This is a genomic window from Streptomyces sp. NPDC006384 (assembly GCF_042870695.1).
Classification (GTDB): domain Bacteria; phylum Actinomycetota; class Actinomycetes; order Streptomycetales; family Streptomycetaceae; genus Streptomyces.
Map to the genome: position 1 here is coordinate 1 of NZ_JBIAHR010000034.1, position 55877 is coordinate 55877.

General features: G+C 72.6%; 49 protein-coding genes and 1 pseudogene (1 of these 50 running past the window's edge). 24 read left to right on the plus strand and 26 right to left on the minus strand.

From position 1 onward, the window contains the following. Positions 1-716: 716 nt before the first annotated feature. Entirely contained in the window at positions 717-3278 is a 2562-nt protein-coding gene (locus ACFYOJ_RS32945) for a Helicase associated domain protein (RefSeq protein WP_356557418.1), read from the plus strand. Positions 3279-3302: 24 nt separating this feature from the next. Here ACFYOJ_RS32945 and ACFYOJ_RS32950 read toward each other — a convergent pair whose 3' ends face one another. Continuing rightward, positions 3303-4040, minus strand: coding sequence for a VOC family protein (locus ACFYOJ_RS32950; protein WP_356557417.1), 738 nt, complete (start codon positions 4038-4040; stop codon positions 3303-3305). 435 nt (positions 4041-4475) lie between these two features. Here ACFYOJ_RS32950 and ACFYOJ_RS32955 point away from each other — a divergent pair, with 435 nt between their 5' ends. The 4 genes from ACFYOJ_RS32955 to ACFYOJ_RS32970 are packed head-to-tail and all read left to right on the plus strand — an operon-like array spanning position 4476 to position 7916. Then, entirely contained in the window at positions 4476-4814 is a 339-nt protein-coding gene (locus ACFYOJ_RS32955; protein WP_356557416.1) for an antibiotic biosynthesis monooxygenase family protein, read from the plus strand. Then, complete coding sequence (locus tag ACFYOJ_RS32960) at positions 4811-5698, plus strand: NAD(P)-dependent oxidoreductase (protein ID WP_356557415.1); 888 nt, start codon at positions 4811-4813, stop codon at positions 5696-5698. Before ACFYOJ_RS32955 ends, ACFYOJ_RS32960 begins: the two co-directional genes overlap by 4 nt. Beyond that, positions 5695-6687, plus strand: a complete 993-nt coding sequence (locus tag ACFYOJ_RS32965) for an amidohydrolase family protein (RefSeq protein ID WP_356557414.1) — start codon at positions 5695-5697, stop codon at positions 6685-6687. Before ACFYOJ_RS32960 ends, ACFYOJ_RS32965 begins: the two co-directional genes overlap by 4 nt. Then, positions 6684-7916, plus strand: coding sequence for a cytochrome P450 (locus tag ACFYOJ_RS32970; RefSeq protein WP_356557413.1), 1233 nt, complete (start codon positions 6684-6686; stop codon positions 7914-7916). The genes ACFYOJ_RS32965 and ACFYOJ_RS32970 overlap by 4 nt, the downstream gene beginning before the upstream one ends. A gap of 200 nt (positions 7917-8116) precedes the next feature. Here ACFYOJ_RS32970 and ACFYOJ_RS32975 read toward each other — a convergent pair whose 3' ends face one another. The 3 genes from ACFYOJ_RS32975 to ACFYOJ_RS32985 are packed head-to-tail and all read right to left on the minus strand — an operon-like array spanning position 8117 to position 15160. Next, positions 8117-9085 (minus strand): ABC transporter ATP-binding protein, encoded by a 969-nt coding sequence (locus tag ACFYOJ_RS32975; protein WP_356557412.1) that lies wholly within the window; start codon positions 9083-9085, stop codon positions 8117-8119. Then, complete coding sequence (locus tag ACFYOJ_RS32980; RefSeq protein ID WP_356557411.1) at positions 9082-11823, minus strand: ABC transporter permease; 2742 nt, start codon at positions 11821-11823, stop codon at positions 9082-9084. The genes ACFYOJ_RS32975 and ACFYOJ_RS32980 overlap by 4 nt, the downstream gene beginning before the upstream one ends. A 1-nt stretch (position 11824) precedes the next feature. Continuing rightward, entirely contained in the window at positions 11825-15160 is a 3336-nt protein-coding gene (locus ACFYOJ_RS32985; protein ID WP_356557410.1) for an FtsX-like permease family protein, read from the minus strand. 139 nt (positions 15161-15299) lie between these two features. Between ACFYOJ_RS32985 and ACFYOJ_RS32990 the strand changes: the two genes are divergently transcribed. Further along, a complete protein-coding gene (locus tag ACFYOJ_RS32990; RefSeq protein WP_356557409.1) occupies positions 15300-16031 on the plus strand; it encodes an ABC transporter ATP-binding protein in 732 nt (243 codons plus the stop codon). Between the two features lie 243 nt (positions 16032-16274). Here the strand turns inward: ACFYOJ_RS32990 and ACFYOJ_RS32995 are convergent, their stop codons facing one another. After that, on the minus strand, positions 16275-16478 hold the full coding sequence (locus ACFYOJ_RS32995; RefSeq protein ID WP_356557408.1) for a cold-shock protein: 204 nt from the start codon (positions 16476-16478) through the stop codon (positions 16275-16277). Between the two features lie 287 nt (positions 16479-16765). On the opposite strand from ACFYOJ_RS32995, the pseudogene ACFYOJ_RS33000 reads away from it, so the two are divergent. Together ACFYOJ_RS33000 and ACFYOJ_RS33005 are read left to right on the plus strand one after the other, a co-directional pair. Then, positions 16766-17266: pseudogene (locus ACFYOJ_RS33000) on the plus strand (LysR substrate-binding domain-containing protein); the annotation flags it as partial. Between the two features lie 192 nt (positions 17267-17458). Then, positions 17459-18550 carry an alanine racemase gene (locus tag ACFYOJ_RS33005; protein WP_356557407.1) on the plus strand — a complete coding sequence of 364 codons (1092 nt, stop codon included), beginning with the start codon at positions 17459-17461 and terminating at the stop codon, positions 18548-18550. Positions 18551-18601: 51 nt separating this feature from the next. Here ACFYOJ_RS33005 and ACFYOJ_RS33010 read toward each other — a convergent pair whose 3' ends face one another. The 5 genes from ACFYOJ_RS33010 to ACFYOJ_RS33030 form a co-directional block, all read right to left on the minus strand. Next, positions 18602-19255, minus strand: a complete 654-nt coding sequence (locus ACFYOJ_RS33010) for a DUF5701 family protein (RefSeq protein WP_356557406.1) — start codon at positions 19253-19255, stop codon at positions 18602-18604. A 215-nt stretch (positions 19256-19470) separates the two neighbouring features. Continuing rightward, positions 19471-19836 carry a gas vesicle protein GvpJ gene (gvpJ, locus tag ACFYOJ_RS33015; protein WP_356557405.1) on the minus strand — a complete coding sequence of 122 codons (366 nt, stop codon included), beginning with the start codon at positions 19834-19836 and terminating at the stop codon, positions 19471-19473. A 125-nt stretch (positions 19837-19961) separates the two neighbouring features. Beyond that, a complete protein-coding gene (gene ppk2, locus ACFYOJ_RS33020) occupies positions 19962-20960 on the minus strand; it encodes a polyphosphate kinase 2 (RefSeq protein ID WP_388598446.1) in 999 nt (332 codons plus the stop codon). 158 nt (positions 20961-21118) lie between these two features. Continuing rightward, entirely contained in the window at positions 21119-22312 is a 1194-nt protein-coding gene (locus ACFYOJ_RS33025; RefSeq protein ID WP_356557421.1) for a homoserine O-acetyltransferase, read from the minus strand. After that, positions 22309-23670: a bifunctional o-acetylhomoserine/o-acetylserine sulfhydrylase gene (locus tag ACFYOJ_RS33030; protein WP_356557404.1), complete on the minus strand. Its 1362-nt coding sequence runs from the start codon at positions 23668-23670 to the stop codon at positions 22309-22311. The genes ACFYOJ_RS33025 and ACFYOJ_RS33030 overlap by 4 nt, the downstream gene beginning before the upstream one ends. A gap of 584 nt (positions 23671-24254) precedes the next feature. On the opposite strand from ACFYOJ_RS33030, the gene ACFYOJ_RS33035 reads away from it, so the two are divergent. Continuing rightward, positions 24255-24902 carry a TetR/AcrR family transcriptional regulator gene (locus tag ACFYOJ_RS33035; RefSeq protein ID WP_356557403.1) on the plus strand — a complete coding sequence of 216 codons (648 nt, stop codon included), beginning with the start codon at positions 24255-24257 and terminating at the stop codon, positions 24900-24902. A gap of 44 nt (positions 24903-24946) precedes the next feature. Here ACFYOJ_RS33035 and ACFYOJ_RS33040 read toward each other — a convergent pair whose 3' ends face one another. From ACFYOJ_RS33040 to rhaI, 9 genes are all read right to left on the minus strand, one after another. Beyond that, positions 24947-25849, minus strand: coding sequence for a Rieske (2Fe-2S) protein (locus ACFYOJ_RS33040; protein ID WP_356557402.1), 903 nt, complete (start codon positions 25847-25849; stop codon positions 24947-24949). A 227-nt stretch (positions 25850-26076) separates the two neighbouring features. Beyond that, complete coding sequence (locus ACFYOJ_RS33045; RefSeq protein ID WP_356557401.1) at positions 26077-26538, minus strand: hypothetical protein; 462 nt, start codon at positions 26536-26538, stop codon at positions 26077-26079. A 118-nt stretch (positions 26539-26656) separates the two neighbouring features. Continuing rightward, complete coding sequence (locus tag ACFYOJ_RS33050; protein WP_356557400.1) at positions 26657-27268, minus strand: DinB family protein; 612 nt, start codon at positions 27266-27268, stop codon at positions 26657-26659. 63 nt (positions 27269-27331) lie between these two features. Continuing rightward, complete coding sequence (locus tag ACFYOJ_RS33055) at positions 27332-27973, minus strand: LUD domain-containing protein (RefSeq protein ID WP_356557399.1); 642 nt, start codon at positions 27971-27973, stop codon at positions 27332-27334. Then, positions 27970-29430 (minus strand): lactate utilization protein B, encoded by a 1461-nt coding sequence (locus ACFYOJ_RS33060; RefSeq protein ID WP_356557398.1) that lies wholly within the window; start codon positions 29428-29430, stop codon positions 27970-27972. The genes ACFYOJ_RS33055 and ACFYOJ_RS33060 overlap by 4 nt, the downstream gene beginning before the upstream one ends. After that, a complete protein-coding gene (locus ACFYOJ_RS33065; RefSeq protein ID WP_356557397.1) occupies positions 29427-30182 on the minus strand; it encodes a (Fe-S)-binding protein in 756 nt (251 codons plus the stop codon). The genes ACFYOJ_RS33060 and ACFYOJ_RS33065 overlap by 4 nt, the downstream gene beginning before the upstream one ends. Continuing rightward, the gene (locus ACFYOJ_RS33070) at positions 30182-31681 is read right to left on the minus strand and encodes a rhamnulokinase family protein (protein ID WP_356557396.1); all 1500 of its coding nucleotides are present in this window, start codon (positions 31679-31681) and stop codon (positions 30182-30184) included. The genes ACFYOJ_RS33065 and ACFYOJ_RS33070 overlap by 1 nt, the downstream gene beginning before the upstream one ends. Before the next feature lie 158 nt (positions 31682-31839). After that, a complete protein-coding gene (locus ACFYOJ_RS33075) occupies positions 31840-33885 on the minus strand; it encodes a bifunctional aldolase/short-chain dehydrogenase (RefSeq protein ID WP_356557395.1) in 2046 nt (681 codons plus the stop codon). A 63-nt stretch (positions 33886-33948) separates the two neighbouring features. After that, positions 33949-35115, minus strand: coding sequence for an L-rhamnose isomerase (gene rhaI, locus ACFYOJ_RS33080; protein ID WP_356557394.1), 1167 nt, complete (start codon positions 35113-35115; stop codon positions 33949-33951). A 391-nt stretch (positions 35116-35506) separates the two neighbouring features. Here rhaI and ACFYOJ_RS33085 point away from each other — a divergent pair, with 391 nt between their 5' ends. Further along, positions 35507-35827, plus strand: a complete 321-nt coding sequence (locus ACFYOJ_RS33085) for an L-rhamnose mutarotase (RefSeq protein WP_356557393.1) — start codon at positions 35507-35509, stop codon at positions 35825-35827. 390 nt (positions 35828-36217) lie between these two features. Here ACFYOJ_RS33085 and ACFYOJ_RS33090 read toward each other — a convergent pair whose 3' ends face one another. Further along, positions 36218-37006, minus strand: a complete 789-nt coding sequence (locus ACFYOJ_RS33090) for a hypothetical protein (protein ID WP_356557392.1) — start codon at positions 37004-37006, stop codon at positions 36218-36220. Here ACFYOJ_RS33090 and ACFYOJ_RS33095 point away from each other — a divergent pair. From ACFYOJ_RS33095 to nadE, 5 genes are all read left to right on the plus strand, one after another. Beyond that, positions 37005-37352 carry a hypothetical protein gene (locus ACFYOJ_RS33095; RefSeq protein ID WP_356557391.1) on the plus strand — a complete coding sequence of 116 codons (348 nt, stop codon included), beginning with the start codon at positions 37005-37007 and terminating at the stop codon, positions 37350-37352. The genes ACFYOJ_RS33090 and ACFYOJ_RS33095 overlap by 2 nt on opposite strands. Positions 37353-37732: 380 nt before the next feature. Further along, entirely contained in the window at positions 37733-38578 is an 846-nt protein-coding gene (locus ACFYOJ_RS33100; RefSeq protein ID WP_356557390.1) for an MIP/aquaporin family protein, read from the plus strand. Positions 38579-38600: 22 nt separating this feature from the next. After that, positions 38601-40118: a glycerol kinase GlpK gene (gene glpK / locus ACFYOJ_RS33105; protein WP_356557389.1), complete on the plus strand. Its 1518-nt coding sequence runs from the start codon at positions 38601-38603 to the stop codon at positions 40116-40118. 126 nt (positions 40119-40244) lie between these two features. After that, positions 40245-41054 (plus strand): alpha/beta hydrolase, encoded by an 810-nt coding sequence (locus ACFYOJ_RS33110; RefSeq protein WP_356557388.1) that lies wholly within the window; start codon positions 40245-40247, stop codon positions 41052-41054. Between the two features lie 98 nt (positions 41055-41152). Next, positions 41153-41983: an ammonia-dependent NAD(+) synthetase gene (nadE, locus tag ACFYOJ_RS33115; protein WP_356557387.1), complete on the plus strand. Its 831-nt coding sequence runs from the start codon at positions 41153-41155 to the stop codon at positions 41981-41983. A 164-nt stretch (positions 41984-42147) separates the two neighbouring features. Here the strand turns inward: nadE and ACFYOJ_RS33120 are convergent, their stop codons facing one another. Further along, positions 42148-42570 (minus strand): nuclear transport factor 2 family protein, encoded by a 423-nt coding sequence (locus ACFYOJ_RS33120; RefSeq protein WP_356557386.1) that lies wholly within the window; start codon positions 42568-42570, stop codon positions 42148-42150. Between the two features lie 158 nt (positions 42571-42728). On the opposite strand from ACFYOJ_RS33120, the gene ACFYOJ_RS33125 reads away from it, so the two are divergent. Continuing rightward, a complete protein-coding gene (locus ACFYOJ_RS33125; RefSeq protein WP_356557385.1) occupies positions 42729-43178 on the plus strand; it encodes a spore-associated protein in 450 nt (149 codons plus the stop codon). 116 nt (positions 43179-43294) lie between these two features. Here the strand turns inward: ACFYOJ_RS33125 and ACFYOJ_RS33130 are convergent, their stop codons facing one another. Then, positions 43295-43738 carry a DUF3093 domain-containing protein gene (locus tag ACFYOJ_RS33130; RefSeq protein ID WP_356557384.1) on the minus strand — a complete coding sequence of 148 codons (444 nt, stop codon included), beginning with the start codon at positions 43736-43738 and terminating at the stop codon, positions 43295-43297. Positions 43739-43825: 87 nt separating this feature from the next. Beyond that, positions 43826-45721, minus strand: a complete 1896-nt coding sequence (gene htpG, locus ACFYOJ_RS33135; protein ID WP_356557383.1) for a molecular chaperone HtpG — start codon at positions 45719-45721, stop codon at positions 43826-43828. A 344-nt stretch (positions 45722-46065) separates the two neighbouring features. Here htpG and ACFYOJ_RS33140 point away from each other — a divergent pair, with 344 nt between their 5' ends. From ACFYOJ_RS33140 to ACFYOJ_RS33165, 6 genes are all read left to right on the plus strand, one after another. Continuing rightward, positions 46066-46938, plus strand: coding sequence for an SGNH/GDSL hydrolase family protein (locus ACFYOJ_RS33140; protein ID WP_356557382.1), 873 nt, complete (start codon positions 46066-46068; stop codon positions 46936-46938). A gap of 82 nt (positions 46939-47020) precedes the next feature. Beyond that, positions 47021-47977, plus strand: a complete 957-nt coding sequence (locus tag ACFYOJ_RS33145) for a helix-turn-helix domain-containing protein (RefSeq protein ID WP_356557381.1) — start codon at positions 47021-47023, stop codon at positions 47975-47977. A gap of 117 nt (positions 47978-48094) precedes the next feature. Next, entirely contained in the window at positions 48095-49093 is a 999-nt protein-coding gene (gap, locus tag ACFYOJ_RS33150; RefSeq protein ID WP_356557380.1) for a type I glyceraldehyde-3-phosphate dehydrogenase, read from the plus strand. Positions 49094-49142: 49 nt separating this feature from the next. Next, entirely contained in the window at positions 49143-49640 is a 498-nt protein-coding gene (locus ACFYOJ_RS33155; protein ID WP_356557379.1) for a peptidylprolyl isomerase, read from the plus strand. Positions 49641-49799: 159 nt separating this feature from the next. Then, complete coding sequence (locus ACFYOJ_RS33160; protein ID WP_356557378.1) at positions 49800-51278, plus strand: glutamate-cysteine ligase family protein; 1479 nt, start codon at positions 49800-49802, stop codon at positions 51276-51278. A 51-nt stretch (positions 51279-51329) separates the two neighbouring features. Next, positions 51330-52163, plus strand: a complete 834-nt coding sequence (locus tag ACFYOJ_RS33165) for a class II glutamine amidotransferase (protein ID WP_356557377.1) — start codon at positions 51330-51332, stop codon at positions 52161-52163. A 55-nt stretch (positions 52164-52218) separates the two neighbouring features. Here the strand turns inward: ACFYOJ_RS33165 and ACFYOJ_RS33170 are convergent, their stop codons facing one another. Both ACFYOJ_RS33170 and ACFYOJ_RS33175 read right to left on the minus strand, forming a co-directional pair. Continuing rightward, complete coding sequence (locus ACFYOJ_RS33170) at positions 52219-52434, minus strand: hypothetical protein (RefSeq protein ID WP_356557376.1); 216 nt, start codon at positions 52432-52434, stop codon at positions 52219-52221. Between the two features lie 157 nt (positions 52435-52591). Continuing rightward, complete coding sequence (locus tag ACFYOJ_RS33175; RefSeq protein ID WP_028964611.1) at positions 52592-52795, minus strand: cold-shock protein; 204 nt, start codon at positions 52793-52795, stop codon at positions 52592-52594. A gap of 374 nt (positions 52796-53169) precedes the next feature. Between ACFYOJ_RS33175 and ACFYOJ_RS33180 the strand changes: the two genes are divergently transcribed. Then, on the plus strand, positions 53170-53901 hold the full coding sequence (locus ACFYOJ_RS33180) for a L,D-transpeptidase family protein (protein WP_356557375.1): 732 nt from the start codon (positions 53170-53172) through the stop codon (positions 53899-53901). Positions 53902-54131: 230 nt separating this feature from the next. Here the strand turns inward: ACFYOJ_RS33180 and ACFYOJ_RS33185 are convergent, their stop codons facing one another. After that, positions 54132-54359: a hypothetical protein gene (locus ACFYOJ_RS33185; RefSeq protein ID WP_356557374.1), complete on the minus strand. Its 228-nt coding sequence runs from the start codon at positions 54357-54359 to the stop codon at positions 54132-54134. Positions 54360-54673: 314 nt separating this feature from the next. Here ACFYOJ_RS33185 and ACFYOJ_RS33190 point away from each other — a divergent pair, with 314 nt between their 5' ends. Further along, positions 54674-55877, plus strand: the start of a protein-coding gene (locus ACFYOJ_RS33190; RefSeq protein ID WP_356557373.1) for a SpoIIE family protein phosphatase. It continues 1427 nt past the right edge of the window; only the first 1204 of its 2631 coding nucleotides appear in the window; the start codon lies at positions 54674-54676; its stop codon lies beyond the right edge, outside the window.

Here is a 55877-nt window from a genome sequence, read left to right on the forward strand (position 1 = left end):
CCCGCGGAGCGGGCCCCTTCGGGCTTCGCCCGAAGCAGCGAACCAGGGCGCTGCGCGCCCGGGTTGTCCCGCTCCGCGGGACAGGGACGGCTCGCTTCGCTCCCCGTCTGCTCCGGGCTTCGCCCGGAGCAACGAGCCGGGGCGCTGCGCGCCCGGCCGTTCTCGCTCCGCGTGAGCGGATGCGGTTCGCTTCGCTCACCGCCAGGCGGCACGCGCTGCGCGCGCCCCGCCAACCGCAGGGCATCCGGCCCGCATTGCGGGCCGGGGCCGGCCTCCGGCCGACCGGCGGCCTCCGCGACAGCTCCGGTGCGGGCAGGCGTGCCACGCTCCGCGCGGCAGCAAGGGGCGGGAGTTGGTGGCATCCCTTGCGTTCCGGTACAGGGAAACAAGGGGGTCGGACTGGGGCGGCCTGCCGGGGAGGTGAGTGGGCATCAATTCGCTTCCCGAGGTGCCCGTAAGACAGCAGTAGCAGGATTCAGTCGCGTTCGATGGTCTCTCAGCGTTCCGGGTGCTTCACTTTGAAGCACGAGATAGACTCTGGAATCGGACAACATCACCACTGAGGGAGCTGGGCCGGTTTCCGATCACGCTTCCGGATATTGGACCGGGACTGTGCCCCGGTTCCGGGTGAGGTTCACCGTAGCCGATCACATGCCTCCTACGTGCAGGTTTCCCGTTGCCTGCCCAGCTAAGAGCCCAGGAGAAGGCAGACGGATATGTCGATGACAAGCCGAACCGATCAGCGTGAGGCGGCTCAGCAGGAAGCCGTTGACGCGGTTGTCCGTGCCCTCGAATTGCCTGCAAGATCGCTTGCACCTGAGAGGGGGCTTCGGACTCAGGTGATCATGGCGACCGGGTCCGGCAAGACCCGGGTCGCGGCCCGCAGCGCAGAGAAGCTCCGTGCGGGCCGCGTGCTGGTGCTCGTCCCGTCACTGGATCTGCTCACCCAGACCGAGGCCGCGTGGCGCGCGGCGGGCCGCACGGGCCCGATGATCGGGGTGTCGTCCCTGCGGGGCGAGGACGTGTCCTTCCCCAACACCACGGACGTGCAGGAACTGGTCGCCTGGGTGCGGCCGTTCGACAAAGTCACCGTGTACGCCACCTACGCCTCCCTCGGGCTGGGCACGCTGGAGCGCGCACACGCCGCCGGTCTTCCGGGCTGGGACCTGATCGTGGTCGATGAGGCGCACCGGACGTCGGGGCGTATCGGTAAGCCGTGGGCGGTCGTCCACGACAACGCCCGCATCCCTGCCCTGCGGCGCCTGTACATGACGGCCACGCCCCGTCTGTGGCAGCTGGACGAGGACGCCGGCCAAAGCGCGCCGGGCGAGCTGGTGGCCTCGATGGAAGATGATCCGGACGGGCCGTTCGGCGCGCGCTGCTTCACGCTGACGCTGTCGGAGGCGATCGACCGGGGAATCTGTGCGCCCTACCAGGTGGTGTGTGTGGACATCACCGACACCCAGCTCCAGGCCGCCCAGCTCCTCGGTGTCGAGGGGCGTTCGGACGAGGTGCGCGGGGCCCGGCTGGCCGCGCTCCAGACGGCGCTGCTCAAGGCGTCGGCCGAGGAGGGTTTCCGCAGGACGCTCGTCTTTCACCACCAGGTCCGCGAGGCTGAGGCGTTCGCGGCCGGCCTTCCCGACGTCGCGAAGCGGCTGCACTCCACTGAGCCGGAGCTGTACCCGCGCACGATCTGGGCCAACTGGCTGTGCGGGGAGCACAAGGCGGGCCACCGGCGGCAGGTCCTGAACGAGTTCGCGTCCGGGATCGCCTCGGACGGCACCGTGGTGGAGAAGGGCTACCTGGGCTCGGTGAAGGTGCTCGGTGAGGGCGTCGACACCAAAAACTGCGACTCCGTGTACTGGGCCGACGTCCGCGGCTCCATGCCCGACCTCGTCCAGGCCGTCGGCCGGGCGCTGCGGATGCAGCCCGGTGAGGGCAAGGTGGCCTCGCTTGTGGTACCCGTCCTGCTCGGACCCGGCGAAACGGCAGACAACATGCTCACCAGCCGCGCGTTCGGCGGGCTCGCGAAGCTGCTGGAAGCGCTGCGGGCGCACGACGCCCGGGTGGTGGAGCAGCTCGCCGAGCAGCAGGCGCCGAGCGCCTACAAACCCGCCTCGAAGGCTGGGCAGGGCCAGGAGAGCCGGGGCGAGGGGAACGGGGACGGCGGGCCGTCGGCGCCCGCGCGGAAGCTGTTGAAGTTCTCCACGCCGCGTGACCCGGCGCAGCTGGCGGCGTTCATCAACCTGCGGGTCCTCAACCCCGAACACGCGCACTGGCGGCGCGGGGTGGAGGCCGCCGTCATCTACCACCGGCTCCACGGCGACTTGAAGGTGCCGTTCACGTTCCGGGTGCCCGGCGGCCAGGACCAGGCGGTGAAGGCCGAGGACGAGGGCGAGGGGTGGCCGGCTGCGCTCGCCGATTTCCCACTCGGGCAGTGGATCGCCGACAACCGGCGATTCTACGCCCGCGACGACATGGACGCCGACCGCGTCGCGCAGCTGGAGAAACTCGGCATGGTGTGGTCGCACTTCGACGTCGCGTGGGAGGAAGGCCTCGCGGCCGCGCGCGGATGGGCCAAGGAGCACGGGCACCTGCTGGCCCCGACCGACGCCACCTACCAGGGCTACCGGGTAGGCATCTGGCTGAAGAACGCCCGCGCCGCCGCCCGGCGCGCTCTGGAGCTCGAGCAGCGCCAGGCCGAAGGGCTGCCGGTGGAGTCCCGGTCCGGCGCGCTGTCGCAGGAGCGGCACAAGCAGCTGGAGGACATCGACCCATCCTGGTGCCCCACCTGGCCCGTGGCATGGCAACGCTGCTTCCACCTCGTCCGGCTCCACCTCAAAGCCGGCCACCCGCTGCCCACCGAGGCGGGCGACGTCGTACACCAAGGCGAAGACCTCGGACGGTGGGTCCGCACGGTCCGGTACGGCTGGGACAAACTCACCACCGTCCAGCAATGGCTGTGCGAACACATCCTCCGGATCGAGCCCCCGACCGAGGACGAGAAACCCAAACCGCACCGCACACAGGCCGACAAATGGACCATGAACTACCAGGCCGCCAAGCAGTACTACCAGCGCGAAGGACACCTCCGCGTACCCAGAAAACACACCGAACGCATCACCGTCAGCAGCGACGGGAAGAGCGGCAGCGGCGAAAACCAAAAGGTACGGGAGCTGAAACTGGGCGCATGGATCAGCAACCAACGCAGCAGAGCCGCAACCCTGCCACCAGAACGGGTGGAGCTGCTGTCCGCGATCGGCATGCGCTGGACATGATGCCGCCGGAGACGTTGTCCGAGATCAGCGAGGGGAGAGGAGGCAGAACTCGTTGCCTTCCGGGTCGGTCAGGATGGTCCAGGAGATGGTGGACTGGTCGATGCCGGGGTCGGTGGCGCCCAGAGCACGCAACCGGGCCTCCTCCGCTGCCGGATCGTCACCGGGGTACGGGCTGACGTCGAGGTGGACACGATTCCATACGCTCTTGGTGTCCGGGGTGCGGAGGAACTCCAGGTAGGGGCCGACATTTTTGGCGGAGCGCATGGTCGCGTGGTCGTCGGTGACCTCGTGCAGTGTCCAGTCCATCGCCTCGCCCCAGAACCGGGCCATTTCTCGTGGATCAGTGCAGTCGACGACCACCGCGGCGATCGGCCCGGTGTCCTGGTAGACCGGGCGGGGCTCCAGGACGCAGAACTCGTTGCCCTCCGGGTCGGCCATGACCGTCCACGGGACGTCGCCCTGGCCCACGTCGGCGAGCGTCGCGCCGAGATCCTTCAGACGCGCGACCAGTTCCGCCTGGTGCTCAGCCGAGGTGGTGGCCAGGTCAAGATGCACCCTGTTCTTCACCGTCTTCGGTTCCGGGCGGGCGATGATGTCGATGCAGACAGCTACAGGATCGGGGTAGGAGAAGCCCACAGGTTCGAGGTTGGTCACACCAGGCCCCTCGCTGTCTGTACCCCAGCCGAGCGCCTCCGCCCAGAATCGGCCGAGCGCTGAGTCGTCCTGGGCCTTCATGTTGATCTGTACAAGCCGTACCGCCATACCACAGATTCTAGAACCCCCAACAACCCCCGTCCCGCCTGCGGCCAACCGCTCCAGGCCGCTTCTGCTTCACCCGATGCGCAGAACAAGGCACGGGGAGGATGCCCGGCCCGTCGCAGGAACTCATCGCAGGGTCGGTGAAGCAGGCGCCGGGGCGCCACGGCACGTACTCGGCCGGTTCGGGCGGGCGCATCGGCGTCGTGCCGAAGGGGGTCGGCCCGCGCCAGGAACAGCCGCGGACCGTCGGTCCACTGTCCTCACGTGCGCGTGCGAACCGGTCTCGTCCGGGCTTCTTCCCGATACACCCGGACGGAGTAGATGACAGAGCACGACCCTTCTCCCACCTGGGCCGTGCACCCGTTGGAGTTGCGTCGTCACTGAGCCCATGAGTCCTTGGAAAGCGTGTCCTGCCGGATCTCACCATCAGGAGGAGACATGGGCACTGTTCAGAGCAGCCAGACGGCCGAGAGGCTGTCCGTCGTGTTCGCGGTCCGTGTGATCGAGGGCGGCGAGCAAGGGTTCCTGGAGATGTACGAGCAGATGCGGAAATCCGTCGCTCGTACCCCCGGGCACATCGTCGAGCGGCTGGGAGAGCCTGTCGACGGCTCCCGCCAGTGGGTGATCACCAGCGAGTGGGAGTCCCCCGAACACTTCTTCGCCTGGCAGCAGAGCGATGACCACCAGGAACTGGTGGCTCCGCTCCGCAATTGGGTCGACTCGACGCAGTCGCTGCGGTTCCGGGTCGTCAAGGAGACCGTGAAGGAGAAGTCATGACGCACACCACCGACGGTCCCGTCGCCGTTCTCGGCCTCGGCACGATGGGTTCCGGCCTCGCCTCACGCCTGCTCGCGCAAGGCATGTCCGTGCGGGTGTGGAACCGTACCTCCGAGCGGGCCGAACCACTCGTCCGGGCCGGTGCCGTAGGTGCCGACCGCCCCAGTGAAGCCGCCGAAGGCACGAGCGCCGTCATCTGCGCCGTCGCCGACGGAGATGCCCTCAGAACCGTGTTGCGCGGCCCGGACGGTGTGCTGTCCAGAGGCACCTACCCCGGCGCACTGATCTGCGCCAGCACTGTCGCTCCCGAGGAAGTCATCCGTCTCGCGGACGACGTGCCCTCCGTCATGGACGTCGGCATGCTCGGCAACCGTGACCATGCTCACAACGGCGAACTGCGGTTGTTCGTCGGCGGCGAGGAGCGGGTCTTCAGCGCCGGCCGGCCCCTGCTGGAGATGCTGGGCAAGGAGGTCGTCCATCTGGGCGCACTCGGCTCCGGCATGCGGATGAAGCTGCTCCTCAATCTCCTCATGGGGATAGAGGTGCAGGCCATGGCCGAGGCCGCCGAACTGGCGGCCGCCTGTGGCCTCGACAAACAGCTCGTCCTCAAGGCGATCGCGGGCAGCGGTTTCGCCTCGCCGGTCATGTCGTTCAAGTCGCGGCGCCTGGCCAGCGGGCGTTTCGACGAGCCGGACTTCCGGCTGCGCCTGATGGCGAAGGACCTCATGCTCGCCACGGAGCAGGCGGCCGCGGCAGGCCTGCGTCTTCCGCTCACCACCGCAGCCGCGCAGACCCACGCCCGTGCCACCGAGCAGGGGCTCGGCGACGAGGACTGTGCCGCGGTGATCCGCGCAGTCACACGGGAATCGGGAATCCACGCATGATCATCGACATCCACGGGCATCTGTCCCCGCCTCAGGCGGCCGGCCGTTTCCCCATGCCTCCGAGCCTGACCGACGTCGACGGCATGCTCGCGGCCCGCGCCGAGGCCGGGATCGACCTCACCATCATCGGCAGTCCGGTGGGCGCCGGCGCGATGGCGCGGGTCCCGGGCGTGGACAACTACAAGCAGCCGCGCGACCGGCTGCGTGGCTTCCACGCCTGGATGTCGGGTCTGATCTCCCAGTTCCCGGACCAGTTGCGCGGGTATGTCTACGCCAACCCGTTCGGTGACGACGATCACCTGGAAGGGGTGCGGGAGACTCTGGAGGACCCCGCGTTCGTCGGTCTGATCACCACGTCCAGCGTGCACGGCGAGCTGCTCGGCTCGCCGCGTGCGGACTCCTTCTTCGCGCTGGCCGCGGAGGCGGGGGTTCCGGTCCTGGTGCACGCGCCGGCCGAACCGGTCGGCACGGAGAAGGTCGACACCATGGGCTTCGTCGAGCAGATCGGCCGGTTCGGCGACGTCACCCTGGGCATGGCCATGATCGCGTTCGCGGGATGGCTGGACAAGTACCCGGACCTGCGGCTGATCGGCGCGACCGGCGGCGGTGCGATGGCGCTGCTGCCGGAACGCCTGCAGACGGCGGCGAGCCCTCGGCACTGGAGCGGCGGAGCACCGCCTTCCGCCGCCCCGGACGCCCGGCCTGCGGCCCCTGCCGCGCCGCCCTCCGTCACGCCGTCGGCCGATCCTGCCGCGGCCCTGCAGCGCATGTACGTCGACACCAGCCCGTCCAGCCCCGCGCATCTGAGCCTCAACGCGGAAGTCCTCGGACCCGAGCGGATGCTGTTCGGCAGCGACTCGCCGCCGTTGTCCGCGCCGCTGGGGGACCTCATCCGCATGATCGAGAAGCTGCCCCTGGACAAGGCGTCCCAGCAGCTCATCCTCGGCGGCAACGCCGAGGCCCTCTTCGACCTCGGGAGCCGCCCGTGACCACCACGCAGGACCCCGTCGCCACAGCCGAGAAGTGCACGGCGGACTTCCGGCGCAACCCGCACCCGGTCTACGCCGCCCTCCGGGACACGGCGCCCGTCTGTCCGATGAAGCCGCCGCACGGCATCGAGACGTACCTGATCACACGGTACGAGGACGCCCGGGCCGCACTCTCCGACCCCCGGCTGGGCAAGGACATGTACGGGGCCATGGACGCCTACCGGAGGATCTTCGGTGACTCGTCGGTCTCGCTGGACGACAACATGCTCAACGCCGACGCGCCCAAACACACCCGGCTGCGCAAACTCGTCAGCGCCGAGTTCACCCCGCGCCGCGTCGAGGCGCTGCAGCCGAAGATCCAGGCGATCGTCGACCAGCTCCTCGACGCGTGCCCCACCCGTGAACCGCTGGACCTGCTGCCCGCGTTCGCGTTCCCGCTGCCGATCACCGTGATCTGCGAACTGCTCGGTGTGCCGCCCGAGGAACGGGCTCACATGCAGCATCTGTCCACCACAGTGGCGCAGACAGGCTTCAGCAAGGAAGCCAAACAGGCTCAGCAGAAGGCGGAAGAGGATCTGCACGCCTACTTCACCGATCTCGTCGCGCGCAAGCGCGCACATCCCGGTGACGACCTGCTCAGCGCGCTCACCGAGGCCCAGGACAAGGACGGTGGTCTCACGGAGAGCGAGTTGATCTCGACGGCGTTCCTGCTGATGTTCGCCGGCCACAAGACGACCGCGTACCTCATCGGCAACGCCGTCTACCACCTTCTGGCCAATCCCGCACAGCTGCGCGCCGTTCGGGAGAACCCGGAACTGGTCGGCCCCGCGGTGGAAGAAGTGGTGCGTTACGACGGGTCGGTGGAGAGCGCTACGTTCCGGTTCGCGACCGAGGACGTGGAGATCGGCGGTACGCGGATCCCCAAGGGTGCACTGGTGCAGATCTCGCTCCTCTCGGCCAATCGCGACCCTCGGAAGTTCGACGCCCCGGACGAATTCGACGTGAGCCGGCCGGGAAGCGCGCACCTGGGCTTCGGCCACGGCGTCCACTACTGCCTGGGCGCACCACTGGCACGGTTGGAGATGCAACTGGCTCTCACCAGTCTGTTCGGCCGGTTCCCCGGGATCGCTCTGGCCGCTCCCGAAGCCGGGCCGAAGTGGCTGGAAGTCCCCTTCCCGGCTTTCCGGGGCCTGGCGGAACTGCCCGTCGTGCTCGATCCGCAGAAGTGACCGGCAGCCCGGCCACCGTTCGACTCAGCACCATCACCGCCTCGTGCCAAGGGCCGGCTCCCCACTGAGGGAGCCGGCCCCGGCCGTTCCACCTCTGGGGCGGCCGGCCCCGGTCGATCGTTGCGCCGTTCTCGGTCTCTCAGTGGTCAGCACGTCGAGCTGAGCCGCGAGAAATACCGAGGCCGTCCTCGCCCCGGGCCTCAGCCGTCCTCGCTGCGGCTGTCGTCCGGCCGGACCTGGATGTGGTCCTCCTCCAGCTCCAGCAGCACCCGGTCCCGCATGTCCAGGGCCGCCGTGTACTCGGACGGCAGCTGCAGCCGGCCGGCCCGGTCGAGCATCGCGTACTCACGGGCCACCATGGATTCCTGGCCCGCCGCGTCGACCTCGGTGCGGCGCAGCACCTCCGTGGACGTGCGGCCGTCGCGGATCGCCACCGTGCGGCGGACCTCGTCGGCGACCGCCTGGTCGTGCGTGACGACCACGATCGTCGTGCCCAGTTCCTCGTTGGCCCGGCGGAACGCCGCGAAGACCTGCTGCCCGGTCGCCGAGTCCAGCTCGCCCGTCGGCTCGTCGGCGAGCAGGACGGCCGGGTCGTTGGCCAGGGCGACGGCGATCGCCACCCGCTGCTGCTGGCCGCCCGACATCTGCTGCGGCCTCCGGTCCCGGCAGTCGGCGACCCCGAGCAGTGACAGCAGCTCCTCCGCGCGTCCTGCCCGTTGACGGCGCGGACGCCCGGCCAGCTGCATCGGCAGGACGACGTTCTGTGCCGCCGTCATGTACGGCAGCAGGTTGCGGGCCGTCTGCTGCCACACGAAGCCGACCACCTCGCGGCGGTAGCGCAGGCGCGCCTTCGCGTCCATCGCGAGCAGGTCGCGGCCCGCGACCCGCGCCGTCCCGGCGGTCGGCACGTCCAGGCCCGCCAGGATGTTCATCAGTGTCGACTTGCCGCTGCCGGACGCCCCGACCAGTGCCATCAACTCGCCTTCGCGCACCAGCAGATCGAGTCCCTGCAGAGCCTGCACCTCCACGGCGTCCCCGCCGCCGCGCTGGCTGAAGATCCGCACCAGCCGGTCGCAGGCGATCAGGGCGTCGTGTCCGTAGGCGGGCCGGTCGCGGTGGTGTGCCGCCCGCTGTTCCAGCTCCGCGAGCGACCGTGCCGTAGCGCTCATCGCAAGTCTCCTGCCCTGAGGTGGGTGATCGGTGTGCGGCGCCCCGCCCACCAGGCCTGTGCCACGGCCACCGCTCCCGCCAGCAGCAGCGTGCCCGCCGCGGGCAGGGCCAGCGACCACAGGTCGGCCCGCAGCACGGCACCGCCCGGCACCGTGACCCCGTACGCGTCGGCGAGGGCGAGGCGGTCCAGGTCGATGCCGGGTGCGAGCAGCCGGACCGCCGCCCAGCCCACGGCCATGCCCCCGCCGGCCGCGAGCAGGGCCAGGGGCAGCGCCTCCAGGGCCAGCAGCCGCCGTCCCTGGCGGGTCGTCATGCCCAGGGTGCGCAGCCGGGCCAGCAGGGCCGCCCTCTCCGGTGCGGTCCGTGCCATGCCGAGCACCAGGGACAGCAGGGCGTAGCCGGTGCTCGCGGCGACGGCCCACAGGTAGATCCGTTCGGCGCCGGACTGCAGCGGCGAGTCGGACAGCGCCGCGCGTTCCTCGCTGCGCAGGGTGACCGACAGTTGGGTCCCCGTGCCGCGCACCGCCTCCCGCAGCGCGGCCCCGTCGAGGCCGGGGCCGGTCGCCAGCAGGGACGTGGCGCCGTCGGAGCGGGGCAGGCCGGCCGCGTCGACCAGCAGGAAGTCGCCGTCCGGGACCGCCGGTGTGCGCGGCCGCACGGCGGTGATCCGTACGGTGACGGGTCCGCCGTCCGCCCCGATCCGGCGCGGTGCGCGCCCGAGCCGTTCGGCGACTCCGGGGGAGGCGACGGCGCCGAGTGTCCCGTCCCCGGTCGCCAGCCGGTCGGCGGTGAAGCCGCCGAGGCCCGTGTGCCGGGCCAGTGCCGCGTAGGCGTCCGGTTCGACGGCGATCACCGTCAGCGTCCGTTTGTCCTCCGACACGTGCTCCGAGGCGTACGAGACGCCCACGGTCACCACGTCCCGTACGCCCGGCACGTCCCGTACCGCCCGTTCCAGTCCCGCCGGGAGCGCCGTGTCGCCGGCCGTGTCCACCCGTGCGTCCGCGCCCGTCCGCAGCAGCGCGGCCCGGTCCCGGGCGTCGGCCGTCCCGCTCAGCACCGACCCGCCGAACGCGGCCGTCGTCAGGGCCGTCAGCAGGGCGAGCAGCGGCAGCGCGGCGACCGCCGCCGGTGAGCGGCCCGCCCGGGCCAGCGCCAGGAACCCCACCGCCCCGCGCAGCCGCCCGGCCGGGCCGGCGGCCCACCGCAGGGGCAGCGGATACAGCCGGACGAGGACCAGCGCGGCGACCAGTCCGAGGAGCACCGGGGCGGCGCTCACCAGCAGATCGGCCGTTCCCCCGGTGCCCCGGCGGCGCAGAGCCGCCACCGAGCCCGCGGCCAGCACCAGCAGGGTCAGTTCGGCGACCGTCCGGCGGCCGCCGGGCCTGGCGTGCGTGAGGTCGCCGCGCTCCGGGTGTGTGCGCGGCCTGCGGTGGGCCGCCACCGCGCGCACCGGCAGCGCGGCGCAGGCGAACAGGGCCACGGCGCCCGCCCCGAGCACGGACGGCAGCAGCCGGGCCTCGTCCACGGCGAGCAGCGCCAGCAGCAGTCCGCAGGCGGCGGCCGGGAGTGCCGGTACCGCGCTCTCGGCCAGCAACCGCCCGCCGATCCCGGTCAGGGAACCGCCCCGGGCCCGCAGCAGGGCCAGCTCGGTGTCCCGGCGGGCGGCGGCCAGACCACCGCTCATCACCAGGACGATCACGGCGACCGCGGCGATCCCGACGGCCCCGACGGCGACCACGGGCGTGATCGCGTCCCGGGTCCGCGCATATCCGCCCACGACCTCCTCCAGGCCGGTGGACAGCTGCGCCGTCGGACCGGCGGCCCCCCGCATGCGCACCAGTCCCGGCCCGTCCTCCAGGGACGCAACCCGGTCGGCCAGCGCCTCGGTGTCCGCCGCCGTCAGGTTCTGCGTCGCGGGCGCGAACCGCCAGTACCGCTCCGGCTCGGTCTGCCCGCCGAGCAGTGCCGGGGCTGCCTCCGGTGCCAGCAGGAGGCCCGCCTCCCAGTAGAACTGCGGCGGACGGCCGCCGTCGCTCGCCAGGGCCGGTGTACGCAGGATCGGCTCCGCCGACCAGTAGGCGCGTTCCGGTTGCCGGGGCTGGAGCACACCGGTGATCCGGACGGTCAGCGGCCGGTCCGGGAATCCGGCCAGGGTGAGTGTGGAGCCGGTGCGCAGCCGCAGCGTCCGGGCCGTCTCGGCGGTCACGGCGCCTTCCACCGTCCTGGTGTCCACGCTCACCGGTCCGTCGGCGGCGGGCAGCCGCCCCTCGCGCACCGTGGCGTGCCCGGCCGCCCCGGACTGCGCGAGCAGGGTGAACCGGGGCGGCAGCCCGTCCGGCCGGGGCAGCCACGGGTCCAGGGCCTGCAGGCTCTTCCCGGTCCTCACCCCGTGCGCCGACTGGGCCCGGTCCACCCGCAGCGGTTCGGGCAGCAGCGCCTGTGCCCGGGCGTCCACCGCGGCGAGCGCCTCCGGCCGGACCTCGTCCTCCCGGGCCTGCTCCGGCTGTTCCAGGCCGGGCTGTGCCGTCTTCAGCTCCAGTACGGTCGACTCGGGGGCGGCAAAGGCCACGGCCTCACGCAGCCCGTGCGTCTCGTACGCCTCCACGGCCCGGGGCAGCACCGCCGCGAGGAAGGCCGTGACCAGCACCAGCACCCCGAAGGCGGCGGTGGCCCAGGGCGCGGTCCGCAGCCGGGTCCGCACCCAGGAGGCACCCGCGTCGCGCGTGTCCGACCGCATGTCAGTCCTCCCCCTGGTGGCGCAGCGCGACCGCCGGCTCGGCGCGCGGCAGCGCTGCCGCGGCCGTGATCAGCACCAGCGGAGCGGCCATTCCGGCGACGAGCAGGGCCACCTGCCCCACCGGCAGTTCCACGAGGACGGGCGGGACGGGCCGCGCGGCCCCGGACGTCAGCACGATCAGCGGCACCACGGCCCGGGTCAGAACCGTGCCCAGCGCGAGCCCGGCCAGCAGACCGACCCCGATGAGCAGGCTCTGTTCCGTCGCGACGAGCCGGGCGAGGTCCCGGCGGGGTGTGCCCAGGGCGCGCAGCACCGCGAACTCCGCCGTCCGTTCCCGCCGCGCCCCGGCGGCGCTCACCGCGAAGCCCCCGGCGGCCAGGGCCACGGCTGCCACCGCCACCGCCGTCAGTGCCGAACGCGGTCCGGCACCCAGCGGATCGCGCAGCAGATCCGCCGCGGTCTCGTCGCGCACCAGGACCTGCTGCGCCTCCAGGTCGGGACGCGCCCGCAGTGCCGCGGCCACCTCGGCGGCCTTGCCCGGCTCGGCGCTCACCCACCACTCGGTGGGCGTGAGCGGCGTGGTGCCCCGCTGGGCCAGCAGGGCGTCGACGGCCCGCAGATCGAGCAGCAGCGCCCCGCCGGCCCCGCTCTGCCCGGCCGTGTCGGTGGCGGTGGTGGGCAGTTCGTGCACCGCCCGGACGATCCGCACCCGTACCTGCTCCCCGGACAGCGGGACGTCGACGGTGTCGCCGGGCGCCGCCCCCGAGGCCCGCAGGAAGTCCCGCGTGGCCACGGCAGCAAGGGTGCGCGGCGCCCGGGCCCCGGTGGTGTCGGCCCGCACGGTCCATGCCGGCACCGCGTCGTACCCGTCGTCACCGGCGGCGCCGGTCTCGTACGACAGGGAAAGCGGCGCGGTGTCCGACGCGGCCGGTTCGGCGGGGGTGCGGGAGAGGACCTCGCCGTTGCGGGTCACGGTCCGGCCGCCCTGCCAGCGGGTCCCCGGGGGCACCCGCACGGTGCGCGCAGAGCCGTCGGGACCCGTGGCGAGCAGCCGTTCGACGGTGAAGCGGTGCTGTTCGGCGCGGTCGGCGGGGACGGTGTCGTCGAGCTGCAGTCCGGTCAGCCGCAGCGGTCCGGCCGGCGCGGCGCGGCGGCCCGTCGCCGTCCGGTCCAGTTCCAGCGTGACGCGGTGGACCCGGCCGTCGACCGGGACGTTCCCGGCGCCCAGCCGGTAGGCGATGCCGTACCCGTCCTCGACGACCACCGTCAGCAGGGGCGCGCGGCCCGAGGGGGAGCGTTTCGTGCGGGCCCGCTCGTCGGTGATCCGCACGTCCAGGGCGAGGAGCCGGGTGCCGTCGGGAAGCCGCACGGCCCGGTTCTCGTCGGTCGGGGGCGGGGCCAGGGTCCGCAGCAGCTCGCTCGGGGGCTCGTCGGCGAGGTCGCCGCGCATCAGCATCCCCTCCCCGGCGCGGGAGGTGTCCAGCGCGAGGACCGTCGCCTCGCGGTTCCCGGACAGGCTCAGTGCGGTGCGGTGCGCGGGGGCGGCCTCGCGGGCCCCGGGCAGTGCCGCGTAGAGCCCGGTCTGTCCGGGGCTGCCCGGCCGGTGGTCCAGGACCCGGACGGCGGCGCCCGTGCGGAAGTCGGCCTGGTCGTCCTGCGACCGGTCCCAGGACGCGCCGTGCCCGATGGCCAGCATCCCGGTCGCCACGGCGACGATCAGCAGCAGCACCGGACCCGCGCCGCGCAGCGGACGCCGGCTGAACTGCCAGCCCGCCAGCGCCGCCGGGAGCCCGCGTCCGCTCGCCGACCGCCGCTCCGCGAGCCGCGCCGCGAACGGCAGCGCCCGCAGGGTCAGTACCGTGCCCGCCAGCAGCGCCAGCGCGGGCGCCACGACCAGCAGCGGATCCATGCCCAGCCGCCCGGCCCGGTCCCGGCCGATCACCCCGCCGTCCGCCGCACCGGTCTGCCGCTGCAGCTGCCAGTAAGCCACGCCCGCGATCAGCAGCAGCGCGAGGTCCGCGCCCGCGCGCACCGGGGCGGCCGATGTCGCCGCCCGGGCCCGCCGCAGCCGCGCGGGCGCCTCCATCGCCCCCGTCAGCACGGGCGCCACCACTGCCACCGCGCACATCAGCGCGACCCCGCCCGCGACCAGCCAGACCCCGCCCGACGGGGCGGTGCCGAGCCGCAGGCCGATCCGGTCGAGCGAGGACCACCCGGCGAGCAGCCGGGCCAGCGGCCCCGACAGCAGCGCGGCGCACACCGCGGCGGGCACCGCCAGCAGCAGCGCCTCCAGTCCGGCCAGCGCCGCGATCCGGCCCCGCGAGGCGCCCCGGGCCCGCAACAGCTGCGTCTCGCCCGCCCGTTCGCTGCTCAGCAGCCGGGCCACCAGCAGCAGCGCGTAACCGGCGAGCAGCACCAGTTGCAGGGAGACGATCAGCAGGGTGGAGCGGGAGACCAGCAGGGCCCGCTCGGTGCGGTCGAGGACCTCGGGGAGCTTGGTGCGCACGGTCGCCGAGCCGCCCAGGGCGGCCTCCTCGCGCAGCTGGGCGGCCGCCCGCACGGTCGCCGCACGCAGGGCGTCGAGAGAGCCGGTGGTCAGTTCGCGGTGGTCGGCCGTCGCGACCCAGCCGGTGCCGCCCGTCGTGACGCGGCCCGAGGCGAGCACCGCCGCGTCGGCCAGCAGCGGCCCGTACGTGGTGAAGGCGACCGTGCGCACCCCCTGGCCGCCGAGCGTGTCGGCCTGCCAGTACGGGTCGAAGCCGTCGGCCACCCGGTACACGCCGGTCACCCGTACGCGTACCGGCTCGCCGCCCAGCCGGTCGGTGAGGGTCAGGTGCGCCCCGGGCCGCAGCTTCAGCCGGTGAGCGGCCGGCTCCGGCACGGCGACGGGCACGGTGCCGGTCCGGGAGGTCGGCGCCGGGCCGGGCAGCGTGCCCGCGACCAGCTCGACCCGGGACCGGTCCAGGGCGGCGAGCAGCGTCAGATCGGGCTGTCCGGCACGGGCGTCCGCGCTCTGCAGCGAACGTGGCAGAGCGTACGGCCCGGACCGCTCCAGCCGCCGCACGGTCACCGGGAGTCCGTCGAACGCCTCGCGCGCCCCGCGCTCCACGGCACGCTGCGCCGCGTCCCGCCTCTGCCGGGGCACGTCCGCCTCGACCACGAAGGAGGCGGAGGACTTGGACCGGTCGTCCAGCGTGGAGCGCAGCGCGGCGTCACCGACGGAGTCGGAGAAGGCCGCGAGGGTGGCGAGCACCGAGGTGGTCAGCAGTGCAGCGAGCAGGGCGGCGACGATCAGCAGCCGATGCGCGCGCAGACGCAGCAGCACCAAGCCTGTCACTGTTCCCCCACCCCGTCGGCCGACCTGCTCCCTCCCGGAATCCGCCATGCATATCACGGAGTCGACGGTTCGGTACATGCGTTCGAAGCAGGGGCCTTGTGCTCTTGACCATCCGGACGGTTCCGTATGGGATGCGGTGATGACCGAGAACACCAGCCCGGGAACCGGCGCCGCCCTTGCCGGCGACCCGTCCGGCGAGCCGATGCTCCGGGTCGAGGACGTGCACCACTCCTACGGCACGGGCGCCGCCGCCGTGCACGCCCTGCGCGGGGTCTCGTTCGCCGTCCGGCGCGGTGAACTCGTCGCCCTCAAGGGCCGTTCGGGCTCGGGCAAGACCACGCTGCTGCATCTGATCGGCGGCCTGGACTCCCCGCAGGGCGGCCGCGTGGTCGTGGACGGTACCGACCTGTCGACGCTGGACGAGAACGGACTGCTCGCACTGCGCCGCGACCGGATCGGGTTCGTCTTCCAGTCGTTCGGGCTCATCCCGATCCTCACCGCCGCCGAGAACGTGGGCGTGCCGCTGCGGCTGCGCCGGGCCGAGGTGCGCGAACGGGAGGAACGGGTGGCGTTGCTGCTGGCCCTGGTGGGCCTGGCCGGACACGAGGCGCAGCGGCCCGCCGAACTGTCCGGCGGCCAGCAGCAGCGGGTCGCCATCGCCCGGGCCCTCGCCAACCGCCCGGCCCTGCTCCTCGCCGACGAGCCGACCGGGCAGCTCGACGCCGCCACCGGCCTGGCGGTGATGGAACTGCTGCGGGCCGTGGTGCGCAGCGAGGGCGTCGCGGCCCTCGTCGCCACCCACGACCCCCAGCTCCTCGGTCTGGCCGACCGGGTGCTGGAGCTGAGCGACGGAGTGGTCGTCGAGCAGTGAGAGAGTGAGGCCATGGCCGCGATCGGTCCGGGCGGGGTGCAGCAGAGCGCCCCCGCGCCGGCGCACCTCTACGAGAGCGCCGGGGTGTCCCCCGGTCGACGCCGTCTCCGGAAGGCGAGCTGAACCAGGTCGTCGGCCGGCTCCCCTTCCGGTGACGCCGCCCTGTTCGGCAGGCCGGACCTGGCCGGCCGTCCTGCGGGCGGCGTCACGACGGCGTCAGCCCATGGGCGTGCCTGTCCTCCTTCAGGCCGGGGTGACGTTCTCGGCCTGCGGACCCTTGTCCCCCTGGGTGACGTCGAAGCGGACCTTCTGGCCCTCGTCGAGTTCCCGGTAACCGCCACCGGCGATGGCCGAGTAATGGACGAACACATCCGGCCCACCGCCATCCTGCTCGATGAAGCCGAATCCCTTTTCCGCGTTGAACCACTTGACCGTGCCGGTGGCCATGAACTGTCTCCTTCGGTGAGCAACGGACGCACGGGCGGCTGTGTGCTGCCGCGCCGTACGACGGATCATCCTGGCCGGGACAGACGGAGCGAAGCAGAAACGCTGGCCACCGCACGTCCTGCTCACAGGGCATCACCTCAGTGGGCCCGGGCCGGACGGTCAGGCAGCGGCCGGGAGACGGGCACCGTCGTCGGCCGATTCGTCCGGGTGCGGCTGGTCACCACACGCCGATGGACCAGGCGTCGCCCTCCCGAAATACCGGACGGAGCCGTTCCGCCGTAAGCGGTCCCGCCGCCCGCCAGTGTCTGGACTCGGCGGAGCGGGCCGCCGCCGAAGTCGCGGCGGTTGTCGGGGAGGTGCGCGGGCGCCTCGCGGTGGGGCTGTTCCCCACCGTCGCCGCCGTGGACGTGCCGAACGCCCTTGAAGACTTCCACCGGCGTCATCCGAAGGCCCGGAGCAGTCTCCGTGTGGGAGCGAGCGATGAGCTCGTCGAGCAGGTCGGCCAAGGGGAGAGCGAGGTGACCAACGCGGACTGCCTGGCCCGTCCGGTCGGCGCGGGCCTCGGCGTCGCCCTGCTCCCGTCCACGTACGTCGCGGGCCTGGCCGGGATGGTCACGATCGAGGTCACGGACGCGTGGACGAGCCGGGGCGGCAGTCCGCCCGGGTGGCCTCCGGCCCTCATCGCCGTTGTGCCGCCCGGGTTGCCCGTCCGTGCCGTCGGCACCGTCGTCGTGCGGGGTTCGCTCGGCCGCTGCCCCGCCGCCGAGGCGGCTGCGCCGCACCGGTAGCATCCGTGAACGGCCGGCTCGCCGACGAGGCGTGCTTTCCGGGAATGCGCGGCCGGCCGGTCAGGAATGCGGGACGACCGGCTGCCTCGGCCGTGACGAGCACGTCCTGTCCGGCTGGAACGGCCGTCCCGGCGTCCGCGGCGGGGGCGGCTGTGCCGGCCGCAGGAAACCGATGTACACGGAGGGTGTCCTGTGCCGCTCGTACTCACCATCGACACCGTGCGATGGCAGCGACACCAGCAGCGGGTGGCGGCGGAGTTCCCGGGACTGGTTCCCGTCTGCAAGGGCGACGGGTACGGCTTCGGCCAGGACCTGCTCGTGCGCCGGGCGGCCGCGCTGGACGTGCCGCTGCTGGCCGTCGGCACCACCGGGGAGGCCGAGCGGGCCCAGCGGTCCTTCTCCGGTGACCTGATGGTGCTCGTGCCCCACCAGGCAGGCGAGACGCCCGCTCCGGCATCCGACCGGATCGTCCGGGTCGTGTCCTCCCCCCACGGCCACGACGGGCTCCGGGGCCGCAGAGTGGTCGTCAAGCTGGCCTCGTCGATGCGGCGGCACGGGATCGCACCGGACGAACTGCCGGCCGTACGGGCTGCCATGGGGGCCTGGGAGTTCGAGGGCTTCTCCCTGCACCTGCCGTTGCGGCGCCACCCCGGCAGCGGCGGGATCGAGGAGGTCAGCGCGTGGATGCGGCATCTGGTCCGGGCCAGGATGCCGGTCCGCACCCTGTTCGTCAGTCATCTGTCGGCCGAGGAGGTGGCCACGCTGCACACGGAGTTCCCCGGCACCGACTTCCGGCTGCGTGCGGGAACGCGGCTGTGGCTGGGGGACCCGAAGGCGACCCGGTACAGCAGCGACGTCCTCGACGTCACACCTCTGGACGGCCGCCCGCGTCCGGGCCGGTTCGGCAGGCGGGGGGCCGAGCGGCGGTTCCGGGTCACCGCGGCCGGCGGGGTCTCGCACGGGGTGGGGCTCAAGGCGCCCAGGACACTGCAGGGCGTGCGGGAACGTCTCCGGCATGTCGCGGGCATCGGGTACGCGTCCTTGAACATGCATCTGTCGCCCTTCGTGTGGGACGGGCAGCGCTGCCGCTTCGCCGAGCCTCCTCACCTGATGGAGTCCGTCCTGCTGGTGAGTACGGAGACGCCCCCGGAGGCCGGTGACGAGATGCGTCTCCTGCTCCGGCACACCACCACCCGCCCCGATGTCGTGCGGGAGTGCCCGCCGGTGGATCCGGCGCCCTCCGGTGCCGCCGGGCAGGAGCGGGGTGGCCTCGCGGACCGGTGACCGTGAAGCGCGCGGTGCGCCGCACGGCCACCGGTGGCCGGCCGTCCTCCGTCAGCTTTCGCGGCCCGCGGCGGACGCGAAGCCCAGCCAGGTGTGGCGATTGCCCCACCAGCACCAGCCGACCTTCGGGGCGTTGCGCCTGTCACGGCCGTCCCGGCCGGTGCCGTTGCTGATCCAGATCGCGGGGGTCCGGGCGTCGTACGCGCCGTTCGCCTTGCGCAGCCGCGAACCGATGGTCATGAAGCAGCGGTTGCGCTCGAGCACCGCCGGCTGCTGGAGCACCCAGTGGATGCCTTCGGTGAGCACCAGTGGGGTGCGGTTCGCTCCGGTGAGCGCGGGCAGTGCTTCCTCCGGGCTCCAGTTGGCCATGTGGTCGCCCCTGTCGACGCCGGTGACCACGTAGAGCGGGGAGTCCGGCAGGTCCAGTCCCTGAGGGGTGAAGCGGTCGACGTCGGGCATGTCGGTGACGACGAAGCCGGGTTTGCCGGAGTGGCGGAGCAGCGGGGCGAGGAGCGAGGCGGGGACGCGGCCGGGGTGGATCGCCAGCAGGGTGTCCACATCCCGGTGGGCGTGCTGTCCGGCGAAGGCGCGGACCTCCTCGGCCGGTATCCCGGCCTGTGTGTGCAGCCCCAGCTCGATCAGGCGTTCCGCCTGGGTCGGCAGCGCCGGTGTCGGGGGCACGACAGTGGTTCGGGTTTCGGGCAATTCACCTGCTCCTTGCCGGGGCGGACGGGCCGGCTCCGTACGAGCCGGAAGGGACCGGGGAGGGCGACACCGCCGGCGCATGGACCGCACCTGCGTGACGAGCACTCGGCCCGATGGTTCAAGCCCCCCTGGCCCACCCCTTCGCACATTACCTCGTGAGTGAATTCCCGTCAGGCACGGCATGGATGTCCGCGGTGCCGGGCGTGCTTCTCCTTTCACCTGTTGTGTCTCTCCCCGCGGGCCTGCCGGAAGGCGTCGGAGATCGTTTCGGCGGCCCCGGCCAGAAGTCCCTTCGTCGCGCCGCGGGCCCCCGACTCTTTGACGCGTCCCGGCAGTTCGGCAAGTCCGGCAGGTTTGCGCGGTCCCGCCTCCAGGTCGAGACGGTTGCACGCCTCGGCGAAGCGGAGATAGGTGTCGACGCTGGCCACCACGATGCGCACGTCGATCTTCAGGATCTCGATGCCGACGAGGGAGACCCGGACGAAAGCATCGATCACCAGGCCCCGGTCGAGAATCAGTTCCAGTACGTCGTAGAGGCCGCTGGAACCTCCCCCGCCGCCCTGCCGTACCGCTGTGGTCACCGCGGAGCCCCTTTCACGGTTCTCGGCCGCCCGGCGGGCGGCGTCCCCTTCCGTGCGGATACCCCGTCCCGTTCACTCAAACGGGTGAACGGGTCCGAGCGGTTCAGCGTGCGGGCCGCCCCGGTTCAGTCCTTCCCGGGGTGCAGCCCCGGGCCCTCGCCGTGGCCGGTGAGCGGGGTCGGGGAGAGGTCCGTCTGCTCCTCTCCGGGTTCCAGCAGGGTGTCCGCCGCCCCGACGATCAGGGCGTCGGGCTTGCCGACCGCGTCGGCGTCCTTGGTGGGGTAGTCGCAGCGGTAGAGCAGGCTCCGCATGGCTTCGAGCCGGCCTCGGCGCTTGTCGTTGTTCTTCACCACCGTCCACGGTGCGTGCGCGGTGTCGGTGGCCCGGAACATGTCGACCTTCGCGGTCGTGTAGTCGTCCCAGAGGTCGAGCGAGGCCAGGTCGGTCGGTGAGAGCTTCCAGCGGCGCACCGGGTCGACCTGCCGTATGGCGAACCTGGTGCGCTGTTCGGCGCGCGACACGGAGAACCAGAACTTGAACAGCATGATGCCGTCGTCCGTCAGCAGTCGCTCGAACAGCGGGGCCTGTTCGAGGAAGTGCCGGTACTCGGCTTCCGTGCAGAAGCCCATGACGCGTTCGACGCCGGCCCGGTTGTACCAGGAGCGGTCGAAGAAGACGATCTCCCCGCGGGCCGGCAGATGGGCGACGTAGCGCTGGAAGTACCACTGTCCGGCTTCGCGTTCGGTGGGCTTCTCCAGGGCGACCACCCGGGCCCCGCGGGGGTTGAGCCGTTCGGTGAAGCGCTGGATGGTGCCGCCCTTGCCGGCCGCGTCCCGGCCCTCGCACACGACGACGATGCGCCGGCCGGTCTCCTTCACCCAGCGCTGCAGCTTCAGCAGTTCGATCTGGAGGACGCGTTTGGTCCGCTCGTACTCGCCCCTGCCCATCCGGCGGTCGTAGGGGTGGTTCTCCCGCCACGTCTCGACGGGGCTGCCGTCGGCGTTCAGCAGGACCGGCCGTTCCGGGCGCCGGTCGTCGACGCGCATACCGTCCAGCAGTTCCTCTCCGGCCGTTCCGTCGCCGGATCCGCTGCTCTCCGCGTTCGCCCTGCCGTCGTCCGCCACCGCACCGTCCTCTCTGTTCGCGGTTCCAGTGCCCCGCGGAGCGCCGGTGAACCGTGCCGGCGGCGGGGGTGTCCGCGCGGTCAGCCGCCCTCGGGGCGGTCACGGTGCCGCCGGTTCGCCGTCCGGGACGCACGCGGGGTCCGTACCGCCGGCCGTCGTCACCGGGTACTCCCCCGCGCCGCAGACGTCCCGCTGGTACGGCGGGCACGGGGCAGGAGTTCCTCCACGAGCGCGGCGACCTGGTCCACCTCGATGAGGAAGCCGTCGTGGCCGTAGGGGGACTCGATGATCCGCAGGCCGTCCGACGTGCCGATGCCCGCGGCCAACTCCGCCTGCTGGGACGGCGGATAGAGCCGGTCGGAGCCGACCCCGGCCACCAGGGTCCTGGCGGTCACCCGGTTCAGCGCGGCGCGCACACCACCGCGGCCGCGGCCGATGTCGTGGCTGTTCATGGCCTCGCACAGCACGACGTAGCTGCCCGCGTCGAAGCGGCGCACCAGCTTGGCGGCGTGGTGGTCGAGATAGGAGGCGACCTGGTAGCGCCCGCCGGACCACGGGTCCTCCGCGCCCTGGGCGGTGCGGCCGAAACGCGTCTGCAGTTCCGGCTCGCTGCGGTAGGTGACGTGGGCGAGACGCCGGGCGAGACCGAGTCCCGTGTGCGGCTGCCGGCCGGTGGCGTGGTAGTGGCCTCCGTGCCAGTCCGGGTCGGAGCGGATGGCGCGCAGCTGGATGTCGGCCCACGCGATCTGCTCGGCGCTCGCGGCGGCCGTCGTGGCGAGCAGCAGGAGCGCGTCGGTCCGTTCGGGATGTGTGACGGCCCATTCCAGTGCCCGCATGCCGCCCATCGAGCCGCCCACCACCAGGGCCCAGCGGTCGACGCCCAGTGCGTCCGCCAGGCCCGCCTCGGCGGCCACCTGGTCGCGCTGGGTCAGGAACGGGAAGTCGCCGCCCCAGTGCCGTCCGTCCGGACGGACGGAGGCGGGGCCCGTACTGCCCTGGCAGCCGCCGAGGACATTGGGGGCGACGACGTACCAGCGGTCCGTGTCGATCGCCCGTCCGGGCCCGACGAGCCCGTCCCACCAGCCGGGAGTCGGGTGTCCGGGCCCGGCGGGGCCGGCCACGTGGCTGTCCCCGGTGAGGGCGTGCAGTACCAGCACGGCGTTGGAGCGGTCCGGTGCGAGCCGGCCCCAGGTCTCGTAGGCGAGGCGCAGGCCGGGCAGCCGGCCGCCCGCTTCGAGACGGAGCGGTGTGTCGCGCTCGTACCAACGGCGGCGCCCGGGCGGGTCCCCCTCCCGCCAGGCCCCGGAGGCCGGCGGGAGGGGGGTCTGCGCAGGTGCCGGTACGGCGTTCAGAGCGCGCCCTTCGCCGCCCGGAACCCGGCCTCCAGGTCGGCCTTCAGGTCGGCGAGGTTCTCGATGCCCACCGAGAGCCGCACCAGGCCGGGTGCGGCGCCGGCGGCCTCCAGCTGCGTCTCGTCCAGCTGGCTGTGCGTGGTGGACGCGGGATGGATGACGAGGCTGCGGACGTCTCCGATGTTCGCGAGGTGGCTGAAGAGTTCGACCCCGTCCACGAAGCGCCTGCCCGCCTCGGCACCGTCACGCAGCTCGAAGGCCAGCACGGCGCCGGCGCCGCGGGGCAGATAGCGCCGGGCGGCGTCGTACCAGCGGTTGGAAGGCAGTCCCGGGTAGTGGACGGTGGCGACCTCGTCGCGCTGCTCCAGCCATTCGGCCAGGGCCTGGGCGTTCGCGGAGTGCCGCTCGATGCGCAGGCTGAGCGTCTCCACGCCCTGCAGCAGCAGGAAGGCGGAGTGCGGGGAGAGCGCGGGGCCGAGGTCGCGCAGCAGCTGGACCCGGAGCTTCACGGCGAAGGCGCCGGGTCCCAGCGCGGGCCAGTACCGCAGGCCGTGGTAGCTGGGGTCGGGCTCGGTGAAGCCGGGGAAGCGCCCGGTGCCGGCGCCGAAGTCGAAGGTCCCGCCGTCGACGACGACGCCGCCGATGGTGGTGCCGTGCCCGCCGAGGAATTTGGTGGCCGAGTGGACGACGACGTCGGCGCCGTGCTCGATGGGCCGGAGCAGGTACGGCGTGGGCACCGTGTTGTCCACTACCAGCGGGACTCCGGCTCCGTGCGCGACGTCCGCCACGGCCCGGACGTCGAGCACGTTGCCGCGCGGGTTGCCCAGTGTCTCGGCGAAGAGGGCTTTGGTGCCGGGCCGGATCGCAGCCCGCCAGGCGTCGAGGTCGTCCGGGTCGTCGACGAAGGACACCTCGATGCCGAACCTCGGCAGCGTGTGCCGGAACAGGTTGTACGTGCCTCCGTACAGGGAGGCGCTGGAGACGATGTGGTCACCGGAGCCGGCCAGGGTGAGGAGCGCCAGGGTCTGCGCCGCCTGTCCGGACGCCAGGGCCACCGCCGCGACGCCGCCCTCCAGGGCGGCGACGCGCTGCTCGAAGACGTCCTGGGTCGGGTTGTGGATGCGGGTGTAGATGTTGCCGGGCTCGGCGAGCGAGAACAGGTCGGCGGCGTGCCGGGTGTCCCGGAACACGAACGACGACGTCTGGTAGATCGGCGTCGCCCGGGCGCCGGTCGCCGGGTCCGGTGCGGCGCCCGCGTGGACCTGCTTGGTCTCGAAGGACCACGCCGGGGTGCCGGACCCGGTGGGCTCCTCGTCGGGCGTGTGACCGGCGGTGACGGAGTCGATCGGCTGGCTCATGGTGCTGCTCCCTTGTGCGGTGGAGGGGATGCGGACGGAGGACGGAGGGCCGTGGGGCCGGAGGCGGAGGGGACGGTGGGCGGGCATCGCCCGGAAGGACCCGGTGCGTCGGTGCGCGAGGAGAGACCGCAGGGCCGAGAGCCGTGCCCGGACGCGGGCAGCGGTCGGTGCGGTGCGGGGGACGTGGTGCGCGGACCGGGCGAGGTCTCAGCCGCGGGCGGTACAGCCCGTGGTGGTGACACGCACGTGGTCGACGTGGCGGCGGGTCACGAGCACGGTCATGCGGTCAGGCAAGCACAGGCGGACGGTGGAACTCCAGCGCGGCCGGCCGCGTCGCGGACACTGACATGGAGCCGCAACACCGCTGTCATGAAACGTGGTTCGGGGTGCCGACGTGCGGGCGCCGGAACGCGGCTCCGGAGCCGGGCGTACTGCACGGGCCCCGCCCCGCAGGCGCGGTGACCATCTGCTCGCGGGGCGCGGCCGGAACCCGGGAGCGGCGTGCCAGGGCGTGCCGGGTGTGTCCGCCCCTGTCACGCTTGGTCTGCGGAGGTGGGACCGACTGCAGGCGGTGAGGAGCCGTTGTGGGTGAGCGAGCGAACGACAGCGGTACGACAGCCGGCTCTCCGGGCGAGGACATGCCGCAGCCGGGTGAGGAGGAGCTGCTGTGGACGGTGGCGGCGGCGATGCGACGACTGGGGCCGCTCGCGAGCATGGCCCAGATCGCCCGCGAGGCGGGACTGTCCCCGGCCGCGCTCTACCGCCGCTTCCCCACTCCCGACCTCCTGCGCGAGAGGCTGGCCGAGGCCTTTTACGAACGGCTCCTCGCCCATGCCCGGCAGGCCCTCTCCCGGCCGGCCGACCAGCGGCTGCGGCACTTCCTGGGTGCCGTCGGGCTGCATCTCGCCCTCGGCCACGGCGTGCTGCCGGGCACGTTCGGGGAGATGGCCGCTCCCGGACAGCGCGAACATCTCTACGCCCTGGCCGCCGACCTGCTCGAACAGTGCAAGGAGGAAGGTGTGGTCTCCGCCGATGTGGCCCTGTCCGACCTCGTCGGGGTCGTCTGGGGGCTGCGCGGTGTCATCGCCGCCACCGACGGCATCGCGCCGGACGCCTGGGAGCGGTACCTCGACGTGGCCGTCGCCGGCCTGAGGAACCCGGAGGTCTCCTTCGGCCGCCCGCCGCTCGGCCCCGAGCTGTTGGACCGGGTGATCACCAGGCCCTCCCGGTGAGCGGGAGGGCCTGGTGCGGGTCCGGGTGCCTGAGGCCCGGAGCGTCAGGGCTCGGCCGGGGTGTCCGGCTCGCTGTCCGGCCGGCGTCGTAGCCGGGCCTCGACGCAGCCGTCGGTGGTGCGGGTGTCGAAGGCGGGCTGGGGTGCGGTCGCCGGCCCCTTGACGTTCCACCCGTCGGCCAGCCGGAAGACGCTGCCGTGCCAGGGGCAGCGGACACAGCCGTCGGCGACGTCCCCCTCCGACAGAGGGCCCGCCATGTGGCTGCAGCGCTCGGCCAGCACGTGCACGGTGCTCTCCGTCTCGCGCACCACCATGACCGGTACGCCGGCGATCTGCCGGCGTACCGCGCGTCCGACGGGGAAGTCCTCCAGGTTGCCCAGCGTGTGCCAGCCCGCGGGCACCACGTGCGGGACGTACTCGGCGTGGTTGGCACCGGACGCCTGCCGGTAGGCCAGGTGGCCGCCCAGCGCTCCCCCGGTCCCGGTCAGCGCGAGTCCGAGCAGGCCGAGCCTCTTGCCGAGGGTGTGGCGGCCCCGGGAGCGTGCGACGAGGGAGCCGGTGAACGCGCCCAGGGCCGCGGAATTGGCGAGGGCGTGGACGAGGCCGACGCGCTGCTGCTCACGGTGCAGTTCGGCCCAGTCCGCCCAGCCGGACACGGCTGCGGGGAGGGCGGCGGCCAGTCCGACGCCGATGAGCGCGCCCGGACCGCGGCGCACTCCCGGCAGCAGGTCGAGGACGGTCGCCGACAGCCAGGTGCCCACGGGCACCTGCACCAGCATCGGGTGCGCCGGGTGGCCCAGTGGGCGTCCGTGCAGGACGTCCCGGACCGGCCCCAGCGGAAGGGACCTGGCGGTCCGCTGCAGGGACGCGATGACCCGGTCGGCCCCGGGCCAGCTCTCCAGGCGGTCCAGTGCGTACAGAACTCCTCGGGGGCCTTGCTGCGCCATACGGTCCTCCCGGTCGGCGTCCTACTCGATGGGACGGCCGAGTAGCCCCGGGCGGCTCCGGGAAACGTCGGGGGCAGGTCAGCGGGTGGGGAGGCGTGCGTGGTGGCCGGTACGGGCCTGAGTCACCGCCCCGTCGCTCCCTCCCCCGTCCTCGTGTGGTCGAGCCGGAGTTCCCGGCGAGGGCAGCGCGCACGGGGCCTGTGCCGGCCTCTCGGCCGTCGCCTCCGTCATCCCCAGGCCCGGTGGCAGAGGTCCACGATGTCGGCGGACGCGGTGCCGTCGGCCCGGCGGCACAGCTCGCGCATCTGTTCCGGGTGGGGCTGCGGCCGTACCGGCGGGACGATACGGCGCGTCTTCGCGGGTGGCTGTGCGGTGCGCCGGGGAGCGGGCCGGGTGACCGGCCGCGTCGTGGGGCGGGTCCGGTCCGCGGACGCCTCCGCCCGGCCCTCGGGACCGCGGTCGCTCCGAGGCGTGCGGTGCGGACGGTCCGTTTCGCTCCGCACCAGGGTGGAGCGCTGCGAGGGGGGCGTGACCGGCCGGGGTGTGGGCGTCGCCGACGGCGGCTGCGCGGCCGGTACGCGGACGCCCCGGGGGCGGTCGTCGGAAGGCCGGTCGGCGGACGTCACGGTGGCACAGCCCGTGACGCTCAGCAGGACCAGCACCGTCAGGGGCAGCGAGCGAGATGGCACCGGCCCACTGTGCGGCACCCCGGGCACCCGGCGCGCGGCACCACACGGGCCGGTCACCGCAAGGAGGGACGGCCCCGGAGCGAAGCTGACGCGTGGCCGGTGGTTTCCGGGGGCTGTTTCAGTCGGTCGGGGTGGGGGTGGCTCGCCGGCCGGCCTGGCGGGCTGCCTGTTCCAGGCGGTTGCGGTGGTTCTCCCACCAGGACGGGTCGCCCGGCGGCATGCTGTCGTTGCCCTTGTTCATCCCCACGGCGCCGTCCGTGAGTTCGCGGACGATGTCGGCGTGGCCGGCGTGGCGGTGGGTGTCGGCGACGACCCGTGTCACGGCGTGGTGCAGCGTCACCTCGTTCCTGCCGGCGGGCCACCACGGCACCGTGCCGATCGTGTCCAGCGGCAGCGCGTCGATCGTGGCGTCCGCGTGGAGCCACGCCCGGCGGTAGAGGTCCACGATGTACTCGCGTGACTCGTCGGCGGTGACCCACATGTCGGCGTTGGGTTCGGCGCCGTCCGCCAGCCAGGGCAGCGGTTCGCCGGAGGGGCGGCCGAAGGTGTCGCCGAGGTAGCCCAGTTCGACGCTCGCCGCGTGCTTCACCAGGCCCAGGAGGTTGGTGCCGGTGGGTGTCGCCGGGCGGCGGACCTCGTACTCCGGGAGCCCTTCGAGCTTCCACAGCAGGGCGTCGCGGGCGGACTGCAGGTAGAAGCGGAGGTCGGCCTTGGGATCCGTCGTCGTCATGGGGTCAGTCTGCCGTTCGTGTGTGCTGTGCGTTCCTCTTCCCGGAAGTCCGTGCGGGCGCTGTCAGTCCACCAGCAGGACGACCTCCAGGGTGCGGGGTCCGTGGACGCCCTCGACCCGGTCGAGTTCGATGTCGCTGGTCGCCGAGGGACCGGAGATCCACGTCAGCGGGCGGGCCGGTTCGAGGCGTGCGAGGGCGTGGGGGACGGAGGCGACCATCTGGGTGCGGGTGTCGACGACGCAGATGTGCAGGTCGGGTACGAGGGTGAGGGCGCGCCTGCCCTGCCCCGGTCCGGCGTCGAGGACGAGGGTGCCGGTCTCCGCGACGGCCAGCGCGCAGCCGGTGACGACGGCGTCGGCGGCGTCGAGCTCGTCCGGGGTGAGGGGGCCGTCGTCGGTGAGCCGCCGGGCCCCGGAGGCGGCCAGCCAGGCGTCGGGGAGGCCGGGCGGTACGACGACGGTGTGCGCGTCGTGGCCGGCGAGGAGCCGGCCGATGAGCGCCGGGAGGTCCTGCGGGGTGCTGCGGTGCACGATCGCCCGGTAGTCGGCGAGGTTCTCGTGGAGGAGGTCGAGGACCGCGGCCGGGTCGTCGGGGGTGTGGCTCGTCAGGTAGTCGCGTGTGATCTCCGGAACCTCGGGTGCGTTCGCGAGGGCCCTGCGGACCCGGCCGAGCACGCGGTCGCGGGAGGAGGTCGGGGACGTCATGAGCGGTTCTTCCTCCACCAGTCACGGAAGGGTTCGGGGGGAACGGCGGGCAGGTCCCGGCTGCGGGTCCAGGCGCGGCCGGGGCCGGGCAGGGTGCGGGGGTGGAGGCGGCGGGTGCGCGAGGCGAGGCGCTGCCCGGCGCGCAGGGCGCCGGGGTGGGTGAACGCCCACTGGGCGGCGCGCATCGCGGCCCGTTCGGCGGCGTGTCCCTTCGCGGGTTTCAGGACGGTCTTGTTGCCGTCGCGGACGGCCGGCCCGCCCTGGACGACGCGTTCGCGCAGGTGGACGAGGACCTCGGGGATGTCGATGGCGACGGGGCAGACCTCGTAGCAGGCGCCGCACAGGGAGGAGGCGTAGGGCAGGGAGGCGTCGATGTCGCTTGCCGTGCCGCGCAGTTGGGGGCTGAGGATGGCGCCGATGGGGCCGGGGTAGACCGAGCCGTAGGCGTGGCCGCCGGCGCGTTCGTAGACGGGGCAGACGTTGAGGCAGGCCGAGCAGCGGATGCAGCGCAGGGCCTGGCGGCCGACCTCGTCGGCGAGGGTGTCGGTGCGGCCGTTGTCGAGCAGGACCAGGTGGAAGACGCGGGGGCCGTCGCCGCCGGTGGTGCCGGTCCACATGGACGTGTAGGGGTTCATGCGCTCGGCGGTGGAGGAGCGGGGCAGGGTCTGCAGGAAGACCTCCAGGTCCCGCCAGGCCGGCACGGTCTTCTCGATGCCGACGACGGAGATGAGGGTCTCGGGCAGGGTCAGGCACATGCGGCCGTTGCCCTCGGACTCCACGACGACGAGGGTGCCGGTCTCGGCGACCATGAAGTTGGCGCCGGAGATGCCGACCTTGGCGCGCAGGAACTTCTCCCGCAGGTGGAGGCGTGCCGCCTCGGCCAGCTCCGCGGGGGTGTCGGTCAGGTCCTCGGGGGCCGGGCGGCCCCAGGCGCCCATCCGCGTGCGGAAGATGTCCCGGATCTCGCCGCGGTTGCGGTGGATCGCGGGGACGAGGATGTGCGAGGGCCGGTCCCGGCCCAGCTGCACGATCAGCTCGGCCAGGTCGGTCTCGTAGGCGCGGATCCCCCGGGCCTCGAGCGCCTCGTTGAGGCCGGTCTCCTGGGTGGCCATCGACTTGACCTTGACGACCTCGCTCTCGCCGGTCTCCTCCACCAGGCGGGCCACGATCGCGTTGGCCTCGGCCGCGTCGGCGGCCCAGTGCACGGTGCCGCCCGCCGCCGTGACCTTCTCCTCCAGCTGCACCAGGTACCGGTCGAGATGGCGCAGCGTGTGGTCCTTGATGCGTCTGCCGGCCTCGCGCAGCCGCGCCCAGTCGTCCAGTTCCGCCACCGCACGTGCCCGCTTGTCCCGGATCGTGTGCGTGGCGTGCCGCAGATTGGCGCGCAGCGTCGTGTCCCGTACGGCGTCCCGCGCCGCCTCGGGGAAGGCCGGCATCCCCAGGTACGTCCCGCTCATCGCAGCGGTTCCTCCTTCGTGCTCGCCAGGATCTCCGCGAGGTGCAGGGCCCGCTGGGGGGCGTCCCGGCGGCGCAGCATGCCGCCGAGGTGCATCAGGCAGGAGTTGTCGGCACCGCACAGCACCTCGGCGGAGGTGGACAGCGCGTTGCGGATCTTGTCGTCGCCCATCGCCTCGGAGACGTCCGCGTTCTTCACGGCGAAGGTGCCGCCGAAACCGCAGCACTCCTCGGCGCCCGGCAGTTCGATCAGTTCGAGTCCCTCGACCGCCTGCAGCAGCCGGCGCGGCCGCTCCCCCAGGCCGAGCATGCGCAGTCCGTGGCACGAGGGGTGGTAGGTGACCGTGTGGGGGAAGTAGGCCCCCACGTCCGTCACGCCCAGCACGTCGACGAGGAACTCGGTGAGTTCGAGGACGCGCGGCACGAGGGAGGCGGCGGCGTCGGCCAGTTCCGTGCCGCGTCCCTCGGCCGCCGCCCTGGCCCCGATCCGCGGGTAGTTGTCGCGGACCATGGCGACGCAGGAGCCGGAGGGGGTGACGACGTGGTCGTAGCCGTCGAAGGCGCGGGCCGTGCGGTGCACCAGGGGTTCGGTGGCGTGCCGGTAGCCGGTGTTGTACTGGGGCTGGCCGCAGCAGGTCTGCGCGGCGGGGAAGTCCACCTCGACCCCGAGGCGTTCGAGCAGCCTGACGGTGGCGATCGCGGTGGACGGGTAGAGCGCGTCGTTGACGCAGGTGGCGAAGAGGGCTACGCGCATCAGGGTTCCGTTCGGGCGGGGGTGAGCCTGGCGGCCGCCGCGTCCCAGGCGGCGCTGTCACCGCGAGGACTGTAGCGCCTGAGGTCCTGGGTGGAGGCGACGAGGCGGCGCATCGCGGCGAGGCCGGCCGTCCGTCCGGCCGCTCTGGCCTGGATCAGGATGTTGCCGAGGGCCGTGGCTTCGGCGGGCCCGGCGATGACGGGCAGGCCGGTGGCGTCGGCGGTGAGCCGGCACAGCAGCTCGTTGCGGGAGCCGCCGCCGACGAGGTGGATGTGGGTGATGTCGCGGCCGGCGAGTTCGGCGGCCTGCCTGAGGGTGCGGCGGTGGGCCAGGGCGAGGCTCTCCAGGATGCAGCGGACGACGGCGCCCTGACTGTCGGGGGCCGGCTGGTCCGTGCGGCGGCAGTGGTCCCGGATGCGTTCCGGCATGTCGCCGGGGGCGAGGAGGCCGGGGTCGTCCGGGTCGATGACCGCGGCGAGGGGGCGGGCGCGGGCGGCCTCGGCGAGGAGGTCCGGGAGGCGGGTGGGCAGGCCCTGGGCGTCCCAGGTCCGGCGGCACTCCTCCAGCAGCCACATGCCCATGATGTTGCGGAGGTAGCGGACGGTGCCGTCCACGCCGAGCTCGTTGGTGAAGTTCGCCCGGCGGGACGCCTCGGTGAGGACGGGGGCGTCCAGTTCGAGGCCGGCCAGGGACCAGGTGCCGCAGGAGATGTAGGCGAAGTGCGGTTCGGTGGCCGGGACGGCGGCGACGGCGGAGGCGGTGTCGTGCGAGGCGACGGTGACGACCGGGGTGCTCGCGTCGAGTCCGGTGTGGGCGGCGACGTGCGGCAGGAGGGTGCCGGCCGGGTCGCCGGGGCGGCGCAGGGGCGGCAGCAGGCCGGGGTCGATGGAGAGCCGTTCCAGGAGCTCTGCGGACCAGGTGCCGGTGCGGGCGTCGAGGAGGCCGGTGGTGGAGGCGTTGGTGATCTCCGCGCCGAGGGAGCCGGTCAGCCAGTGGACCAGCAGGTCGGGGATGAGCAGCAGGGTGCGGGCGGCCCGCAGCTGGCTGCTGCCGGCGGCCGAGGCGAGCTGGAAGACGGTGTTGAACGGCAGGTGCTGCAGCCCGGTGATCCGGTACAGCTCCTCGGGCCCGACGTGGGGGCGGATCCGTTCGGCGGCGCCGTCGGTGCGGCCGTCCCGGTAGTGGTACGGGGTGCCGAGGAGTACGCCGTCGGCGTCGAGGAGTCCGTAGTCCACCGCCCAGGTGTCCACGCCGACGGAGGCCACTGCGCCGGCCCGGGCGGCTTCCCGCAGGCCGTCGACGGTGCCCTGGTAGAGCGCGAGCAGGTTCCAGTGCAGTCCGTCGGGCAGGCGGACGGGGATGTTGGGGAACCGGTGGACCTCGGTCAGGGCGAGGCTGTCCGGTGCGACACGGCCGAGGATCACCCGTCCGCTGGTGGCCCCGAGATCGACCGCGGCGAACGCCGGGGGAAGGGCCGGGGAGGCCGGGGTGGTGGTCACGTGGTGGTACCTCCGCTGTGCGCGGCGAGGAGCGGTCGGGGCGGGCCGGCGAGGGCCGGCAGGTAGGCGGGGCGGGTGGTGCGGGGCCGTACGCCGGCCGGTGGTACGCCCCTGGTGCCGGTGCGTGTGCGCACCGGCACCAGGGGCGTGTTCCCGGGTCAGCGCAGGAAGGCCGCGGCGACGCCCGCGTCCACCGGGATGTGCAGGCCGGTGGTGTGGGTGAGGTCGCCGCCGGTGAGGGCGAAGACCGCGTTCGCCACGTGCTCGGGCAGCACCTCGCGCTTGAGCAGGGTGCGCTGGGCGTAGAACTCGCCCAGCTTCTCCTCCTCCACGCCGTACACGGCGGCCCGCTCGGCGCCCCAGCCGCCGGCGAAGATGCCGGAGCCGCGGACGACCCCGTCGGGGTTGACGCCGTTGACGCGGATGCCGTGTTCGCCGAGCTCGGCGGCGAGCAGCCGTACCTGGTGGGCCTGGTCGGCCTTGGTGGCGCCGTAGGCGATGTTGTTGGGGCCGGCGAAGACGCCGTTCTTGGAAGCGATGTAGACGATGTCGCCGCCGAGTTTCTGGGCGGTCATCACCCGGGCGGCCTCGCGGGAGACGAGGAAGGAGCCGCGGGCCATGACGGCGTGCTGGAGGTCCCAGTCCCCGGCGGTGGTCTCCAGCAGCGGCTTGGAGATGGAGATGCCGGCGTTGTTGACGACCAGGTCGACGCCTCCGAAGGCGAGGACCGCCTCGGCGAAGGACCGCTCGATCTGCTCCTCGCTGGTGACGTCGACCGTGACGGCCACGGCCCGGTCGGGTCCGCCGATCTCCTCCGCGACGGCTTCCGCCTTCCCGGTGTCGAGGTCGGCGACGACGACGCAGGCGCCCTCGGCGGCGAGGCGGTGGGCGATGGCCCTGCCGATGCCGGAACCGGCGCCGGTGACCAGGGCGACGCGGGTGGCCAGCGGCTTGGGCGCGGGCATCCGGCGCAGCTTGGCCTCCTCCAGCTCCCAGTACTCGATGCGGAACTTCTCCGACTCCTCGATGGGGCTGTAGGAGGAGACGGCCTCGGCACCGCGCATCACGTTGATGGCGTTGATGTAGAACTCGCCGGCGACCCGGGCGGTCTGCTTGTCCTTGCCGAAGGAGAACATGCCCACGCCGGGCACGAGGACGACGGCGGGGTCGGCGCCGCGCATGGCGGGCGAGCCGGGGACGGCGTGCCGCTCGTAGTAGGCCCGGTACTCGGCGCGGTACTCGGTGTGCAGTTCCTGCAGGCGGGCGACCGCCTGCTCCAGCGGGGCGCCGGCCGGCAGGTCCAGGACGAGCGGGCGGACCTTGGTGCGCAGGAAGTGGTCGGGGCAGGAGGTGCCGAGGGCGGCGAGGCGCGGGTGCTCGGCGCGGGAGAGGAAGTCCAGTACGACGTCGTCGTCGGTGAAGTGGCCGACCTGGGGACGGTCGGCGCAGGCGAGGGCGCGGATGTGCGGGGCGAGCGCGGCGGCGCGGGCGCGGCGCTCCGCCTCGGGCAGGGGCGCGTGCTCCTCGGTCACCGGTCCGAAGGGGTCGGGGCGGCCCTTCTCGGCGAGGAACGCCTCGGCGGTGCGGATGATGTACAGGGAGTTGGCCTCGCACTCCTTCGAGGTGGCGCCCCAGGCGGTGATGCCGTGGCCGCCGAGGATGCAGCCGACGGCCTGCGGGTTGGCCTCCTTGACGGCGGCGATGTCCAGGCCGAGCTGGAATCCGGGGCGCCGCCACGGCACCCAGACGACCTTGTCGCCGAAGCACTCGGCGGTCAGTTTCTCGCCGTCGGCCGCGCAGGCCAGCGCGATCCCGGAGTCGGGGTGCAGGTGGTCCACGTGGGCCGCGTCGACCAGGCCGTGCATGGCGGTGTCGATGGACGGCGCGGCGCCGCCCCTGCCGTGCAGGCAGTAGTCGAACGCGGCGACCATCTCGTCCTCGCGCTCGACGCCGGGGTAGACGTCCTTCAGGGCGCGCAGCCGGTCGAGGCGGAGCGCGGCCAGCCCCTCGGCCTTCAGGGTGCCCAGGTCGCCGCCGGAGCCCTTGACCCACAGCAGTTCCGTCTCGCCGCCGGTGACCGGGTCGGTGGCGGTGCCCTTGGCGGACGTGTTGCCGCCGGCGTAGTTGGTGTTGCGGGGGTCCGAGCCCAGGCGGTGCGAGCGCGCCAGGAGTTCGGCGACTTCGGGGTGGAGGGCGGAGGCCATGGTGTTCTTTCCTTCGGAAGGGGACGACGGCGGAGTGTGGCGGCGCGAGGGGATCCGGGGCGGTCACGCGCCCCAGCCGGCCTGTTCGCCGCCCACGCGTTCGGCGGCGATCCGTTCCTGCCAGCCGCTGGCGCGGTAGGCGGCGACGGGGTCGGGGTGCAGGCCCTTCTCCTCGCGGACCTCGGCCAGCAGCGGGCGCACGTCGGTGTTGTACGCGTCCATCAGCACGGCGTTGGCGGCCAGGACGTCGCCCTCGGCCTGGGCCGCGGCCAGCGCCTCGGCGTCGACGAGCAGGGCCTTGGCGGTGGCCTCCTGCACGTTCATCACGGAACGGATGACGGCGGGGATCTTCGCCTCGATGTTGTGGCACTGGTCGAGCATGAAGGCGACGCCGGCGGCGGGGTCCAGCCCGCCGTTCTTCACCACCTCGTGCATGATCCGGAAGAGCTGGAAGGGATCGGCGGCGCCGACCATGAGGTCGTCGTCGGCGTAGAAGCGGGAGTTGAAGTCGAAGCCTCCCAGCTTCCCCTCGCGCAGCAGGAGGGCCACGATGAACTCGATGTTGGTGCCGGGCGCGTGGTGGCCGGTGTCGACGACGACCTGCGCCCGGTCGCCGAGCTTGAGGCAGTGCGCGTAGGCCGTGCCCCAGTCGGGGACGTCGGTCGTGTAGAAGGCGGGTTCGAAGAGCTTGTACTCCAGGAGGATCCGCTGGTCGTCGCCGAGGCGCTCGTAGACGGCCTGCAGGGCTTCGGCGAGGCGGTCCTGGCGGGCGGCGACGTCGTCCTGGCCGGGGTAGTTGGTTCCGTCGGCGAACCACAGCTTCAGATCGCGCGAGCCGGTGGCGTCCATGATGTCGACGCACTCCATGAGGTGCGCGAGCGCCTTGCGCCGCACCGCGGCGTCCGGGTGGCAGACGCTGCCGAGCTTGTAGTCGTCCTCCTGGAACACGTTGGCGTTGACGGCGCCCAGCTCCAGGCCGCGGTCCTTCGCGTGGGCGGCGAGCGCCGCGTAGTCGTCCACCTTGTCCCAGGGGATGTGCAGCGCCACCCGGGGGGCGATGCCGGTGAACTCGTGCACCTTGGCCGCGTCGTCCAGCTTCTCGCGCGGGGTACGCGGCACGCCGGGCTGCGCGAAGACCTTGAAACGCGTCCCGGAGTTGCCGTAGCCCCAGGAAGGCGTCTCGACCCGCTGCTCGGCGAGTGCGGTTTTCACAGCAGTGATGTCAGGCATGTCCACCTCTGGAAGCGCGAGTCGCCCCTCGTGGGGCGCTTGGAGACCGGTCGTATGAATCGATTCAGGCCGCGCCGAAACTAGCCCTTGCCGGTATCCCCGTCAAGGGGTTCTGTCGAACTGCCCACTCCAGTCTCTTGACGCCTTCCATGGGCCGGGGCTAGCTTCCGGTGGTCCGGTTGAAACAATTCATAGCGGGGGCGTCGAGCGTCGGGGCGGGGGACTTTCCGGGCGAGTGGCTCCGGGAGCCTCACCGCGGGCGGGGCCGGCGGGGTCCGCAGTGTGAGCCGGCAGGGCCGGCGTCGGCCCGTACCCGTTTTCGGCCGTGACCACGTCCGTGACGACCGCGGTGGGCCTTCGTCGGGCCACCCCTGGGCAGCGAGGTGATCCGATGCAGCGCGTCTGCTTCCTTCTGAAGGTCCGCCCCGAGAAGACCGCCGAGTACCGCGAGCGCCACCGGGAGGTGTGGGCCGACATGCGCGCCGCCCTCACCGAGGCCGGCTGGCGCAACTACTCCCTCTTCCTGCGGGAGGACGGCCTGCTCGTCGGCTATCTCGAGACCGACGACTTCGACGCCGCCCGCGCGGCCATGGACGCCACCGAGGTGAACGCCCGCTGGCAGGCCGAGATGGCGGAGTTCTTCGAGGAACTCGACGGGCAGGCGCCCGATGCCGCCATGCGTCCGCTCACCGAGGTCTTCCACCTGGCGTGACCGGCGCCCGGCTCCCGCCGCCGGCCGGGTCCCGGGAGGCGGGGGTGCCGGCGGCACGGGGTCCCATGTGCCCGACCGGCCCGGCCTCGTCGCGCGGCGGACGGGGCGGACGGGGCGGACGGGGCGGACGGGGAGCAGGTGATCATGCGCCCGGGGCATCTGCACAGCGGGAACGTCCGGCGGCCGAGGGCCGGCCGCAGCCGGGTCGTGGCGGTGCTCGTCCTGGACATGGGCGACCCGTTCTCCGCCGGGTCCGCCCCGGGCGGCAGGGCCCGGAACGCGCGGAGGGAGGCCGAAGTGCTCGGCCTCCCTCCGGGATTCACAAGGCGCCGGGCCCGTACGGAAGTCCGCCGTACGGGCCCGGCGCCCCGGTGTTCACGCTCGGAACGGTCAGAACTCGTCCTCGGTGAAGCCCTCCTCGGGGAAACCTTCTTCAGGGAAGCCTTCTTCGGGGAACTCGCCGTCGGCCGGCGCGAATTCCTCCATCCCCGCCTCGGTGAAGAATCCGCCCATGAGATCCGCCGGATTCAGTTCGGTGGCGCCGGCCGGAGCGGTGGGGCGCGTGCCCTTGCTCATCCGCAGGGTCAGGCCGAACTTCTTGACCTCGGCGTTCTCCGCCAGCTCGGCGAGATCCACGTCGACCTGGGTCAGCTCGCCGTTCTCGAGGGTGAAGTCCGCCGTCACCTTCTTGTCGGGGACCTCCTTCAGATCCTTGTCCGTCGGCAGCTCCATGCCGGGCGGGAGGTCCTTCGTCAACGGGCGGATCTCGCCCAGCAGCTCGGCGATCAGCGTGCGGAAGGGCGCCGTGGCGGTGACATGCTCGGTGCCGCCGTCGCCGTCGGACGTCTTGAACTCCACCTCACGGGCGACGACCGTCCGGAAGGCCTTCATGAGCTTCTGCTGCGTCTTGGCGTCGAGGGACGGCTCGGGCGCGGGGTCGCCCTGCTCCTCCTCCCCTCCGGCGGCCGCCTCCTCCACCTCCTTGGTGCTGATCTTCACCCACTTGCCCTCGAGGGCGTCCTTGAGGCCGCCGGCCTCCGCGGGCAGGTCCTCGGCGGCCGGGGCGGGGCTGCCCATGGCGTCGCCGAGGGCGTCGACGTCGGTACGGAGGTACATGTGGTCGCCGACCAGGCGGTACTCGACGAGGTCACCGGACGGGCCGCTGACCTTCATGGCCATGCCGACGAGATCCTTCTCGCCGGACTCCTCGATCGGCTTCTTCGACTCCACCGTGACCGCGATCTTCGCCCCGCCGAGCAGTTCGACGGCCTCGTCCGGGATCTCCTCGCCGGGCTCGGGCTCGGACTGCGCGGCCAGCGCCTTCAGCGAGGCGGCGTCGGTGTCCAGGTCGAGTTCGAACGAGAGCGTCTTCTCCTTGCCGAGCTTCTCGAAGGCCCGGTCGAGCTTCTGGCCGGCGGAGAGCTGCTCCGCCGTTCCGCAGGCGGCCGAGCCCGCGAGGACGGCACCGACGACGGCGGTGGCGGTCAGGGTCTTGCGTATGGCGCTGATGATGGTCTCCTCATGAGTCCGATCACGGCGTGATCGCTCAGGAGACTCACCGGAGGCTCACATGGTTGTACGGCTCCCCCCGGTTCCGGTGTCGCCCACCCAGCCCCGCGTCACTCGAATGCCGTAATCCGCCCGTGGTCGCCTCCGACAGGGGGCGAGGGCACCGCTTCCGCGTACGCACCAGGCTGTTCGGGTGCGTACGGCTCCCTCTCCCGGCGGCGTCCAGCGTGCCGTCCTGAAGCCCTCGTACCGGTTCTCCCGGGCTTCCGGGCGGTACGGCGAGAGCACGGTGCCGGACGCCTCGCGACAGGCGCCGCTTCCGCAACCGGCCCTAATCTGCCTGACAGCGGACTCGAGCGGTCGAGAGCCGGATGTTCCGGCGGAGGGTGAGCTTCCATGACTGAGCGACGGGCAAGGTCCGGGCTGGCCGGTGAGCTGTCCGCCGAATTCCTCGGGACCATGATCCTCATCCTGTTCGGCTGCGGCGTGGTGGCCCAGGTCGCGGCAGGCGGGGACCTGACGGATCCGGTCGGAGGACTCGGCGACCACGACAGCATCGCGTGGGCGTGGGGTCTCGGTGTCACCCTGGGCGTGTACGTGGCGGCCCGCCTCAGCGGTGCCCATCTCAACCCCGCGGTGACGGTCGCGCTCGCGGCGTTCCGGGGTTTCTCCTGGCGCAAGGTGCTGCCGTACTCGCTGGCCCAGACGGCCGGGGCGTTCGTCGCGGCGCTGCTGGTGCGCTGGAACTACACGGAGGCGCTGGCGAAGGCCGACCCCGGTCACACCGTCAAGACGCAGACCGTGTTCTCGACCCTCCCCGCCAACGGCAACACCAACCTCCCCGTGCACGAGTGGGGCGCGTTCCGGGACCAGGTGATCGGTACGGCGATCCTGCTGCTGCTCATCATGGCCATCACCGACCTGCTGAACACACCGCCCGGGGCCAACCTCGCCCCCTTCGTCATCGGCCTGGTCGTGGTGGCGATCGGCATGGCCTTCGGCACCAACGCGGGGTACGCGATCAACCCGGCCCGTGACTTCGGGCCCCGGCTGGCCAGTTTCCTGACGGGGTACGGCGGGGCGTGGCGGGACCAGTACGGAAACCTCTACTTCTGGGTGCCGATCGTCGCGCCGCTGATCGGCGGCCTGCTCGGCGCGGGCCTGTACAAGGCCTTCATCGCCCGGTTCCTGCCGTCGGCGGAACCCGAGCCGCCGGGGCGTGTCCCGGCTCCCGAAGACTGACTGCGATCACCAGGGCGGCATCATGGCTGACTTCGTCGGAGCGGTGGACCAGGGCACCACCAGCACCCGATTCATGATCTTCGACCATGGCGGCAACGAGGTCGCCAGGCACCAACTGGAGCACGAGCAGATCCTGCCGCGTTCCGGCTGGGTGGAGCACGACCCGGTGGAGATCTGGGAACGCACCAACTCGGTGATGCAGAACGCACTGCGCTACGGCGGCCTGTCGCCGACCGACCTGGCCGCCATCGGCATCACCAACCAGCGGGAGACCACGGTGGTCTGGGACCCGCGCAACGGCCGCCCCTACTACAACGCCATCGTGTGGCAGGACACCCGTACCGCCTCCATCGCGGCGGACCTCGAACGCTCCGGCCGGGGCGACGTCATCCGCCGCAAGGCCGGGCTGCCGCCGGCGACGTACTTCTCCGGCGGGAAGATCCAGTGGCTGCTGGAGAACGTCGACGGGCTGCGCGAGGCGGCGGAGCGGGGGCACGCGCTGTTCGGCAACACGGACGCCTGGGTGCTGTGGAACCTGACCGGCGGTCCGAACGGCGGCATCCACGCCACGGACGTGACCAACGCGAGCCGGACCATGCTGATGGACCTGGAGACCCTGGACTGGGACGACGAACTGCTGGGCTTCTTCGGCATCCCCCGGCCGATGCTGCCCGCCATCAAGCCGTCCTCCCATCCGGAGGCCTACGGCACGACCCGGACCTCCCGGCCGCTGCAGGCCGCCATCCCCATCGCCGGGGTGCTCGGCGACCAGCAGGCCGCCACCGTCGGACAGGTCTGCTTCTCCCCCGGCGAGGCCAAGAACACCTACGGCACCGGTAACTTCCTGCTCCTCAACACCGGTACGGAGCCGGTCCGTTCGCGACACGGGCTGCTGACCACCGTGGCGTACCGGTTCGGGGACGCTCCCGCCGTCTACGCGCTGGAGGGCTCCATCGCGGTCACCGGGTCCGCGGTGCAGTGGCTGCGCGACCAGCTGAAGATCATCAGGAGTGCGGCGGAGAGCGAGGAACTGGCCCGGACCGTCGAGGACAACGGCGGCATGTACTTCGTCCCGGCCTTCTCCGGTCTGTTCGCGCCCTACTGGCGCTCGGACGCCCGCGGGGCGATCGTCGGCCTGGCGCGCTACAACGACAACGCGCATCTGGCGCGCGCCACCCTGGAGGCCATCTGCTATCAGAGCCGGGACGTCGTCGAGGCGATGGAGCAGGACTCCGGGGTCCATCTCGACGTACTCAAGGTCGACGGCGGGGTGACCGCCAACGACCTGTGCATGCAGATCCAGGCCGACGTCCTCGGCGTCCCGGTCAGCCGGCCCGTCGTCGCCGAGACCACCGCGCTCGGCGCCGCCTACGCGGCGGGGCTGGCCACCGGGTTCTGGCACAGCACCGACGAACTGCGCACGCACTGGCAGGAGTCCAGGCGGTGGGAGCCGCAGTGGTCCGAGGAGCGCCGGGCCGAGGGCTACGCGGGCTGGAAGGCGGCGGTGGAACGCACCCTCGACTGGGTCAAGGTGCCCTAGAGGCCGCCCTGTCCGGCGATTCCCGCCGGCCGCCCGGAGAGCGGCCGGCGACGACGAGGCCCGGACAAGGACAGGAAAGAGGGCCGGAAGGACCGGAAGAGACCGGAAAGGGCCGGAACGGGAACCATGGGAGACTACGCGGACCTTCCTGGTGTCAGGACGTGGTACGAGACGGAGGGCGCCGGGGATCCGCTGGTCCTGCTGCACGGCGGCTTCTGCACCAACGACACATGGGGTCCCCTGCGGCCCGCCCTCGCCGCCGAGTACCGTCTCCTCCTGCCCGAGCGGCGCGCCCACGGGCACACCCCCGACGTCGAAGGGCCGCTGACCTACCGGGACATGGCCGACGACACGGTGGCCTTCCTGGAGACGGTCGTGAAGGGGCCGGCGCACCTGGTCGGCTGGAGCGACGGGGGCGTCGTCGCCCTGCTCGTCGCCGCCGCGCGCCCCGACCTGGTCCGCAAGGCCGTGCTGATCGGCACCACCTTCCGCCCCGCCGCCGAGAGTTTCGCCGAGCCCGGGGTGCTCGACGCGATGACACCGGACGGACCCGGCCTCGCGTTCTTCCGCGAGCTGTACGAGGCGGTCGCACCCGACGGCGCGGACCACTGGCCGGTGGCCGCCGCGAAGGTGATCGACATGTGGCGCACCCAGCCCACGCTCACCGAGGAGGACCTGGCGCGCGTGCAGGCGCCCACCCTCGTCCTGGTGGGTGACGACGACTTGATGACGCTCGAGCACACGTCCACCCTGTACCGGGCGGTCCCGGATTCCCGGCTGGCGGTGGTGCCGGGCGCCTCCCACCTGGTCCCGCTGGAGAAGCCGGACCTGGTCGGCCGGCTGGTCCTCGAGCACCTCGGGCAGGACGCCGTCGAGACGATGATGCCCGTCCGCCGTGCGCCGGCCCCCGGGAACGGTGGCGGCGGCACGGCATGACCCGCCCCCGCCGGCCGGCCGGTCCGCCCCCGTGTCCGCCGGGCCCGTCTGGGTAGGCTGGGCGTCATATCACGTGCGAAGCGACACAGGGAGCGACATTGAGTGAGCCGGCGTCCACCGCCCTTCAGTTGGAGATCGCCCGGGAACTGGGGGTCGCGGAGAGCTTCGATGCCGAGACCGAGATCGAACGCCGGGTGGCCTTCCTCGCCGAGCGGCTGACCTCCACGGGCCTGCGCTGCCTGGTCCTCGGGATCAGCGGGGGCGTGGATTCGACCACCGCCGGCCGGCTGTGCCAGCTGGCCGTCGAGCGGGTCCGCGCACAGGGCCACGAGGCGAGTTTCTACGCCATGCGGCTGCCCCACGGCGTCCAGGCCGACGAGGACGACGCGCAGCGCGCGCTGGCCTTCATCAAGGCCGACCACGTGCTGACCGTGGACATCAAGCCCGCGAGCGACGCCATGCTCGAGTCCCTGCTCGGCGCCGACGTGGCCTTCCGCGACGCCCGCCACCAGGACTTCGTGCAGGGCAACGTCAAGGCCCGGCAGCGCATGATCGCCCAGTACGCCGTGGCCGGCGCGCACGGCGGTCTGGTCGTCGGGACCGATCACGCCGCCGAGGCGGTCTCCGGCTTCTTCACCAAGTTCGGTGACGGTGCCGCCGACGTCGTCCCGCTGGAGGGGCTCACCAAGCGCCGGGTGCGTGCCGTCGCGGACGCGCTGGGCGCGCCCGCCGAGCTGGTGCGCAAAGTCCCGACGGCCGATCTGGAGACCCTCGACCCCGGGAAGGCCGACGAGGACGCCCTCGGCGTCACCTACGAGACCATCGACGACTTCCTGGAGGGCAAGCCGGTGGCCGAGAAGGACTTCGAGACGATCGTCGCCCGTTACCGGCTGACCGACCACAAGCGCCGGATGCCGATCGGTCCGTGAGACCGGCGGGCGCGGGGCGGCCCGGACGGTCCGGCTGGTGCCGGGCGGTCCGGGCCGTCCGCGTGCGGCGGCCGTGTCCCGCGGTGCCAGCGGTGCGCCTCTCGGCAGTGTGCCGTCCGGAACCGTCCGGCGGAACACGGCCTGCGGCCGGGACGCCGTCGCCGTCAGGGTGTGCAGGCCGCCGCGATCGACACGCCGTCCTCGTACAGGTGGTGCCGGGTGATCCGGCCGTCCTCGACGGTGAGGCGCAGCGCGAAGGGGCCGGAGAAGGACTTGCCCGTCGCGCGTACGGTTCCGAAGACGTGGCCCGTCAGGACGGCATCGGTGCCGTCGACGAGGAAGGCGTCGACGGACGCCCGGGCGTCCTCGGGCACGGTGTGCTCCGCCATCTCCGCGGACTGCGCGGCGCATTCGGCGGCCGTGGAGCGCGGCCTGATCCAGGGGACCATCGGGTTCTCGGCGAGCAGCCAGTCGACGCGGTCGGCGAAGAGCGCGGTGAGTCCTTCGGTGTCGCCCGCGAGGCGCAGGGCGAGGAACTTCTCGACGGTGGCACGGGTGGCGTCCGCGAGGGCGGTGTTCGTCGTCATGGCACCGACTGTGCCGCGGATCCGACGCGCCGTCGATTACCCCGGACGTAAGGACGCCCACTCAATCCGGAACTGACGGACACACAACCCTTACCGTGTTCCAGGTGTCATAACCGACAGGATCACCGACCGGCTCCAAGTCCCGACAAGGGGGAAATATGATGAACAGTCGTTCTCTGGCGGCCACGGCCGCGCTGGCGGCCGTGGCCGTGGGCGGCGCGACCGCCCTGGCGGCGCCCGCCTCCGCCGCGGCGAGCGTCACGCCGCAGACCGTCTGCGGCAGCGGCTACAGGACGGTGAACTCCGCGCCCATCGGCTCCAGGGGCACGGTCTACCTGACCTACAACGCCGTCAACGGCAGGAACTGCGTCGTGACCATCCGCAACACCACGGGCACGGCCGTCGACATGTCCGCCTACATCTACGTCCCCGACACCGAGCAGAGGGACGGGGACTACGGAAGGTACAGGTCGTACGCGGGTCCGGTCCGCGCCTACGGCAAGGGGCACTGTGTGGACTGGGGCGGCAGCATCGGCGGCGTGTCCGTGCATGTCACCGGCTCCAACTGCGCGGCCCTGAAGGAGGAACGGGTCACCACGACCCGCTGATCCGCCTCGGCCGGCGAATCCCGCCCCGGCGCAGCGCACGGCGCTGCCGCCGGGGCCTCGCCCTGTCGGCGGCCGGACGGGCAGGCGGACTCGTGGCCGGAAAGGAGCGTCTCCGGTCAGCGGCGGGCGAAGGAGAGCACGGCCAGCAGGGTGGCCGGCCTTCGGGTGGAGAGGTAGAGGTAGGGAACGGCGCGGTCCGGGTCGTCGATCTCGATGCGCAGCGCGGTCGGCACGTGGCTGCGCACCAGCATCTTCGCCCGTACGTCGGCCCGCCGGGTGCGCCAGAGGAACGCCTCCTCGGCGTCGAGGATCTCCACCATGCCGAGGGCGGAGAGGGGGAACCGGAGCGGCCCGGCCGTCAGGTGGCGGTCCGTCACCACGATGGCGGCGGATCCGTAGGCGTGCAGCCCCAGCGCGGTGAGGCCGGCGACGACCACCAGAGCGGAGACGGCGGCGACGGGTCCGAACGGCAGCAGGACGAGGGCGGCCATCACGCTCAGCAGGGCGGCGAGCCAGAACGCGGCCTTCGGGACGCCGAGACGTTCTTCGTACAGACGCATGCGCTCACCTTCTCAGCTCCGCCCGGCGGCCCGCGCACCGCCCACCGGGGCGGGCGGTGCGCGGGTCGCCGTACGCGGCGGGCGGTACTACAGCGTGCGCTCCAGGCGGTCCGCCACGAGCTGCACGAACCGGGCGGGCTCCTGCGGCCGGCCTCCCTCGGCGAGTACCGCGAGGGCGTGGAGCAGTTCGGCGGTCTCGCTGACCTCCGTGCGGTCGTCGCGCTCGGTCCAGGCCCGGTTCAGGGCCTTGACCAGCTGGTGCTCCGGGTTGAGTTCGAGGATCCGCTTGGCGTGCGGCACCTCCTGGCCCATCGCCCGGTACATGTTCTCCAGCGCGGGCGTGAGGTCGTCGGCGTCGGAGACGACGCAGGCCGGGGAGACCGTGAGACGCGAGGACAGGCGGACCTCCTTGACGTCCTCGCTCAGGTGCTCGGTCATCCAGCCGAGCAGTCCGGCGTACTCCTCGCTCCGCTGCTCCTTCTCGGTTCCGGCCTTCCCGTCCCGGTCGCCGTCGAGGTCGATCTCGCCCTTGGCGACCGACCGCAGCCGCTTGCCCTCGTACTCCCCCACCGCGTCGACCCAGACCTCGTCCACGGGGTCGGTGAGCAGCAGGACCTCGACGCCCTTGGCCCGGAAGGCCTCCATGTGCGGTGAGGACTCCATGGCCTGCCGGGACTCGCCCGTCATGTAGTAGACGGCGTCCTGCCCGTCCTTCATCCGCTCGACGTACTCCTTGAGCGTGGCCGGCTTCTCCGCGTCGTGCGTGGTGGCGAACGAGGAGACGGCGAGGATCGCGTCGCGGTTCTCGGCGTCGGTGACGAGTCCTTCCTTGAGGACGGCGCCGAACTCCCGCCACAGCGTGGCGTAGCGGTCCGGCGCGGACGCCATCATGTCCTTCACCGTCGACAGGACCTTCTTGGTCAGGCGGCGCTGGATCATGCGGATGTGGCGGTCCTGCTGGAGGATCTCGCGCGAGACGTTGAGCGAGAGGTCCTGTGCGTCGACGACGCCCTTGACGAAGCGCAGGTAGGGCGGGAGGAGTTCCTCGCAGTCGTCCATGATGAAGACGCGCTTCACGTAGAGCTGCACGCCTCGCCGGTAGCCCTGGGTGAACAGGTCGTGCGGGGCGTGGGAGGGGACGAAGAGCAGGGCCTGGTACTCGAAGGTGCCCTCCGCCTGCAGCCGGATGGTCTCCAGCGGGTCGCGCCAGTCGTGGCCGATGTGCTTGTACAGCTCGTGGTACTCGTCCTCGGAGACCTCGTCGCGCGGGCGCGCCCACAGGGCCTTCATCGAGTTGAGGGTCTCGGGCTCGCCGGCCTTGTCGTCGTCCTTCCCGGGGACGAGGCGGATCGGCCAGGTGATGAAGTCCGAGTACCGCTTGACGATCTCCTTCAGCTTCCAGACGGAGGTGTAGTCGTGGAGCTGGTTCTCGGGGTCGGCGGGCTTGAGGTGGAGGGTGACGGAGGTTCCCTGCGGCGCCTCGTCGACCGTCTCGAGGGTGTACGTGCCCTCGCCGCGGGACGTCCAGCGGGTGCCCTGAGTCTCGCCGGCGCGGCGGGTCACGAGGGTGACCTCGTCGGCGACCATGAAGCCCGAGTAGAAACCGACGCCGAACTGGCCGATGAGCCCGTCGGCGCCGTCGCCCTGCTCGGCCTCGCGCAGCTCCTTGAGGAAGGTGGCCGTGCCGGAGTGGGCGATGGTGCCGATGAGCTTGGTGACCTCGTCGTACGACATGCCGATGCCGTTGTCGCGCACGGTGAGGGTGCGGGCGTCCCTGTCGACGTCGAGCTCGATGTGCAGGTCGGTGACGTCGGCGTCGAGGGTGTCGTCGCGCAGGGCGGCGAGGCGCAGCTTGTCCAGCGCGTCCGAGGCGTTGGAGACGAGCTCGCGCAGGAAGACGTCCTTGTTCGAGTAGACCGAGTGGATCATCAGCTGCAGGAGCTGACGCGCCTCTACCTGGAACTCAAACGTTTCGGTCGGCATGGTCGGTGTGCACCTCACTGATCCGCAGTCGTCTGCACTGGCGGATGTCACTTTAGAACAGCCCGCCCCGCCCCCGAGCCCCGTCGGGCGCGGTCACGGCAACGCCCGTCGCGAGAAGTTCAGTCCGCAACATTGACGCGATGAGGGAGCGCGGGCACATTACCTATCGGTAGAACCGATCGGTAACTCGCGTCCGGTACCACGGCCGCCGGCGTGCGCGTCCGCCCTCGCCACGGCCGCCGCCCCGCACCTCGCCCGAGCCGCCGCACTCTCGACGACCAGCACGCCCGCGCAGGCACCGCCGTGCCCGCCTCCCGTGCCCGCCTCCCGAGAAGAGAGAGCACATGCCGAAGCACGCCGCACGACGTGTCATGACCACGACCATAGCTGCGGTCGGCACGCTGGCCCTCAGCGTGACCACCGCGTCCGCCGGCACCGCACCGCCCCTCGACTACGTCGCCCTCGGCGACAGTTACAGCGCCGGCTCCGGCGTCCTGCCCGTGGATCCGACGAACCTGCTGTGCCTGCGTTCCACCGCCAACTACCCGCACGTCATCGCCTCGGCGACCGGCGCCCGCCTCGACGACGTCACCTGCGGCGCCGCCGAGACCAAGCACTTCACCCAGGCCCAGTACCCGGGCGTCGCCCCCCAGGTGAACGCGCTCGGCACGCACACCGACCTGGTGACGCTGACCATCGGCGGCAACGACAACGGCACGTTCATCGGCGCCGTCACCGCGTGCGGCACCGCGGGCGTGCTCAGCGGGGGCAAGGGCAGCCCCTGCAAGGACAGACACGGCACGTCCTTCGACGACCAGATCGAGAACAAGACGTACCCGGCCCTCAAGGAGGCCCTGCGCACCGTGCGCGCGAAGGCCCCCAACGCGCGGGTGGCGGCGCTGGGTTACCCGTGGATCGTGCCGGCCACCGCCGATCCGTCCTGCTTCCTGAAGCTGCCGATCGCCGCGGGTGACGTGCCCTATCTGCGGCAGATCCAGGCGCACCTCAACGCGGTCGTCCGGCGCGCCGCCGCGGAGACCGGCGTCACCTACGTGGACTTCTCGCGGGTCTCCGACGGGCACGACGCCTGCAAGCCCTCCGGTACGCGGTGGATCGAACCGCTCCTGTTCGGCCACAGCCTCGTCCCCGTCCACCCCAACGCCCTCGGTGAGCGCCGTATGGCCGAGCACACCATGGACGTCCTCGGCCTGGACTGACCCGGTGGCCGGGCGTCCCGCGGGGCGGGGTGCCCGGCCGTCCGGCGGCACACCGGTCCGGCCGCCCGCATACCCTGGCCCCGTGTCAGCCTCCCGTCTGCGCCGCGTCGCCGTCCTGGTCCTCGAGGGCGCCAAGCCGCTCGACGTGGGCATCCCCGCGCAGGTGTTCACGACCCGGGCCAGCATGCCGTACGAGGTGCGGGTGTGCGGGGCGGCGCCCGGCCCGGTGACCGGCGGCGACGGCCTGTCGTACCACGTCGCCCACGGTCTCGACGCGCTCGCGTGGGCCGATGTCGTCTTCCTCCCCGGCTACCGGTTCCCGGACCGCGAGGACCCGCCGCCGGCCGTGGTCGACGCGCTGATCGCCGCGCACGCCCGGGGCGCCCGCCTCGCGGCGATCTCGACGGGCGCCTTCGCGCTCGCCGCGACGGGTCTGCTCGACGGCAGGCGGGCCACGACGCACTGGCACTACACGCGGGCCCTCGCGGCGAGGCATCCGCACGTCCTCGTCGACGAGAACGTGCTGTTCGTCGACGAGGGCCGGGTGCTCACCTCGGCGGGCGCCGCCTCCGGCATCGACCTGTGCCTGCACATCCTGCGCGGCGACCTCGGGGTGGCCGCGTCGAACCACGCCGCACGGCGCCTGGTCGCGGCGCCCTACCGCAGCGGGGGCCAGGCGCAGTACGTGCCGCGCAGCGTGCCCGAGCCGCTCGGCGAGCGGTTCGCCGCGACCCGCGAGTGGGCGCTGCGCCGGCTGGGCGAGCCCCTCACCCTGGAGGCGCTGGCGCGGCACGCGGCGGTGTCGCCGCGCACCCTGTCACGGCGCTTCGTCGAGGACACCGGGTACACGCCGATGCAGTGGGTCATGCGCGCCCGCGTCGACATGGCGCGTGAGCTGCTCGAACGCTCCGGACGCAGCGTCGAGCAGATCGCCGCCGACACCGGCCTCGGCACCGCCGCCAATCTGCGGCTGCACTTCCAGCGCATCCTGGGCACCACACCGACTCAATACCGGCGCACCTTCGCCCAGGGCGAGTGACCGCTCCGGGAGTCCCTCAGGAGGCCTGGCGAGATCCTTTCGAACCGTGGCGATCACGCCGCTGTCCCCGGTGTCCGCCGCGCGCCAGCCTGGTGGCGAGACGAAGGGACACCACTCATGACTCGTATCGCCATCAACGGATTCGGCCGCATCGGACGCAATGTGCTGCGCGCTCTGCTCGAACGCGGCAGCGACCTGGAGGTCGTCGCCGTCAACGACCTCACCGAGCCCGCCGCTCTGGCGCGGCTGCTCGCCTTCGACACGACGGCCGGCCGGCTGGGCCGTCCGGTGACCGCCGACGGGGACGCCCTGGTCGTGGACGGCCGTCGGATCAGGGTGCTCGCCGAACGCGAGCCGGCCCGGCTGCCCTGGGCCGAGCTGGGCGTCGACATCGTGCTGGAGGCGACCGGCCGCTTCACCTCCGCCGAGGCGGCCCGCGCCCATCTGGACGCGGGCGCCCGGAAGGTGCTGGTCAGCGCGCCGTCGGACGGCGCCGACGTGACGCTCGCGTACGGGGTGAACACCGACGCCTACGACCCGGACGCGCACACCGTCGTCTCCAACGCGTCCTGCACCACCAACGCGCTCGCGCCGCTGGCCGCGGTGCTGGACGAGCTCGCCGGCATCGAGCACGGCTTCATGACGACGGTGCACGCCTACACGCAGGAGCAGAACCTGCAGGACGGCCCGCACCGCGACGCCCGCCGCGCCCGTGCCGCCGCCGTCAACATCGTGCCGACCACGACGGGCGCCGCCAAGGCGATCGGACTGGTGCTGCCGAACCTCGACGGCAAGCTGTCGGGCGACTCGATCCGCGTACCGGTCCCGGTCGGCTCGATCGTCGAGCTGAACACGACCGTCGCCCGCGAGGTGACCCGCGACGACGTGCTGGCGGCCTACCGTGCCGCGGCCGAGGGCCCGCTGGCCGGGGTCCTGGAGTACTCGGAGGACCCGCTGGTCTCCTCGGACATCACCGGCAACCCGGCCTCCTCGGTCTTCGACGCGGAGCTGACCCGGGTCGACGGCCGGCACGTCAAGGTCGTCGCCTGGTACGACAACGAGTGGGGCTTCTCCAACCGGGTGATCGACACGCTGCTGCTGCTCGCCACCCGTTGAGGGGAAGGCCGGTTTCCGGTCCGCGGACCTCAACCGTCACAATGGTGCGATGAGCAATTCCCAGGTTTTCTTCGACATCGACATCGACGGCAAGGACGCGGGCCGGATCGTCTTCGAGCTCTTCGAGGACGTCACCCCCAAGACCGCCAAGAACTTCATCGAGCTGGCGACCGGTGAGCACGGCTTCGGCTACAAGGGCTCCCCGTTCCACCGCGTGATCCCGCAGTTCATGCTGCAGGGCGGTGACTTCACCAACGGCAACGGCACCGGTGGCAAGAGCATCTACGGCGAGAAGTTCGCGGACGAGAACTTCACGCTGAAGCACACCGGCCCGTACCTGCTCTCGATGGCGAACGCGGGTCCGAACACCAACGGCTCGCAGTTCTTCATCACCACCGTCCCCACCCCGTGGCTGGACGGCAAGCACGTCGTCTTCGGCAAGGTCGTCGAGGGCACGGACGTGGTCGACAAGATCGAGGGCTACGGTTCCTCCCCGTCGGGCCGCACCTCCGCGACCATCACGGTGCGGGACTCGGGCAAGCTCTGAGCCCTCACCGGCCGGGCCAGGCCCCGCCGGACACGGCGCCCGCCGCACACCGTGCGGCGGGCGCCGTCCCTTTTTCCCCTCCGTCCCGCGTGGTGAGGCGCGGCGGGCGGTGCGACGCTGGGGTGGACAGGCGTCCGAGGAAGGGAACCGGGAGGACCGATGGGACGGGACGTCCCGGCGCAGGTCTTCACCCGCGAGGACCGCCGCCGGTACCGGATCAAGATGCAGGAGTGCCTGGAGGCCTTCGCGCAGATGCTGCGCGAGTCGCGGTTCGAGACCGAGCGGCCGCAGGTGGGCCTGGAGATCGAGCTGAACCTGGTCGACGACGAGGCCGAGCCGGCGATGCGCAACAGCGACGCCCTGGAGGCCATCGCGGACCCCGCCTGGTCCACCGAGCTGGGCCGGTTCAACCTGGAGATCAACATCCCGCCCCGCCGCCTGACCGCGGGCGGCCCCGACTCCTGGGAGACGGAGATCCGCGGCGCCCTGAACCACGCGGAGGACCGGGCGAAGTCCGTCGGCGCGCACCTGATCATGATCGGGATCCTGCCCACGCTGCGGCAGACGGACGTCGGCGAGGCGGCCCTGTCGGAGAATCCGCGCTACCGGATGCTCAACGACCAGGTGTTCGCGGCGCGCGGCGAGGACCTGCACATCGAGGTGGACGGCGTCGACCGGCTGCGGACCTACGCGGACACCATCACCCCGGAGGCCGCGTGCACGAGCACCCAGTTCCACCTCCAGGTGTCCCCCGACGAGTTCGCCGGCTACTGGAACGCGGCGCAGGCGATCGCCGGGGTGCAGGTCGCGCTGGCGGCGAACTCTCCCTTCCTGCTCGGCAAGGAGCTGTGGCACGAGAGCCGCGTCCCGCTGTTCGAGCAGGCGACCGACACCCGGCCCCAGGAGATCAAGGCGCAGGGCGTACGGCCGCGGGTGTGGTTCGGCGAGCGGTGGATCACCAGCGTCTTCGACCTGTTCGAGGAGAACCTGCGCTACTTCCCCGCGCTGCTGCCCCTGTGCGACGAGCAGAACCCGAAGGAGACCCTGGACCGCGGTGACATCCCGGAGCTGGGGGAACTGACCCTCCACAACGGCACCATCTACCGCTGGAACCGCCCCGTCTACGCCGTCGCCCACGACAGGCCGCACGTCCGCGTGGAGAACCGGGTGCTGCCCGCCGGCCCGACGGTCGCCGACACCCTCGCCAACGGCGCCTTCTACTACGGGCTGACCCGTGCCCTGGTGGAGGAGGAGCGGCCGGTGTGGTCGCGGATGTCGTTCTCGGCGGCGGAGGACAATCTGCACACCGCCGCCCGGCACGGCATCGAGGCGCTGCTGTACTGGCCCGGCATGGGCGAGGTCCCCGTGCCCGAGCTCGTCCTGCGGCGTCTGCTGCCGCTGGCGCACCGGGGGCTGGAGCTGTCCGGCATGGACGCGGCGTGGCGGGAGCCGCTGCTGGGCATCATCGAGCAGCGGTGCGTGACGGGGCGCAACGGCGCGGTCTGGCAGAAGGAGACCTTCCACCACATCGACGACTCCACCCACGTCGGACGGCACGAGGCCCTGCGGCGGATGACCCGGCAGTACATGGACTACATGCATCTCAACGCGCCGGTCCACACCTGGCCGGTCGACTGACGTGCGGCGCCCCGTGCGGCGCGTGCCCCAGGACCAGGAAGGCGGCAGACGATGTGCCGATGGCTCGCCTACTCGGGTGCGCCCGTGCTGCTGGAGACCATCCTGTACGAGCCGGACCACTCGCTGATCGACCAGAGCCTGCACTCCCGGATGGGCGTGGAGACGACGAACGGGGACGGGTTCGGCGTCGGGTGGTTCGGCCCGGAGATGGAGACGCCCGCGATCGTGCGCGAGACCGGCCCGGCGTGGAGCAACCGCAATCTGCGGGAGATCGCCGGGCATGTCCGTTCGTCGCTGTTCTTCGCGCACATCCGGGCGTCGACGGGCAGCGCGGTGCAGCAGACCAACTGTCATCCGTTCCGTCACGGCCGTTGGATGTGGATGCACAACGGCGCGATCGCCGACTACCACCGGGTCCGGCGCGATCTGGCGCTCGCCGTGGATCCGCAGCTCTTCCTCGCCATCGAGGGCACGACGGACTCGGAGATGATGTTCTTCCTGGCTCTCACGCTCGGCCTGGAGGAGGACCCGCCGGGTGCGGTGGCGCGGATGGCGGGGCTGGTCGAGGCGACCGGGCACGAGCACGGCGTGGAACACCCGCTGCAGATGACGGTCGCCGTGACGGACGGGGTACGGCTGTGGGCGTTCCGCTACTCCAGCCAAAAGGCCTCCCGGTCGCTCTACTACAGCTCGCGCGTGGAGACGCTGCGCGCGCTGCACCCGGGAATGCCCTTCCTGCGGGAGGCGTCCGAGGGGACCCGGCTCATCGTCTCCGAGCCGCTCGGTGATCTGCCCGGTGTCTGGAACGAGGTCCCGGAGAGCAGCTGTGCGGTCGTCCGTCCCGAGGGCGACGAACTGCTGCCCTTCACCCCTCGGGCCGTCTGACGCCGTACGCCGCCGGTGCGAGACCCCTGCGCCGGGCCGGGCCGGCGTCGTGGCGTCATGGCGTCCAGTCGTGCGGGCCGCCGCCGCGCCATTCGATCCAGTCCGCGGTCTCGACGTCGGACGCCTCCACCTCCTCCAGGCCGGCCAGGCGCAGGAACTCCGCGATGTCGAGGGGCGTGTAGGCGAGTCCTACGAAGGAACCGTCGAAGCGGACGCGGCGGCCGCCGTCCCGGGCGGGCGGGTAGACGACGACGGCGGGGGCACTGGGCATGCTCCCAGGGTGTGGTGGACGCCGTCAGGGCGCATCCGGACGGCGCCGGTGGACGCGCCGCGGGCCGGGGCGGGCCGTCGCCGCCGTCCGGGAAAAGGGCACGGCGCCCGGAAGCTCGCTCGCTTCCGGGCGCCGTGCTCGTTCGACGCGTTCCCGGTCAGGCGGGGGTGATGTTCTCCGCCTGCGGGCCCTTCTGGCCCTGGGTGATGTCGAAGGTGACGGCCTGGCCTTCCTGGAGCTCGCGGTAACCGCTGGCGTTGATGTTGGAGTAGTGCGCGAAGACGTCGGGGCCGCCGCCGTCCTGCGCGATGAAGCCGAAGCCCTTTTCCGAGTTGAACCACTTGACGGTACCGCTGGCCATGCCTTTGCCTTTCAGCCGATATCGGATCCGCACCGCGCGGATCCGGAGGTGGTCGTCCTGGTCCAAGGCACTGCACAGCAGACCGCCCGCACCATGGCGCGGGCGGTCGGGTCGAACCACGACATCTGCCGCTGACGCTACACGGCATGTCCGCGCCCCACCAGTGAGTAAGGGAACGGAACAGGACCGGTGTTGCTCCGCAGGCCCTGCGTCCCCGGCCGGTCCGGCGCACCCGGCGTCCCCGGCCCCGCCCCTCCGGCCGCGTGCACGGTGCCGCCCCCTGCGCCATACGGGCGAGACGCGGGGCGACCGGACGCCCCGGTTCCGCAAGTGGTGAAGCAATGAGTAGCCCCCTTAGCGAACCGGAGGTTGAGATGAGCGTCAGGAAGTCCCTGGCCCTGATGATCGGCACGGTGATGTCCACCGGCCTGCTGGCGACGGGCTGCGCCCCGGGAACGCCCGAGGGACCCTCGCGGCCGGTGTCGCCCCGTCCCGCTCCGCCGGTGCCGTCCGCCCGGCCGCTGCCCGGCATCGGGCCCGTGATGCTGGCCCGGATGCCCGCCGGCACCCGGCAGGCCCTCGTGGTCAGGGGTGCGACCGAGGACGCCAACCGGGCGCAGGTGGTGCTCTACGAGCGTGATCGGGCACGGGGCTGGCAGGCCGTGGCGGGGCCGTGGTCCGCGCACAACGGGCTGCGCGGCTGGACGACCGACCACAGCGCGGGCGACCTGCGCACCCCCGTCGGCGTCTTCGGCCTCAGCGACGCCGGAGGCCGGCTGCCCGACCCGGGGACCCGGCTGCCCTACGACGAGGACCCGGAGTTCGCGATCTCGGGCACCGGCCACCTGGGCGAGGACCTGGAGGGCTCCTTCGACCATGTGATCGCCATCGACTACAACCGGGTGCCCGGCACCACCCCGCTGGACACCACGCGGCCGCTGGGCGAGGACAAGGGCGGCGGGGTGTGGATCCACGTGGACCACGGCGGGCCGACGAACGCCTGCATCTCCCTGGACGAACAGCACATGCGGGAGCTGCTGCTCGCCCTGGACCCGGACAAGGACCCGGTGGTCGTCATGGGACCCGCCCCGGAGCTGGAGCGGTGACGGGCGGGGCAGGACGCGGAACGGGCACGGCAAAGCCCCGTACCCGCTCCGTCGCCGCCCCGGCCGCGTGCCGACGGCCGTGTGCCGTCGGCCGTGGCGGCGGCGGTGGTGCCGGGCCGGTGGTCAGGAGCCGGTACGCGCCGAGGAGCTCGCCCGCCGGTGCCGGCCCACGACGGCGCGGCGTACCCGCCGGTGCCGCCGGGGCGGTGCGGGGTGTGTGCCCTTCCTCGTCAGAACAGGCGCCCCTGCGCGCCGGCCTGCTGCTTCGCGCGCGGCCGGTCACGGCGCGGGGTGGCCCGTCCGGGTGCCGTGTCCCCGAACAAGGGAGCCGTGCCGTACTCGTCGGGCTCGGCGGGGACGACGGTGGGCCCGGTGCCCACGTTGAGCCGCAGCGGAGCGTCCCGGTCGAAGTCCCCCGGCGTCATCGACGTCCACTCCCGGTCCTGCCGCTCACCCACGCACCCACACCTTTCTCGCCCCGAGCCGCGATGATCGCCGCTCGGCCTGTCGTAAGGGATTCTGCCCGGCCCGGGCCCCCTCTCACCGGACGCCCCGGCCGTCGCCGGGCTCCCGTCGACGGTGCGGCCCCGCGCACGGGGGAGAACGCGGGGCCACGCGAGAAAGCCGTCGGAGCGCTCTCGCGCCCACCGGCCCCATCCCCTGCGCGGGCCGGCCGTGCCTCACCCGGACGGCGGACGGCCGGGGGCGGCCGGCCGGGGCCGGCCCGCACGGCGCACTGCGCTCCCCGCTGTGCCGGGCACACACTGGAGGCATGGACCACCCCGATCCGCCGGAGACGGCGTCACGGTGTTTCCCCCGGGAACCGAGGAGCGCGGCGGCGGCCAGACGGTTCGTGCGTGCCGCCCTGGAGGAAGCGCCCCCCGACCTCGCGGACACGGCTCAGCTCCTGGCCGGGGAGCTGGTGACCAACGCGGTCCTGCACGCGCGGACCGAGATCGAGGTGGGGGTCGGCGTCCACGACGGCCGGGTCCGGGTGCGGGTCAGCGACCGCCGGCCGTGCCGCGCACCCGTGCCCCGCCCCTCCCCTCCGTACGCCGGCACCGGCCAGGGGCTGGCGCTGGTCGAGCGCCTGGCTTCGCGGCACGGCACCGATGCCGGTGACACGCGCAAGAGCGTGTGGTTCGAACTGTGGCCCGACGGCTCCGCGCCGCCGTCGGCGGGATGGGAGACCGGCACCGCGCCTGCCCGGCCCGGGGCCACGGTGACGCTCGTCGACGTGCCGAGCGCCCTGTGCGCCGCGTCCCAGCAGCACCGGCACGCGCTGCTGGGCGAGCTGGCCCTCGCCGCATCCGCCGGGCATCCCCTCGAGGTGTCGCCGGCCGACCTCGCCGCCGCCCACGACATCAACAACCTGATCAGTGCCGGACTGGCGGCCGCGCCGGCACCACCGCACACGGACTCGGGTCTGGTCTCCGTCGCCCTGACGCTCCCCGCGGACGCGGCACCGGACGTACGCGCGCTGGGCCGTGTGCTCGCGGCGGCCGAGGAGGCGGCCCGGGAGGAGCGCCTGCTGACCCTGCCGGCGCTGCCGCGCGGGCGTGCCTTCCAGGAGTGGCTGTTCGACGAGATCGTCGGCCAGCTCACCGGCGGCCGGCCGACCGCGTGGTCGGTGCTCCCCCGCGAGCCGGAGATCGCCTCCTCGGAGCTGGTGCCGTGGGAGGTATCCCACGTGCGGGCGGGACGGCTCCCGACCATCGCCGCCGACGAGACCAACCGGATCATCGCGGTGAACAGCGCGGCCGCGGGCATGCTCGGCTGGGACGCGGACGACCTCGTCGGCCGGAAACTCACCGCCCTCATCCCCGAGCACCTGCGCGAGCGGCACACCGCGGCGTTCACGTCGATGCTGCTCACCGGCCGCACCCGGATCGTCGGCCGGTCCGTGCCGCTCCCGGCGCTGCACCGCGACGGACGGCTGGTCCCCGTCCGGCTGTACATCCAGACCCAGGAGACGG

What these genes read in the sequence shown, in the direction of transcription:
- gap (WP_356557380.1), top strand. Translation starts at nt 48,095, where the DNA reads ATGACTCGTATCGCCATCAACGGATTCGGCCGCATCGGACGCAATGTG.
- ACFYOJ_RS33180 (WP_356557375.1), top strand. Translation starts at nt 53,170, where the DNA reads ATGAGCGTCAGGAAGTCCCTGGCCCTGATGATCGGCACGGTGATGTCC.
- ACFYOJ_RS33075 (WP_356557395.1), bottom strand. Translation starts at nt 33,885, where the DNA reads ATGGCCTCCGCCCTCCACCCCGAAGTCGCCGAACTCCTGGCGCGCTCG.
- ACFYOJ_RS32955 (WP_356557416.1), top strand. Translation starts at nt 4,476, where the DNA reads ATGGGCACTGTTCAGAGCAGCCAGACGGCCGAGAGGCTGTCCGTCGTG.
- glpK (WP_356557389.1), top strand. Translation starts at nt 38,601, where the DNA reads ATGGCTGACTTCGTCGGAGCGGTGGACCAGGGCACCACCAGCACCCGA.
- ACFYOJ_RS33065 (WP_356557397.1), bottom strand. Translation starts at nt 30,182, where the DNA reads ATGCGCGTAGCCCTCTTCGCCACCTGCGTCAACGACGCGCTCTACCCG.
- ACFYOJ_RS33060 (WP_356557398.1), bottom strand. Translation starts at nt 29,430, where the DNA reads ATGAGCGGGACGTACCTGGGGATGCCGGCCTTCCCCGAGGCGGCGCGG.
- ACFYOJ_RS33085 (WP_356557393.1), top strand. Translation starts at nt 35,507, where the DNA reads ATGCAGCGCGTCTGCTTCCTTCTGAAGGTCCGCCCCGAGAAGACCGCC.
- ACFYOJ_RS32950 (WP_356557417.1), bottom strand. Translation starts at nt 4,040, where the DNA reads ATGGCGGTACGGCTTGTACAGATCAACATGAAGGCCCAGGACGACTCA.
- ACFYOJ_RS32965 (WP_356557414.1), top strand. Translation starts at nt 5,695, where the DNA reads ATGATCATCGACATCCACGGGCATCTGTCCCCGCCTCAGGCGGCCGGC.
- ACFYOJ_RS32980 (WP_356557411.1), bottom strand. Translation starts at nt 11,823, where the DNA reads ATGCGGTCGGACACGCGCGACGCGGGTGCCTCCTGGGTGCGGACCCGG.
- ACFYOJ_RS33160 (WP_356557378.1), top strand. Translation starts at nt 49,800, where the DNA reads ATGGGACGGGACGTCCCGGCGCAGGTCTTCACCCGCGAGGACCGCCGC.
- htpG (WP_356557383.1), bottom strand. Translation starts at nt 45,721, where the DNA reads ATGCCGACCGAAACGTTTGAGTTCCAGGTAGAGGCGCGTCAGCTCCTG.
- ACFYOJ_RS33095 (WP_356557391.1), top strand. Translation starts at nt 37,005, where the DNA reads ATGCCGACGAGATCCTTCTCGCCGGACTCCTCGATCGGCTTCTTCGAC.
- ACFYOJ_RS32975 (WP_356557412.1), bottom strand. Translation starts at nt 9,085, where the DNA reads ATGAGCGCTACGGCACGGTCGCTCGCGGAGCTGGAACAGCGGGCGGCA.
- ACFYOJ_RS33040 (WP_356557402.1), bottom strand. Translation starts at nt 25,849, where the DNA reads ATGGCGCAGCAAGGCCCCCGAGGAGTTCTGTACGCACTGGACCGCCTG.
- ACFYOJ_RS33165 (WP_356557377.1), top strand. Translation starts at nt 51,330, where the DNA reads ATGTGCCGATGGCTCGCCTACTCGGGTGCGCCCGTGCTGCTGGAGACC.
- rhaI (WP_356557394.1), bottom strand. Translation starts at nt 35,115, where the DNA reads ATGCCTGACATCACTGCTGTGAAAACCGCACTCGCCGAGCAGCGGGTC.
- ACFYOJ_RS33140 (WP_356557382.1), top strand. Translation starts at nt 46,066, where the DNA reads ATGCCGAAGCACGCCGCACGACGTGTCATGACCACGACCATAGCTGCG.
- ACFYOJ_RS33050 (WP_356557400.1), bottom strand. Translation starts at nt 27,268, where the DNA reads ATGACGACGACGGATCCCAAGGCCGACCTCCGCTTCTACCTGCAGTCC.
- ACFYOJ_RS32990 (WP_356557409.1), top strand. Translation starts at nt 15,300, where the DNA reads ATGACCGAGAACACCAGCCCGGGAACCGGCGCCGCCCTTGCCGGCGAC.
- ACFYOJ_RS32995 (WP_356557408.1), bottom strand. Translation starts at nt 16,478, where the DNA reads ATGGCCACCGGCACGGTCAAGTGGTTCAACGCGGAAAAGGGATTCGGC.
- ACFYOJ_RS32945 (WP_356557418.1), top strand. Translation starts at nt 717, where the DNA reads ATGTCGATGACAAGCCGAACCGATCAGCGTGAGGCGGCTCAGCAGGAA.
- ACFYOJ_RS33090 (WP_356557392.1), bottom strand. Translation starts at nt 37,006, where the DNA reads ATGGCCATGAAGGTCAGCGGCCCGTCCGGTGACCTCGTCGAGTACCGC.
- ACFYOJ_RS33155 (WP_356557379.1), top strand. Translation starts at nt 49,143, where the DNA reads ATGAGCAATTCCCAGGTTTTCTTCGACATCGACATCGACGGCAAGGAC.
- ACFYOJ_RS32960 (WP_356557415.1), top strand. Translation starts at nt 4,811, where the DNA reads ATGACGCACACCACCGACGGTCCCGTCGCCGTTCTCGGCCTCGGCACG.
- ACFYOJ_RS33030 (WP_356557404.1), bottom strand. Translation starts at nt 23,670, where the DNA reads ATGAGCCAGCCGATCGACTCCGTCACCGCCGGTCACACGCCCGACGAG.
- ACFYOJ_RS33125 (WP_356557385.1), top strand. Translation starts at nt 42,729, where the DNA reads ATGATGAACAGTCGTTCTCTGGCGGCCACGGCCGCGCTGGCGGCCGTG.
- ACFYOJ_RS33120 (WP_356557386.1), bottom strand. Translation starts at nt 42,570, where the DNA reads ATGACGACGAACACCGCCCTCGCGGACGCCACCCGTGCCACCGTCGAG.
- ACFYOJ_RS33175 (WP_028964611.1), bottom strand. Translation starts at nt 52,795, where the DNA reads ATGGCCAGCGGTACCGTCAAGTGGTTCAACTCGGAAAAGGGCTTCGGC.
- ACFYOJ_RS33130 (WP_356557384.1), bottom strand. Translation starts at nt 43,738, where the DNA reads ATGCGTCTGTACGAAGAACGTCTCGGCGTCCCGAAGGCCGCGTTCTGG.
- ACFYOJ_RS33170 (WP_356557376.1), bottom strand. Translation starts at nt 52,434, where the DNA reads ATGCCCAGTGCCCCCGCCGTCGTCGTCTACCCGCCCGCCCGGGACGGC.
- ACFYOJ_RS33100 (WP_356557390.1), top strand. Translation starts at nt 37,733, where the DNA reads ATGACTGAGCGACGGGCAAGGTCCGGGCTGGCCGGTGAGCTGTCCGCC.
- ACFYOJ_RS33055 (WP_356557399.1), bottom strand. Translation starts at nt 27,973, where the DNA reads ATGACGTCCCCGACCTCCTCCCGCGACCGCGTGCTCGGCCGGGTCCGC.
- ACFYOJ_RS33110 (WP_356557388.1), top strand. Translation starts at nt 40,245, where the DNA reads ATGGGAGACTACGCGGACCTTCCTGGTGTCAGGACGTGGTACGAGACG.